Here is a 54,963-nt window from a genome sequence, read left to right on the forward strand (position 1 = left end):
GGCCCCTGACGTACGGCCCTTCGCTGGCGCTCCGGGTTCCCTCGCTCCGGTCCTGCTCCGTGGGCGCGCCGCCATCGGCCATCCTTGGCCGAGGGCGGCTAACCCGGCATCCATGCCGGGTTGCCCACTGCGCAGAACCTCCACTCGGCCTTCCGACGGGGCAATCTGTGGCGCCTGTGGGATCGCGGTTTTGGTTCTGTAGGAGCGGGCTTGCCCGCGATGGCGGCCTTACGGTGTACATATCCATTTCTGCGGTAACGGCCCGCTTAAGGTTCCGCCCTTACGGCGGGTGACTTTGGAGCGCCAAAGTCACCAAAACGCCACGCCCCTGACGTACGGCCCTTCGCTGGCGCTCAGGGTTCCCTCGCTCCGGTCCTGCTCCGTGGGCGCGCCGCCATCGGCCATCCTTGGCCGAGGGCGGCTAACCCGGCATCCATGCCGGGTTGCCCACTGCGCAGAACCTCCACTCGGCCTTCCGACGGGGCAATCTGTGGCGCCTGTTGGATCGTGGCTCTGTTTCTGTTTCTGTAGGAGCGAGCATGCTCGCGATGGTCGTTAACGATGACGCGGGCTGTCTGGATGCCCGCGGTGTCTGGTCCACCATCGCGAGCAGGCTCGCTCCCACAGAGGGTCGTGTGCCTTCAGGAAATTAGGCCCACCCCCAAAATTGCAGCCACCAGCCGTAGCCGATCAATCCACTGGCGAGTATCAGGCAGGTGCCGGCGGTTAGGAGCTTTGGCATGGTCAGGTTTTGTCGGCGCAGGCGCTTGTGGCCCAGCAGCAGGCTCCAAGCCATTGCTGCGAGAAGCAGCGCGGCCCTGGCCGGTTGTATCCATTCCAGCAGCAAGCCTTCATAACGCAGCAGTTTGACTGTGGTTGCAGACAGCCCGAGAAACAGCCCGGCACCACCCAGAGGGGTGAGGGTCAGCGCCAGGGGCCAATACAGGGTGCGATCTCCCGCCAGGCTTGCGGCCAGGCGCAGGAGTAGCAGCAATGCGGTGCCGAGCACCAACGAGCTCAACCCCAGGTAAGCGATGATGCTGAACCCGTCGAGCCAGCTGAAACTGTCGTTGAGCTGCGGGTAATGGGTCAGCAGCCACCAGGGTGCGTTGTCTTGCAGGGCCCACAGGTGATTGTGTTCCACCAGCCATTGCGCCAGGCCTTGCTTGAGGGTGATGAACCAGGGGCTGACTGTCCACTGGAAGGCGCCCATGGCCAGGCCGATCACGCCGAACAGCAACAAGCGCACGTCCCACACCGAAACACTCTGGGCGGTTGAATCGAGGATTTCCTGGTTGCTCGAGCGGGCGATCAACTGCACAGCGCCCCGTTGTCCGCTGCAACGCCCGCAGGCATGGCAGTCGCTGGCGCCGCGCAGGCGGCGGATGTCCAGCAGTGGCGCGCAGTTGGGCGGTGGCAGGCGTGGTGCGCTGTTTTGCACCCAGAGTTGTTCATCGACCTGAAAGTGCACCGGTGCCAGGCGGGCGAGCAGGGCGAATACGCCGCTGACCGGGCACAGGTAGCGGCACCAGATGCGCTTGCCGCGTGCGAACAACAAGCCTACCACCACCGCCGCCACGGTCGAACCACCGAGAATCAGCAGCGCCGCCTGCGCGTAGTCGTAGACGCTGATCAGTTGCCCATACAGCGTGGTCAGGCAGAACGCCAGGGTCGGCCAGCCGCCCCAGCGCACCCAGCGTGGCACGCCCATGCCTTTGCCGTACTGGCTGGCCCACTCGCTGAGCGAGCCTTCCGGACACAGCACGCCACACCAGAGCCGACCGAACAGCACGATCGACAGCAACACGAACGGCCACCAGATGCCCCAGAACAGAAACTGCGCGAACAGCGTCAGGTTATCGAGCATGCGTGCCTGGCTGTCCGGCAGCGGCAGCAGCGCCGGGACCACCAGCAACAGCGCATAGAACAGCACGACAAACCACTGCACCGCACGGATGACCGCCCCGTGGCGACGCATGCCGTCCCCCAGGCGTTGCAGCCAGCGATTGCGCCAGGTCAGTTCAGGCATGGCACTTTTTCCGCGCTGCGCCGCCGCAGCCAGCCGCCGACCAGCAACCAGTAGCCGGCCCACGCCAGCACGCTCAGGGCGCTGGGCGTGGCGCGGTAACCGGCGAAGCTGGCGAGGAAGGCACCGATGCCGTGGCTGTCGCCGAGCAGGGCGCTGCTGTCCCACAGCGGGTCACCGGCGAGGCTGTAGACCCATTCCGGCACGTCCATCGCCAGCAGTTGGCCGCCGATGCGTTCGACACCACTGACCAGCAGCGCCGCGCCGAGCATCAGCAGGATGGTTTCGCTCACGGCAAAGAAGCGCCGCCACGAGATGAACCGGCGGCTGCCGTGCAGCAGTATGATGGTCAGCGCCGACAGCACCAGGCCGAACGCGCCGCCGATGGCGAACAGGCCCAGTTCGGGCCCGCGCAGTTGCGCCCCGGCGCCATAGAGAAAGACCACGGTTTCACTGCCTTCACGGCTGACCGCCAGCAGTGCCAGCAGCATCAGGCCCCAGCCACCCTGGCTGGATATTTTGCTGTCGGCATCGCGCAACAGATCCTGCTTGAGCGTGCGCCCGTGCCGGTGCATCCAGCTGACCATCTGCACGATCAACAAGCTGGCGATCAGCGCCAGTGCGGCCTGGAACCATTCGCTGGCCGGCCCGCTCATGGCGTTGCCGGCCAACAGGATCAGCCCGGCCAGGACGCCGGAGAACAGCAGCCCCAGCACCACGCCGGCCCAGAGAAACTTGACCAGCCGGCTGCCTTGGTGCTGCTGGCTGATCCAGGCCTGGAGAATGCCGATCACCAGCAGCGCCTCGACGCTTTCCCGCCAGACAATGAACATGGATTGATTCATGAAAGCTCCGGGTTATTTCGCGACGATGCTGCCTTCGGGCAACTGCATGTTGAACTCGTCGAAGAACGGGTATTGGCCGGGTTTGAGCGGGTGAATCACCACGAACGTGGTGACCCCCGCCGACAACACTTTCTCCACCCGCAACGGCGTGCTTTCGAATTCGGCAGGCCCCTGGCCGATGTTCTTCAGGACGATCTTGAAGCGCTGTCCCGCCGGCACCTCGAGCACGGCGGGGGTGAAGTGGCCGTCGTTGAGGCTCAGTTCATAGGTCGGCAGTTCGGCGTAGGCCGTCAGCGGCGCCAGGGCTGCGGCCAACAGCACGGCCAGCGGCAGGCGTTTCATCTCAGTAGCCGCCTTTTTTACCGATGCCGGCGTAGACGAACTCGTAGTTCAGCTCACACTTTTCGAACCAAGGGGCGACGCCGGTTTCCTTGTCGGTGTGACGGCCCAGGGCGGCGTGACCGCTCGGTGGCAGGACGCTGAAAGTCAGTTGGTATTTGCCCGGGCCGAGCAATTTGACGTTGTCGCCGTAGTGCGGCCCGTCGTTGGCTACCATGGCGTGGAATTCACCCTTGAGTTCCTGGTCGCCGCCGACCTTTTTCAGCTTGAACGAGACATTGAGGTAGGGCACGAAGCTGCCTTCCTGGAAGCCGTTGCGGTTGTCTGCGGTGGCGCGGATATCTGCTTCCAGGTGCACGTCGGAATCAGCGGTGGCGCGCATCATGCCGGCTGGTTCCATTTCAATCGGCTGCAAATACACCGCCCCGACCTCCAGCCCCGCGCACTCCTGCGGCGAACCGATCGGGTATTCCTTCGCGTGGGCCAGCGGGGCGAGCAGGAGCAGGGCGAGTGACAGCGAGAACGGGGTACGCATGGTGACTTCCTGGGAACGTTCGAGTAGGAACCCGAGTCTAGGAAGCTTTGCTGCGAACAATAATGATTGTTATCAAGTTTTGAGTATTTAAACCGCAGGTTCCTCGCGCCGGCGGATTCGTTCGGCGCGCTCCACGCTTTGGGTCATGCGGTCGGCGGCGTGAATCGTCAGCGGGTGCTGGGTGAAACCGGGCCTCGGTGAAATGAATTCGGCCATTTCCCGGGCCACTTCCCGCTGGCGTTCCGAGCCTTCGGCCAGCAGGGCGATCACCAGGTTTTCCAGGGCGATCACCCGCACGCGCAGGTGCACCAGTTCGGCGTTGGTCAGGGCGGGCGGGGCGGTGAAGGCTTCGTTCTGGGTAACGTCCTGGTCGTCCCAGGTGGACAGCGTCGGTGGATTCTGGGTGGCAGGGTTCTTGTTGAGCATCACGACTCTCCGGTCAGTATCAGGCGAGACAAGCTTAGCCTGAGGATGATGAACAGTGGAGGTCGGCCGGGTGCCAATTCTTGATATGCATCAAGGCCGGCTCAGGTTCGAGGTTGTAGGGTGGGAATGCGCCCATTTGAAGATCGGAGATCGGCATGGCCAAGCATTTCCCCGTCAATCCCAGTCACCCCGAACGTATTTGCTGGGGGTGTGACCGGTATTGTCCGGCGAAGTCACTGGCCTGCGGCAACGGCGCCGACCGTACGATGCACCCGGTGGAGATGTTCGGCGAGGATTGGGCCGAACCCAATGACTGGGGGATCGACGCGGTGATTGCAACGGACGCCGGCGTCGAACCGGCCAAGGATGATTCGACGGCCTGAGTCGTCAGTAAAAAATTGAACTATTTCAATGAGTAAATGCCGCTATTTGAGCGGCATTTTTTATGCCTGTACATTGGCGGATGGCTATCGGACGAAGCGTTGGTTTGTTCGACATTGGCGATGCATTTGTACAAGTTTACGCGCATGCTTGAGTTACACTGCCGCAAACACTCGCGTCAGACGCCTTCCAGTGGCGCCGCGGGTCATTTTTACACCCGATGAAGATCAGCAGAGGGACCAGCGTTGAATCAGCTTAAACGTCTTGAAAGTGGAATCGACGGCCTCGATACCCTGTTGAAGGGAGGCCTGATTGCCGGCGCGTCCTACATCATTCAAGGACGGCCAGGCTCGGGCAAGACCATCCTGGCGAATCAGATTGGTTTCAACCATATCCAGCGCGGCGGGCGCGTGCTGTTCGCGACCCTGCTGGCGGAGCCGCATGATCGGCTCTTTCAGTTCCTTTCGACCTTGAGCTTCTTCGACGAGGCCCAGGTCAACCAGAACATCCAGTTCGTCAGCGCCTTCGACACCCTGGAAAACGACGGGCTGGACGCGGTGGTCAAGCTATTGCGCCGCGAGATCAGCCGACAGAAATCCAGCCTGCTGATTCTGGACGGGCTGCTCAACGCGCGCTCCAAGGCCGAGTCGCCGCTGGATACCAAGCAATTCATTTCCGAGTTGCAGGGCCATGCGGCGTTTGCCGGTTGCACCGTGCTGTTCCTGACCAGCTCGCAGCTCGATGACGGCAGCCCCGAACACACGATGGTGGACGGCGTCATCGAGATGGGCGAAGAGTCGGTGGCCTTGAAGACGGTGCGCCGCATCAGGCTGCGCAAGACCCGCGGCAGTGGCGCCATTGCCGGCCCGCACGAATTCGAAATCACCGAAAACGGCATCACCGTGTATCCGCGTATCGAAAGCCTGCTCACGGGCCCGGCGCTGGTCGACAGCGGTGATTTCCACCTGATCAGCAGTGGCATCCCCACACTGGATGCGCGGATCGGTGGCGGGTTGGTGTCTTCTTCGGTGACGCTGATCATGGGGCCGTCGGGCGCGGGCAAAACATCGTTGGGCGCCCAGTTTCTCGCCGGTGCCACACCGGATGCGCCGGGTCTGTACTTCGGTTTTCACGAGTCGCCTTCACGGCTGCGGATGAAGGCCTTGGCGTTGGGCCATGACCTTGCCGCGCTGGAAAATTCCGGCGCGCTGCACTTGTCCTGGAACTCGGCGTCGGCAGGTCTGATTGATCGCCTTGCCTACGACCTGCTCTACATCGTCAAGGAGAAAGGCATCAAGCGTGTGTTCATCGACAGCTTGCTGGCCATGGCCCGTGTTGCCGTCGATCAGAGCCGCGTGCTTGAGATCTTCACGGCGGTCCTGGGCGAGTTGCGCTCGCGGGACGTCACCGTCCTGGCGACCTGGGAAATCCAGCATCTGTTCAATGACCGACCGATCATTTCCGCGCCCGAGCTGTCGGGTGTCATGGATAACCTGCTGCTGATCCAGTTCGGTTACAAAGAGATCGAACTTCAACGCCAGCTCTCCATTCTCAAGGTCAGAGACAACGCTTATGACCCCTCGCTGCTCGAAGTCGTGATGGGCAACGCCGGAATCGAATTGAAGAAGGCCTGAAAATGCGAATGGCAATGAGTGGGCGGCCAAGGTGTGTATTTCGCTCGAGATGTTCGGGGCCGACCTGGGATATAAGCGAAATATGACCACTATCCTGATCGTCGACGACGAATACCTGATCGCAGATATCCTGAGCTTCGCGCTGGAGGACGAAGGCTTCCTGACCGTAACGGCCGGCAGCGCCTTGAAAGCGCTCGACATCCTCGACCGCGAGCGGCCGGACCTGATCATCACCGACTTCATGATGCCGGGGATGACAGGGCTCGAGTTTGCCGAATCCATCAAGGCCAAAGATCAGTTCAGCGCCATCCCCATCATGCTCATGAGCGGCGCACAGGCACACCTGGCCAACGAGCGAAGCGACCTGTTCGTCAGCGTGTTCGCCAAGCCCTTTACGATTGATGCAGTGATTGCCAGCGTCAAGGCGATGCTTGAGCCTTGAGTGGCAGGCGGATGAACGCCTATCGCGAGCAGGCTCGCTCCCACAGATTTGATCTTGATTTTCTGTAGGAGCGAGCTTGCTCGCGATGGACGTCAACGATGACGCGGGCCGTCTGCACTCCCGCGGTGTCTGGACTACCATCGCGAGCAAGCTCGCTCCTACAGGTAAAACCCAGTCCGCTTATGATCTTCTGTGGGAGCGAGCCTGCTCGCGATAGTCGTCAACGATAACGCTGGCCGTCAGCATGCCCGCGGTGTTTGGACCACCATCGCGAGCAGGCTCGCTCCCACAGTTATCTCAGTAAATCACCCGCTTCGCCGCCGTGCGGATGTGCGTGCTGTACAGCGTCAGGCCGGTGAAGGCCAGGCCGCCGACCAGGTTGCCCAGGACCGTGGGGATTTCGTTCCAGATCATGTAGTCCATGATCGAGAAGTTGCCGCCCATGATCATCGCGGAGGGGAACAGGAACATGTTCACCACCGAATGCTCGAAGCCCATGAAGAAGAACAGCATGATCGGCATCCACATGGCGATCACCTTGCCGCTGACCGAGGTGGAGATCATCGCGCCCACCACGCCCATCGAGACCATCCAGTTGCACAGCATGCCGCGCAGGAAAATCGAGATCCAGCCGGCCACGCCGTAGTGCGCGTAGCCCAGGGTGCGGGCCTCGCCGATGCTGGCGATCTTTTCCCCCACGGCACCCGGTGCGGTGTTGAAGCCGTAGGTGAAGATGAACGCCATCATGAACGCAACGGTCAGTGCACCGGCGAAGTTGCCGAGAAACACCAGCCCCCAGTTCTGCAACACCCGGTTGACCGTGACGCCCGGACGCTTGTCCAGCAGCGCCAGGGGCGTGAGCACGAACACGCCGGTGAGCAGATCGAAACCCATCAGGTAGAGCATGGAAAAGCCCACCGGGAACAACACCGCACCCAGCAGCGGCGAGCCGGTCTGCACGGCGATGGTGACCGCGAACACCGCCGCCAGGGCGAGGATCGCGCCCGCCATGTAGGCGCGGATCAAGGTGTCACGGGTGGACATGTGGATCTTCGATTCACCGGCATCGACCATTTTGGTGACGAACTCGAACGGCAATAGATAAGACATTGGTTGATCCCTTTGGCGAGCGTTGCGAGAAGGTGAAGCCGTTACCAGGAGCGGTAAGGCAGGAATTTGCCGTTGAGGGTCACCAGCACGCGGTCGCCCTTGGGGTCTTCGATCTTGTCGACGTGCATGGAGAAGTCGATGGCGCTCATGATGCCGTCACCGAATTTTTCCTGGATCACGTCTTTCAACGTCGGGCCGTACACGCCCACCAATTCGTACAGGCGATAGATCAGCGGGTCCTGTGGAATGGCCTGGTCCCAGCCCTTGGTCGGGAACACGGTCATCGCGGCCGCCACCTCGTCGCCCAGCTCCAGCGCCTGGCAGATACGCGCCGCCACGTCTGCTGGCGCGCTGTTCATGCCGTAGCAGACCGAAGCGACCCATACCGGGGCTTTCTGCGCGGCGTCGGCCAGGGCGTCCCAGCTCAGGTTCAGACGGGCCTTGGCGGCCATGATGGTGTGATGCATTTCGATTTTGTTCATGGGGGGCTCTCATTCATTGGGATTGGAATGGGCAAAAGTGCTTTTTTCTGATTACCCCATAGCGAGAGTTGTGCCAGTTTTTGTTTTCTCTATAACTTATTGATAGTTAACAGAAATATTCGTCTGTTGATGGATTCTTTGGCTGACGATATTTCGTAAATTACGAAATTTGGTGAAATAAATAACGAAAGTTCGTATTTTCTGATCGTTGATTTTTCACCTTGCCGAGTATTCGAAGATGACCAGCGCCGGTTTTGCCGATGAAGCGATCGAACACGCCAGCCAGGCGATGCTGGTGGTCGATCCGCAGACCGATTCAATGGTGCGGGTCAACGCCGCCGCCCTTGCGCTGCTGGGGTGCAGCCGCGAATCGGCGCAGCGTTTCAGTCACTTTCTCGGTGAGGGCCTGTCACTGTGGGTCAGCTTCAGCGATGAGGCGCTGACCCAGGGGCAGGCCTGGTCGGATGACCTGGTGCTGGTTGACCTGAGCCGCCGCCAGCACCCGGTGGAGGTTAGCGCCACAGCGTTGGCCGATGGCCGCAGCCTCCTGTTCACCCTGCAACGCCGAGACCTTTTGGAGACCCGTCGTAACCGTTCGGAGGCGCGTCGCCAGCATCGCCTCGGCCACGTTGGCTGGGAGCGCATTTCCCAGGTGTTCGAGCGGATCGAGCAGCAGAACCGGCTGATCCTCGGGGCGGTCGGCGAGGGCATCTACGGGCTTGACTCCAAGGGGCAGACCACCTTCATCAACCCGGCGGCCGAACGCATCCTCGGCTGGAGTGCTGCCGACATGGTCGGTCACGACGCCCACCAGTTGTTCCACCACAGTCACCGCGATGGCAGCTGCTTTGCGGTTCAGGAATGCCCGATCCATGCCTCGTTCAGCGATGGTCAGGTGCATCGGGTCGATCACGAAGTGTTTTGGCACAAGAACGGCGAAGCCATTGCCGTCGAGTACACCAGCACGCCCATTTTCGAGATGGGCCGGCTGGTGGGCGCGGTGGTGCTGTTTCGCGACATTCGCGAACGCCAGCGCGCCGAGCAGCGCTTGCGCGAGGCGCTCAATGAGGTCGAACAGCTCAAGCAGCGCCTGGAGGTGGAAAACCAGTACCTTCAGGAAGAGATCAAGGCCGAACGCAATCACCATGAAATCGTCGGCGAAAGCCCGGCGGTCCTGCACTTGATCCGCCAGATCGAACTGGTGGCGCCGACCGATGCCAACGTGCTGATCAACGGTGAGTCCGGCACCGGCAAAGAGCTGATCGCGCGGGCCATTCACGCCAGCAGCCGACGCCGGGATCGCCCGCTGATACGGGTCAATTGCGCGGCCATTCCCAGGGACTTGTTCGAGAGCGAGTTTTTCGGCCACGTCAAAGGCGCCTTCACCGGCGCGGTGAATGCGCGCATGGGGCGTTTCGAGCTGGCCGATGGCGGCACGCTGTTTCTCGACGAGGTCGGTGAAATTCCCCTGGAGTTGCAGAGCAAGTTGCTGCGGGTGCTCCAGGATCAACAGTTCGAACGGGTGGGCGACAACGTCACGCGGGCGGTGGATGTGCGGGTCATCGCCGCCACCAACCGCGACCTGCGCGCGATGATTGCGGCGGGTGGCTTTCGTGAGGACCTGTATTTTCGTCTGAACGTGTTCCCCGTTCGCTCTGTGCCGCTGCGTGAACGCATCGACGACATTCCCCTGCTGGCCAGCCATTTCCTGCGGCGTGCCTCGCTGGCATTCAACAAGACCGGGGTGCGCCTGCCGTTGGCGCAGGTTGAACTGCTGAAGCGCTACTCGTGGCCGGGCAACATTCGCGAGCTGGAGAATGTGATCGAGCGGCAGATGATCGTTTCCCAGGACGGACGTCTGCATTTCGACGATCTGCTGACGACCGGTGCGCGGGTCCAGGCTCCGGTCCGCACGGAATCTACCCAGGCGAGCGAGCCGGTTGCCGATGAGCTGCTTCAACAGCAATTGCGCGCCAATGCACTGGCGATGCTCAAGCGCACGGGTGGCAAAGTATCCGGGGAGGGCGGGGCGGCGCAGTTGCTGGGGCTTAAGCCGACGACCCTGGCGTCGAGGCTGCGCAAATGGGGAATAGATCCGCGGGATTACAAACCGAAGCGAATCAATCTGTAGGAGCGAGCTTGCTCGCGAAAAGACAGCCCAGACACCGAGGCATCCAGACAACCCGCGTCATCGTTAACGCCCATCGCGAGCAAGCCCGCTCCCACAAAGGACAGCGCATCCCCCTGTAGGAGCGAGCTTGCTCGCGAAAAGGCAGCCCAGACACCGCAGGCATCCAGGCAGCCCGCGTTATCGTTAGCGACCATCGCGAGTAAACTCGCTCCTACAGGGGGATGCGGTCCTGCTTGCTCGCGATGGTCTTCAACGATAACGCGGTGTCGGCTTCAATCTCGCCGTGTACGCCCCTGATAGATGGGGTCCCACTCGACGCTGTTGGGGCTTGGTGCCGGGACAGGGCCGGAAACATCATCATGGTGGCCGTAGATCTCGGTGTGTCGCCACATTTGGTTCGCTTCAGCGCAGAGGACTACACCAGCGGCGAAGCCTGCAATTTCATCACCACAGGTGGAGATGTAAATGGCCGCGGGGGCATACCCCGGCTGCATATGATGATGCACGATGGCCAGGAACTGGTCCGCCGTAATGTTGAGGGTAGGCCCCTCATTCCCGATGGTGGTGTTGGTCCCGTGCGCGACGACGACGATGACCGCACCTGCTGGAATATTCAGGCTGTGTTGCTGGTTGATCTGATTCCAGGTGTAACGCGCGTTTTCGGGAACCCAGCCGGCACTGAGCGGCGTGCCCACGATGTCATCATCGGTGCTCATTTCAAAGACGATAATCATGATTCATTCCTCATGGTTGAGTGTTCACTTCCCTGTGCATGATCAGCGACTGCCTTTCACCGCGTTGTCGAGTTTCGCCTTGATGCCCGCCACAATCCCATCGCCGTCGAACGAATCCTGCCCCACGGCCTCCAGCGGCTTGACCGTGTTCGTCGGTGCGCTGGCTGCGATGGCCTGGAGCTTGTCGTCGATGGCTTTGAGGCGTGCGTTCAATGCGTCGCTGATGCCCAGGAACTTGGCCAGCGCCGTGAGGTAGTCGTCTTTGGTCGGGTCCAGTTTGCCCACCGCGTCGTCAACCTTGAGCAATTGATTGCGCATCGACTGTTTCTGATTTTCATAGGCCTGCAGGTCGCTCAGCTTGCTCATGGCCTTGCCCTCCTTGATCGAGAAGCGGACCTCGAACAGGAACAGGTTCTGAATGATGGTTTCGTCGCTGCAGAACTCCTTGCGGTGGTAGGAGTTCTCCACCACGGTAATGAACAGGGTCATCCCGGGGGCCAGCATCTTTTCATCGCTCTTGACCGAGATGTTGGTCGAGGTAGTCGAGCCGATGCTGGACAAGAGTGCCTGAACGGCGTCGAACGCGGCGTTGGCGATCAACAGGTCCAGGTTGGACATGGCCGCGATGGCGGCGGTGACCTCGGCTTTTGGCTGCGTGTCCTTCTTCGCACCATCAGGTAACTTGCCGCCGAAAATCGCCGTGCGACACGAGTCGATCATGGTGTTGATCGACTTCAGCGACCATTCACTGGCCGTGGTCAGGTGTCGGTAGCTGCTGGCAATCATCAAGGCGTCATCGCCGTATTTGCTGTAGTGCTCCTTGACTCTGGTGTTCAGGGCCGCCGTTTCTACGGCCATGCTCTTGTCGAGGTCTGCACGCATTTGGTCAACGTAGGCCTGAAATTTTGCATTCAGCTTCGTTTGTTGTTCGATCGTATTTGACTGTCCCATGTCTAGCTCCAAGTGTGAGTTGATATCAACCTTTCTTGTGCGCTACTGCCACTTCCGTTTTCCTTGAACGCATCGAAAAAGGTGACAGCCAAAATATCAATCCGCACGCCGTTTGGCTCAACTAATTCGCATTGAGCGCCGTGCAAGGTTTCGTGCATTCGCTTGCGCAGCGCTCAAAGCCGATGGGACTCGATGGCGCCCAGAAACTGCTCCAGGTGCACGATGGCCGCCTCCGGAAGGCTGGCCAGGGATTTGCGTACGTGTTGGCCCCGCGAAGTCTGGACACTGCGATGCATGTCCATGGTGCCGCGCCCCAGCAGCAACCAGTCGGAAGACACATCCAGCAGTTCACACAGGGCGATGGTGTTTTCGACTGTCAACTTGCCGTTCTTGCGCCAGCGGCTGACTGCACTTTCGGTCACGTTCAGCGCAACGGCGACGGCGTACAGCTTTGACAGGTTGCGTTGTTCCATGGCTTCACAGATTCGTACTCCAAGTGTCGTTTGCATATGTCCATCCATTGAACAGGGGGAATTGGATGATTGACTGTATGCAATGAAATACCTGTGAGTGGCGCCCTCAAATCCAGGGCGTCAGGACCATTACCGCCAGTGGCAAAGCCACACCTGCCAGTAAGGTCTGACTGGCGATGATGCCGGCCATCAGCGGTGCGTCTCCGCCCAGTTGACGCGCCATGATGTAGGACGATGAAGCGGTGGGCAGGGCCTGGAACACCAGCGCGGCGATGGCGGCCTTGCCGTCCAGCCCGGCGATGCGGCAGGCGACCAGGGTGACCACGGGCATCAGCAGAAACTTGAAGACCGACGAGTAGGCCACCGGCCGCACCCAACTGCGCATGGCGCCCAGCTCCAGGGCGGCGCCCACGCAGAGCAATCCCAGCGGCAGGGAGGCCATGCCCAACGCCTTGATCGCCGGTTCGATGCCGACGGGCAGGCCCAGGTGCAACGCTTGCAGCAGGATCCCGCCAAAGCAGGCCAGCACCAGCGGATTGAGGGCCAGTTGCCGGGCCACCTTGGCCGCCGACATCCTGCCGCCCGCGCCATATCGGGCGAACACCAGCACACACAGAATGTTCACGGTCGGCACGATCGCCGCGTTGGCCACGGCCGCCAGCGCGATGCCCTGGGCGCCGAACAGACCGGCCACCGCAGAGACGCCGACGTAATTGTTGAAGCGCACACCGCCCTGGAACACCGAGGTGAACGCCGGGTCATCGGCACCGAGAAACCGGCGCGCACCGAGCAGCAGCGCGGCCACGGTCAGTGTCGAAAATACCAGCGCGGTGATCATGCCCTGTACGGGAACGTTATCCAGTTTGGCGGTGGACAGACCGTGCAGGAACAGCGCCGGCAGCAGTACGTAATACCCCAGGCGCTCGGCCTGCGCCCAGAAGCTGTCGGCCAGAAACTGACTGTGCCGCAGCCATGCCCCCAGGGCGATGAGCACGGCGATGGGCACCAGGGCGAGTAACAGCTCGGCAATCATGAGCGCCCCTCCGACAGAGGGGGCGGGCAATCAATGGATCGACAAAGGTGTGGAGCGAACGTCGGGGTGTGCATGGGACCTGCCATTGGCGTCTGGACAGGTACCACGATAAGAACTGCCAACCAGAAATAAAAACGATTAAAAATCCACGGATCAACAAGTATTTCTCATGGGTCGTCAGGCCGATGTTTGCTTTTGAATGACATTGGCCAAGGCGGTCGCCAGTCGCCCGCGCGGGCGATCTTCCCGTTCGAGCAGCACCACGTGGCGCATCCGCTGGGGCGAACCGAACGGGCGGATCTCAAGCTGGTCGAGCTGTTCGAGGTTGCGGCTCGACAGCGGAACCACCGCCACGCCCAATCCACGGGTGACCATCTGGATAATTGCTTCCTGGCTGTCCAGTTCCATGGTGGTCTGCACGCGCAGGCGCATGCGCCGCAGGTCACGTTCGATGGTGCGCCCGGCCCAGGCGCGACGGTCAAAACGAATGAAGGGTTGCTGCTCCAGCAATTGCCGGGTGTCCAGGCCGGCCAGGGCAATGGGCGCAATGATCCAGAACCCTTCTTCGTAAAGCGTCGTGCTCACCAGGCCATAGGGGTGCGGTTTGACCGGCTCGGTGGTGATCGCCACGTCGATTTCACCGGCTTCTACCCGAGTGGCCAGGTCGGCGGACATGCCGGAGGCGACGGTGATGCGCAGGTGCGGGTGCTCGACGCCCAGAGTAGCCAGTGCCTGGGGCAGGATGCTGGTCAGTGCGGTGGGGATCACGCCCAGTTTCAGCCGGCCGCGCAGTTCGTTGTCGCCGCCGATTTCCGAAGCGATGCTGTCGTACAGGGCGACGATCTCCCGCGCACGTTCGACGGCCACATGCCCGGCATCGGTGAGCACCGGCAGTCGTCGTGAGCGATCGAACAGCGAGGTGTTGAACTCTTCTTCCAGGGACTTGATATGCAGGCTGACCGCCGATTGCGTGAGGTGCACGCTCTGGGCAGCCTGGACGAACGAGCCGTGTTGAGCGATGGCCAGCAGGGTACGAAGCGCGCGTAAGGACATAGAGGCAGACTTGTCGGCGAAGGGGTGCCGGGGATTGTGTCAGACCCCGGCGGCCACGACGACTGGCAAAGTAGCGGGCGCTCCTTTCGGCCGAGGCGCGCACCGTTCGTCAAATGTGTGGCACTTGCGTGAGGTTGCCGTTTCTGACGTTTAACCACCGCCCCTTCATACGGAGAGCCCGCATGGACATCGACGAAAATGCCCCCGGCAACCGATCACAGCAGGAAGTCACTCGCACGACGGACAACGAAACCGGACACGACCCCAAGCGGGATAACCCCGAGGTGCCGTTGCCTGCCGACGACGAAGCGCCCATCGAAGAAGACATGAGCGACGTAGAGGCCAACAACTCGGTCTCGAGCGAGCATCCCGAGCCTCGTTGAGGTTGCGGCGCGTCCTTGCGCCCGCGGGTGTCAGAAGCTGTACCTGGCCGTCAGCATCAGGTTGCGTGGCGCACCGTAGCTGTCGCCGCCGTATTGGGTGGAAGTGCTTATCGACTGGTAATAGTCGCGGTCAAAAATGTTGTTGGCGTTGAGTTGCAGGTCCAGGTTGCGGTTGACCTCGTAGCCGGCCATCAGATCCGTGGTCGCGTAACTACCTTGCTGGAGTCGGTATTCGCTGCCATCGGCCAACTCGATATCGTTGTACATGCGGCTCTGCCAGTACACGCTGCCACCCACGCGCAGTTTTTCCAGCGGCCCCTGGAAGCGGTAGCTGGTGGTCAGCTTGAACAGGTGTTCGGGGGTGTCGGTGTCGAAGCGCTGGTTGACGTTTTGCGGGTTGGCGTCGTCCTTGAGCGTGTGTACGCGGGCGTAGGTGTAGCCACCGCCGAGCTGCCAGTTCTCGGTGAGCGCACCTTGCAGTTCGAGGTCGATACCCTGGCTGCGAATCTCGCCGGAAGGCTCATAGCACGAGCTCTGTGGGCAGGTCGGCACGAAAATCTGCACGGCGCGGTTTTCCTGGTCGACGCGGAACACCGCCAGGCTCGCGTTCAGCGCACCGTTGAAGTACTCACCCTTGATGCCGACCTCGTAGTTCTTGCCAACGATAGGCTTGACCGGGGTGCCCGAGGTGTTCTTTTCACTTTGCGGTGTGAAGATGTCGCTGTAGCTGGCGTAGACCGAGTGGTGCTCGTCCAGATCGTAGATCAGCCCGGCGTAGCGGGTGACGTTGCGGGTGACTTTGTAATCGCCCTCGGCATCGCGGTTGTCGTAGTCGTACCAGTCCAGGCGTCCGCCGAGAATCAGCTTCAACGGGTCGGCCAGACTCAGGCGGGTAGTGGCATACACGCCGTCCTGGGTAGTGATTTCACGCACACGATCGGTACGCGTGAAGTTCGGCTTGCCGGCATTGATGGGCCAGTTCATGTCGTAAGGGTCGTAGTTCTGCGTGGTCATGTCGTAGATGCGCTTGCTCGCGCCCAGGACCAGTTCGTGAGTACGGCCGAAGGCCTGGAAGGGACCGCTGAGGAAACTGTCCAGGCCGGTCTGATTCTCATCGTAGGTCGCCTGCCAGACCGTGCGTTCCAGTGTGGTGCCGTCCCAGCGCGACTGATAGGAGCCGCTGAACAGTCCGTTCTGTTCGGCGTAGTTGGCGTTGACCTGCAGCTTCCAGTCATTGGCGAGGTTATGGCGGATCTCGGCGAACACCGTGTTGACTTCCTGGTCCTTGTTCTCCCACGACGTGCCGGGGTTGTACGAACGCGGCAGGTTCAGGTGGTGGCCGTCGAGGCCGATCATCGACGAGCCCCAGAAGTAGTTGGTCTTGTCCTTCTGATGCGAAAAACCGAGGGTCAGGGTGGTGTCTTCGCTGAGGTCGGCTTCGGTGATCGCATAGAACAGCCCGTGATTTTCCTCGGCATCGTCGATGAAACTGTTGGAATCGCGATACGACGTCACGACCCGGCCGCGCAATGTGCCGCTGTCGTTGAGTGGGCTGGAGGCATCGACTTCGCCCCGGTAGTCATCCCAACTGCCAGCGGCGCCGGTCAGGGTGACTTTTTGCTCGGCCAGTGGTCGCTTGCGCACCAGGTTGATGGCGGCCGACGGGTTACCCGCGCCGGTCACCAGGCCGGTCGCGCCACGGACGATTTCCACTCGGTCGAACATCGCCAGGTTCGGTTGCACGCCCACCGACCAGCCCTGATAGCCGCTGGGGATGCCGTCATACATCAGGTTGTCGATGTCAAAACCGCGCGCCGAATACTTCTGCCGGCCGGGGCCATCGGAAGTGGAGAGGTACAGCCCGGGCGTGTTCTTGACCACGTCGTTGACGCTGGTCATCGCTTGGTCGTCCATGCGCTGGCGGGTGATCACGGTGACGGCTTGAGGTGTTTCGCGCATGGTCAGCGGTAGCTTGGTGGCGGTCGACATGGCTCCGGTGGTGTAGGACGTGGTGCCCTCAGTGGTGCTGCCCAGTTGCATGCTGGTGATTTCGGTTGCGCCCAGTTCCAGGGTGGCCGGTTTGGCATCTTCCTGTACCGCGCTGCTGTCATCGGCCATGGCCGGGGAGAGAGTTGCCATGCAGATGGCCATGGCCAACAGATCACGTGACGGTTTGAAACAGCGCAGCGGGGTGGGGCGCGACATGGGTGAGGTCCTGAGCAGTTTGTATAAATACGAATACAAATGAGAAGTGTTACTAATCATTCTGTCAGTATTTGTCGTTGCACAAAAGCTTGGCGCACGAAAAAATCACCCAGTCCGCACTGATTACCTCCGCGGCGCCGTCCAAGTACTTCAGCCGCCAAGGATCAATAACAATGTTCAAGTGCCTGATTATCAATGGAAAGCCGCTGCCGGCGGACCTTTCGCCGGTGATGGTGCCCTGGTGGAGCTTCACCAAAACCGTGCTGGCTGCTGCGGCGTTGTGTCTCGTGCGCGATGGCAGGATCGGGCTCGACGAAAGGGTTGAGGAGGGCCCCTTTACCCTCAGGCAACTGCTCAACCACCAGGCCGGCCTGGCGGACTACTCGGAACTCAAGGACTACCATGCCGCCGTTGCGGCACACCATGCACCCTGGCCTGCTGAAGAAATGCTGCAACGTCTCGATGCCTCCCGGTTGCGCTACGAGCCGGGGGCGGGCTGGCGATATTCCAATGTCGGCTATCTGTGGGTGGTCAGGCTGATCGAGCGGGTAACCGGGCAAAGCCTGGAAGAGGCGCTGACCCAGCGGGTATTCCGCCCCCTCGGCTTGACTCGGGTGCAGTTAGCGAAAACCCCTGAGGATTTGCGCGAAGTGCGTCCGCCCTCCATGGCTACTTATCACCCAGGCTGGGTCTATCACGGCTTGCTGGTGGGGCCCCTGTGTGAAGCTGCGCTTTTGCTCGATTCACTGCTGGCTGGCCGGTTGCTGCCATCGGCGCTGCTGGAAGACATGCAGGACGCAATCGTGCTCGGCGGCCCCATTCCCGGAAGACCGTGGGCCACGCCCGGTTATGGCCTGGGCCTGATGGTGGGCGGGACGAACAGCGGCCACCGGCTGGTCGGGCACACCGGTGGCGGGCTAGGCAGTGTTGTCGCCGTGTACCGATGCAGCCAGGGTGATCAGGTTGCGACCTGTGCGGTGTTCAGCGAGGGGCATGACGAGGGCGCGGTGGAGTCCGAGGCGCTGACGCAGCTCCTGGGGGCGCTGAGTGTGGACGAAAAAACGGAGTGAATCGGCTGGGCCGTTCACTCCGGGGTTGAAGTTGCACCCTGTTTGCCGAGCTGTCACGGCAGCGCAACGAGCTCGATCTGGGCGCCCCAGGGTGTCAGGAAGTAGAACCATTGCACGCCATCCGGGTTGGTGATGGGGTCGTTCAGCACGGTTAATCCCCGGGCCTTGACCACCTTCAGGCTTTGCGCGATGTCGCCGGTCTTGAGGGCGAAATGGCTGGCGCCGATATCGTCTTCATGGGGCTGTTCAGGGTTGATCTCCTGGCCGCGATACTGGAACAGCTCTACCTTGGCGCCGCCGTTGAGTTGCAGCATGACAAAGCGTTCCAGTTCGCTGGATTGATGCCAGCGGAACCGGGTCTTCCACTCGGCCGGAATGTTGCCGGGCCGGATGTCGGAGATCACTGTCGCGCCGATCAGATCGGAGAAGAATGCCACCGCCGAGTCGATGTCGGGCACGTTCATGCCGATGTGGTCGATGGCGGCTGTCTGCAGCATTTCAGGCCTCGCGGTTGTAGCGGTCGGGGCAGCGGCTTGCGCCAGGGTGGCGGTGGCGAGGGTCAGTGCCGTCAGCATGAGTTTTACAGTTCCCATGGTGTTGAGTGTCCTTGTGAGTGGAGGGGCGCGGCAGCACACGGGCTGCCGCGCTCGGATCAGATTTGCGCCTGACCGCCATCGACGAACAGCTCGATGCCGTTGACGAAGCTCGCGTCACTGGAGGCGAGGAACAGCGCCGCGTTGGCGATTTCTTCCGGTTCGCCGACACGTCCCATCGGGATCTGCGAGGCCAGGTAATCCAGCAGGCCTTGCTGCTGCGCGGCGTCGGGACCTGCCAGGTCGACCAGGCCCGGTGTGCGAGTGGCACCAGGGCTGATGGTGTTGATGCGCACGTTGCGGTCCTTGAGGTCGAGGATCCAGTTGCGGGCGAAGGAGCGCACCGCCGCCTTGGACGCCGAGTACACACTGAAGGCCGGGGTGCCGGAGCTGCCCGCCGTGGAGCCGGTGAGAATCACCGAGGCATGGTTGGCCAGCAGGGGCAGCGCCTTCTGCACGGTGAACAGCACGCCCTTGACGTTGCGGTCGAAGGTGTCGTCGAAGTGCTGCTCGGTGATCTCACCCATCGGCAGCATCGAACCGCCGCCGGCGTTGGCGAACAACACGTCGAGGTGGCCGTGTTCGGCGCGGATTTTTTCGTACAGCGCATCCAGTTGTTCGAGCTTGGTCGAGTCCACTTGTACACCGGTGGCGTTGCCGACCAGGGCGACTGCCGCGTCCAGCTCAGCCTGGCGACGGCCAGTGATGTAGACGTGCGCGCCTTCCTCGGCGAAGCGTTTGGCGGTGGCCAGGCCGATGCCGCTGGTGCCGCCGGTGACGAGTGCGATTTTGCCGTTGAGTTTGCCGTTCATTTCGATGTTCTCCAGTTGGGTAGTTCGTTGTGATGGGAGAAGCGTATCGACGATCGGAAAGTTTCAAAATAGAATTGTCAGAAACCCATCGTTGCAGAAATGAAATGAGCAAATTACCGGACTTTGAAGGCCTGGCGATGTTCGCCAAAGTGGCGGAGGAGGGCTCGTTCGCCGCCGCAGCGCGCCTTATGGGCGTCTCGGTGCCCACGGTGTCGCGGGCCGTGGCGCGGCTGGAGGAGCGACTGGGCGGGCGCTTGTTCAACCGAACTTCGCGTCAGTTGTCGCTCACCGAGTTCGGCCTGAGCATGGCGGCCAAGGCTGGCGACATCTATCGCCAGGCCGAAGAGGTGGAGAGCGAAGCCCAGGAACTGTCCGTGCAGCCGCGCGGCCAGGTGCGCCTGGCCGTGCCGATGTCATTCGGCCTGCGCTGGGTGGCGCCACTGATGCCCAAGCTGATGCGCTTGTACCCGGAGCTTTCTATCGACCTGCACTTGTCCGACGCCTCGGTGGACCTGATCGCCGACGGCTTCGACGCGGCGCTGCGCATCGCGGCACTGCCGGATTCATCGCTGGTAGCCCGACGAATCTGCGCGGTCACCCAGTTGTTGGTGGCGTCCCCGGGCTACCTCAAGGAACACGGCCGGCCGGAACACCCGCGCGAACTGGCCCAGCGCCAATGCCTGAGCTACGCCTACCGCGCGCGTACCCAAGTGTGGCGGTTCACTCACGAAAACGGTGCCGAAGAAGACGTGGTGCCCAACGGCCCGCTGCGGGTGACCAACTCGGATGCGATGATCCCGGCGCTGCTGGAAGGGCTGGCCATCTCTGAACTGCCGGAGTTCATGGCCAGCGAGTACCTGGCCGACGGGCGCCTGGAGCACCTCTTGCCGCAATGGAGCATGACCCGCGGCGGGCTATACTTCGTTACGCCGTCGGCGCGTACCCGCCCGGTGAAGATCAGAGTGCTGTCGGACTTCTTTGCCGAGCACCTGGCCAATCCGGTCTGGCGCTGGCCGCAATAACGCGGGCTGGTATCAGTTCATATTTGAAACGATGGCTTTCTATCTTTGATGTTTTAGTGGGTAGGGCCCTTGGGTAAGGTTGCCGAAACGCAACCACACCTCAACGGAGCCTACCCATGAAAAACGCCGTGCAACTATTCCAGGACTACCTGGACCTGATCCAGACTCCCCGCGCCGCCGCCGCGCTATTCGCCGCCGACGGCGCCCTGGAAATTCCCTACCTGCAATCCCTGAACATCCCGCACCGCGCCGAGGGCCCGCAACAGATCGAGCAGTTCATCGTCTCGCTGCTGACCAAGGTGCCGGACTTCAAGTTCCGCCGCATCCGCTTTTTGATCGACACCCCCGACCAGGCCTTCGCCGAATACGACGTCGAGGCCCTGGTGCCTGCCACCGGGCGCATCTATCGCCAGTCCTATGCGGGCCGGCTGGTGGCGAAGGACGGCAAGATCCAGTTGTTACGCGAGTCGATGGACACCGTTGCCGCGATGCGTGCTTTTGCCGCCGAAGATTCGGTTTAAGGTCATGCGCTTGTGACGGCCATGCCGCACCCGCGACGGTTGGCCGTCAATCGCTTTGAACACCTGCCATGCGCCGCCACCTAATCCTTTACAGTCTCTGGAGGATAGGAAAATGTCGGAAGCAACCAGCTACTTCTCGATTGCCCTCGCGGTAATCATCTTGCTTGTCGATCTGTGGGCCATCGTCAGCGTGTTTCGCAGCGACAAGGCCGTGGGCGTCAAAGCCGCCTGGGCCATTGGCCTGATTGTCTTTCCCGTACTGGGCCTGATCGTGTGGGGTGTCGCCGGACCGCGGGGCATCAAGGAAGGGCCAACGTCCCCGGAACACAGTAAAGGCTAAGCCGGAGGACGACTGTTTTGCCGAGAATTCTCACTTCCCAGGTCAGCGATACGGAGCTGTCTGCCCGAGATGCCCAGATGTTCGGTTCACCCAAACAGCGCCTGGATTTCTATCGCCGGGAGATCCAGTACGAGACCAGCATCCTGTCCAACCGCACCAACGCCTACCTCACGGCGCAATCGTTTCTAGTGATTGCGTTTGCGTCGTGCATGGCCAACGTCAATCCCGAATGGGGCAAGTTGTTCACGCTGGTGGTGCCACCGTTCCTGGCGTTGTTGGGCATACTCAGCTCACTCAATGCGTGGCCGGGTATCCGAGCGTCGTATGACATCATTGACCACTGGTACTACAAGCAAAGCGAGCTGTTGCGCGCCGAGCCCGTGATGGGGTTGGCGTATGACGATTCACCGCTGTTCAGCGAGCGCGAGTCCAGCCACAAGGGCTATCGCAAAGCGTTGCTGTTTTCGGTGCGCACGCCTTGGCTGTTCGCGGCGTTCTGGGTGCTGCTGACGATCTGGTCGGTGTACATACAGGTCAGCAATCCTGGGGCGTAGGCGTTATGCGTTTTTCTTGAGTCCGCGCAGGTTCATCAGGAACAGGCAGATCTGCAGGACGATCAGCGCGTAGGCGTTCGCCGGAATACCCCAGATAATCCAAAGCGCGTTGCTCAAACTGAAACAGACGAACCCGATCATGCGCCGGCGCGGTTGCCGGGAGCCGATCAGCCAGGCGGCGAGCACCGTGACGAGCATTGCCGGCCATTGCACCCAGTCCAGATTGTCCAAACAGCTTTCCTCATGTCGTTTACAGGTTTATCCGGCTGGCGAGCTGCCTGTGCTAAGCCTCACTCGCTCCTGGAATACCGTATCGGGGCGGGTATAGGGTTATGACGAATGCCGCCCGAGATTGGTTCGACTGGATCTGCGCGGGCAAAAAAAGGCGAGATATCCCGTGTGTGTATCCCGCCCGAACCTGAAAAGCGGCTAGGTATTCAAGACAAGCGTGCCATCGCTCTCCGGCAGCGGAATCTGGCCGCCACCTGGCGTCAGGATGACCTTGCGGCATTCCTCTTCCTTCTTGTCGAAGATCCGGTAGCCCTCGGCGGCCTGTTCCAGTGCCAGGCGGTGGCTGATGATGACGTCCGGGGCGAGCCGGCCGGTCTCGATGTGCTCAAGCAGCTCCGGCAGGTAGCGCTGAACATGGGTCTGTCCCATTTTGAATGTCAGGCCTTTATCGAAAGCATCGCCAAATAGGAAGCCGTGGATGAACCCCGAGTACACACCGGGCACACTCACCACACCGCCGCGCCTGACCGCCGCTATGCATTGGCGCAGGGCCTTGCCACTGCTGCCTTCGAGCTTGAGGGTGGCGAGTACGGTCTCGGTGGTGCTGCCCTTGGCTTCGAAGCCAACGGCGTCGATGACGCCATCGACACCCCGCATGCCTTTGGTCTGCTGGATGATGGTGTCTGCCGGGTCGTCATCCTCATCGAAATTGATCGGGATCACGCCATAGGTCTTTTGCGCATAGGCAAGTCGATAAGGATGGTGGTCGACCATGAAAATCTGCTCGACCCCGAGCATCCTGGCGCAGGCCGCGCTCAACAAACCCACCGGGCCGGCACCGTAGATCGCCAGGCTAGAGCCGCTGCCGACCGCCGCATTGTTCACCGCCTGGAAAGCGGTGGGCAGAATGTCGGAAAGAAACAGCACCTTCTCGTCCGAGAGCGTACCCGGCACCTTGAAAGGCCCGGTGTTTGCCTTTGGTACACGGACGTATTCCGCTTGCCCGCCCGGAATGCCGCCATACAGGTGGCTGAAACCGAACAGGGCGGCTCCTGGCGGGATGGATTTCTTGTTGAGAATGGCGCCGCGCCCGGTGTTGGTGGTTTCACAGGCGGCGAACTGGTCCAGTTGGCAGAAGAAGCAACTGCCGCAGGCGATCACGAAGGGAATCACCACCCGGTCGCCCGGTTGCACGGCGGTCACGCCGGAGCCTGCTTCTTCAACGATGCCCATGAACTCATGGCCGAAAATGTCACCGTGTTCGGTCTTCGGGATCTTGCCTCGATACAAGTGCAGATCGGAGCCACAGATCGCAGTGGCAGTGACCCGCAGGAGGATGTCGTCATCGTTCTCGATCACGGGATCGGGAACGTTGTCGACCTTGACGCTGTGGGCGCCGTGATAGGTGAGTGCTCGCATGGCCGGTCTCTCTCGTGAGTGGGGTGGTAAAGGGGAGAGGCGGGAAGCTGTGGTGAAGTTCAGAGTGATCCGCAGGTGGTGTGACTGGTGGTCGTTCTCCATCCCCTACCTGTAGGAGCGGGCTTGCCCGCGATCGCGGTGTATCAGTTACAGCCATTTGGATGACACACCGCAATCGCGGGCAAGCCCGCTCCTACAGGGGGAATGCAGCAGACTCGGGATTTTTGAATCATCAGGCACTGCTGGGTTTCCACACCGACCTCTAGTGCGGCGCGACGACCTGCCGCTGTTCGCCGCGTGGCTCAGCGGCAAGATTCATCCCGTCGAGGATTGACTGACCCAGTACTTGTGCAACGCCCCCGAAGGGCCTTGCACGGGGTCGATGGTCGGAAACGGCAGTGACTGGAGGGCCTGCAACTGCGCTTCGGTCGGTGCTTCACGGCGGATATCCGGATGCTGGCCGGGCGGGTAGGCACCCACCACCAGGAAGTCTTCGCTGGCATTCAGACTGCAATGCCCCGTGCCTGCCGGCAGCAACAAGACGTCGCCTGCACTGACCTGAAGGATTTCCCCGTGCGGGCCGCCAATCATCAAGCGTGCCTCACCACTGAAGACGCCAAGCACTTCATGGCCCTGGGTGTGGTAATGGTGATAGTTGAAAATGTCGGCGCGCCACTGTGGCGGCCACCCGTTGCGGGCAAATGTCTGCTCGAACGCTGTCGCTGGATCTTCGCCCTGAATGGCAATCGCCTTTGGATAAATCAATACCGGCAGACGCCCATTGTTGGGTACCCAGTCATGTCGCTCCAGCAGCAACGCATGGACTGATCCGGGGCCTGAGTTGGTCATGGGAGTTCTCCTGCAAGAAAAAGGGCCCGGTCAGCGACCAGGCCCCGTGAGGGATTACGCCGCCATATGGCTGGCGGCCCACTCTTTTTTACAACTGTTTTTCATGCTTTCCATTTGTTCGCCCAGCTCATCGAGTTTGGCTTTGCCGAGCAGCTTTTTGGCCTGGGGAAACATCTCGGTTTCCTCTTCCTCGATGTGGTGCTCCAGCAGCTCCTTGACCACCTTCACCCGGCCGGCGAATTCAGGTGTGCCAGGGTCGGTCTGCTTCAGGTCTGGCAGCACCAGCGAATCGACGGTGCGATGTTCTTCCTTGGCTTCGAAATACATGACGTCCTGTTCCTTGCTGCCCGCCGCCTTGAACGCGGGGTAGAGGATTTCCTCTTCCAGGCGGGTATGGATGGAGATTTCCATCTCCAGCTTGTCCAGCAGCTCGGCGCGTTTTTTGGTGGCTCGCTCGGTGGACTCACTCAACTGGCTCAGAATGGTTTTCACTTTTTCGTGGTCAGCTTTTAGAAGATCAATGGCGTTCATTTTGGCTGCCTCTGGTTATATGGGTTCATGGCTAATGCACCGTGGTGTGCTCGGTAAAGGTCGCATTTAACGTGCCATGGTCAGGTCGTTGGCTAATGTCATGAAAATCAGTGGCTTGAGTCGAGCGGGTGAGGCCGGCGGGATTGCAGTCTGCAAGAACTGCCCTGGGCCACATTGCAGATCACCAAGGTCATCCACTCAATATCCAGGCGAACTTCGCCAAACGCCGGACTGTCCAGACCCTTACACGCATCGGTGAGAAGCGAGGACGACATGACAACGACCGTAGGAGATTTTCTGGTTGAAAGGCTCAGCCAGTGGGGTGTGACACGTATCTTTGGTTACCCGGGGGATGGCATCAATGGCGTGTTTGGCGCCCTGAGCAGGGCCCAGGGCAAGATCGAGTTCGTCCAGGCGCGACACGAAGAGATGGCCGCCTTCATGGCCTCGGCACACGCGAAGTTCACCGGTGAGCTGGGGGTGTGCATCGCCACTTCAGGCCCCGGCGCCTCGCACCTGATTACCGGGCTATACGATGCGCGGATGGATCACATGCCGGTGCTGGCGATTGTCGGTCAGCAGGCCCGTGCTGCGTTGGGCGGGCACTATCAGCAGGAGCTGGATTTGCTGTCGATGTTCAAGGATGTGGCCGGTGCCTTCGTGCAGCAGGCCTCGGCGCCGGCACAAGTGCGGCATCTGATCGACCGGGCGGTGCGCACGGCCATCGGTGAGCGACGGGTGACCGCGATCATCCTGCCCAACGACTTGCAGGACATCGAATACGAGCCGCCGGGCAGGGCGCACGGCACGGTGCATTCCGGGGTGGGTTACACCAAACCGAAGGTCGTGCCCTATGAGGCGGACCTGCAACGCGCTGCCGATGTGCTGAATGCCGGCGAGAAGGTGGCGATCCTGGTGGGGGCGGGGGCCTTGCAGGCAACCGACCAGGTCATCGCCGTGGCGGAAAAACTCGGTGCCGGTGTCGCCAAGGCCCTGCTGGGCAAGGCGGCGTTGCCGGACGAGTTGCCGTGGGTCACCGGCAGCATCGGCTTGCTCGGCACCGAACCCAGCTACAAGCTGATGACCGAGTGCGACACCTTGCTGATGATCGGCTCGGGGTTCCCGTACTCCGAGTTCCTGCCCAAGGAAGGGCAGGCGCGCGGCGTGCAGATTGATTTGCAACCCGACATGCTCAGCCTGCGTTATCCCATGGAGGTCAACCTGGTGGGCGATGCGGGCGAAACGCTCTCGGCGTTGTTGCCGTTGCTGGAGCACAAGACCTCGCGCCGCTGGCGCAAGAAGGTCGAAGGCTGGCGCGGCACCTGGGAGAAAACCCTGGAGAAGCGCGCCATGGTCAAGGCCGACCCGATCAATCCGCAGCGGGTGGTGTTCGAACTGTCGCCACGCCTGCCGGAATTGTCGATCATCACCAGCGATTCCGGCTCCTGCGCCAACTGGTTCGCCCGCGACTTGAAAGTGCGGCGCGGCATGAAGTGTTCGTTGTCCGGTGGCCTGGCGTCGATGGGCGCTGCGGTGCCCTATGCGATTGCCGCCAAGTTCGCCTTCCCGCAACGCCCGGTGATCGCTCTGGTGGGGGATGGCGCGATGCAGATGAGCAACATGGCCGAGCTGATTACCGTGGCCAAGTATTGGCAGCAATGGGACAACCCCAAGTGGATCTGCGCGGTGTTCAACAACGAAGACCTCAACCAGGTCACCTGGGAGCAACGGGTGATGGAAGGGGACCCCAAGTTCGAAGCCTCGCAGTCCATTCCTGACGTGCCGTATCACCTGTTCGCCATTTCCATCGGCTTGAAGGGCATCTTTGTCGAGCGCGAAGAGGACGTGGCCGCTGCATGGGATGAAGCGTTGGCCTCGGACGTGCCGGTGCTGATCGAATTCAAGACCGACCCGAACGTGCCACCGCTGCCGCCGCACATCAAACTCGAACAGGCCAAAAAAATCGCCAGCACCTTGCTCAAGGGCGACCCGGACCAAGCTGGCATCGTGGTGCAAACAGCCAAGCAGGTGCTGGGTGCGGTGCTGCCTCGCAAGAAGTAAGCCCTAAGCTGCAATATCGCCTGAAACGACGCCCTTGTAGGAGCGAGCATGCTCGCGATGGTCGCCAACGATAACGCGGGCTGCCTGGAGACCCGCGGTGGCTGATCCACCATCGCGAGCATGCTCGCTCCTACAGTTGACCGCGTTCCCTGTGGGAGCGAGCCTGCTCGCGATGGTGCCCAGGCACCCCCACATCAAGCAGAACTTACACGGATGTCTCCCTGTCAATTGCATTGCCGGCCATCCGGCGCCGACAACAACAATAAAAAAGGTGATCACGATGAACTGTCTAATCTGCGTAGGCGTCGCCGAACGCATTCTCTGTTCGGGCCCCTGGGAAGAGCGGGACTGCCCCGAGTGCGGGCGCTATCGGGTGTCGGACGAACTTATCCTGGCCTTGATCGACCAAGGTCAGATATTCGATGTGAGCAAAACCCGGCGCTGGCTCGATGACCAACGCACGGCAGGCTGCACGCCGTCGATTGAAGTGCACGAAGCCTTGCTGGTGCCATAGGCCACCAACCGCTTCCCCAAATGCCGTCGCAAGCTAAGGCGTGAACTGCTCGTTCAACCACGCCTTGAGCGCCTGCGTCGCCGCTGAAGTGAACCGCGCCGACGGCCGGATAAAGTAAATACCACCCCGTTCGCCCAACTCCCACTCGGGCAACACTCGAACCAGATCACCATCGCGCAAGGCATCAGCGAACAACCAGTCACCGGCGCCCAGCACCCCAACACCGGCACACGCAGCGCTGAGCAGGGCTTCGCTGTCATTGGAAGTCAATGAACCCTGGGCGCGGATGGACACCTGTTCTTGCCCGTCGGTCAGGTGCCAGATGGGATGCGAGGCGAGCCCGGAGAAACCCAGGCAGTTGTGCGCCGACAGATCATCGGGTGAGCCCGGCCAACCCTGTCGTTCCAGGTAGGACGGTGCGGCGCACAGGATACGCCGGTAATCGCCCAGGCGCTGGGCGACCAAGCGGCTGTCCTGCAACTCACCGATGCGGATGGCCGCGTCGAAACCTTCAGCGATCACGTCGACAAAACGTTCGCTGTACTCGACCTCAAGCTCCAACTCTGGATGAGCCAACAGAAAGGCAGGCAGGCGCGGCGCCAGCCAGCGCCGGCCCATCGCCCCCGGCACCGCCAAACGCAGGCGTCCGCGTACCTCGGCGGCGCCCATCGACGCTTCCTGCTCGGCCTCGGCGATCCATTCGCTGGCCTGGCGCAAGCGCGACACCAGGCGCTGTCCGGCGTCGGTCAGGCGCACATGGCGGGTGCTGCGCTCAATCAGCCGCACGCCCAGGCGCATCTCCATGGCACTGATGCGCCTGGAAATCACCGTGGCGTGACGTTGCAGCAGACGCGCTGCGGCAACAAAGGAGCCTTGGGATTCGAGGGCGAGCAGGGCGGCCATTTCGTCGGCGTGTTGGCTATCCAGGGTCATGGGGCTTCCAGATCAATCGGGGATCAGCAGGATCGTACCTCGGGATCGGCCGGATTCCAGTTCTTCGTGCGCCTTGGCCGCGTCATGCAGTGGATAGGTCTTCCAGATCTGCGGCTGGATGATGCCTTGTTGCAGCGCCGCAAGCACCTCCTGCGCGCGCATCTGGTATTCCTCGGTGGTGGCCGTGTGGGCGGCGAGGGATGGCCGGGTCAGGAACAGCGAGCCCTTGGCATTGAGCAGGCCGACCTCAACCGCGGCAGGGGCACCCGACGATGCGCCGAACGACACCATCATCCCCCGCGGGCGCAGGCAATCCAGCGAGGCGGCAAAACTCAACCGGCCAATCGGGTCGTAGACCACATCGACTTTGCGGCCGCCGGTGAACTCGCTGACCTGCTGCGCCAGGCGTTGCGGGTCGAACACCAGCACCTCGTCGCAGCCAGCGGCGCGTGCCTTGTCAATGCTGCCGGCGCGGGACACCACACCAATCACACACGCGCCCAGGTGCTTGGCCCAGCGCGCCATGATATCGCCGACACCGCCGGCCACACCGTACAACAGCACCGTGCTGCCGGGCCCGACCGGGTAGGTGGACTTCAACAGGTAATGTGCGGTAATGCCCTTGAACAAGGTGGCGGCGGCCGCCTCGAAACTCACCTCGTCCGGCAGGTGCACCAAACGATGGGCCGGCATCAGGCGCCCGCTGGCATAACCACCCAACGGGCCGGTGGCGTAGGCAACGCGATCACCGGGGGCAAAATCCTGGACGTCGCTGCCCACCGCCGTGACGACACCGGCCCCCTCAAGCCCGAGCCCCGAGGGCAACGGCACGGCCACTGCGCCGTTACGCTGGGTCACGTCGAGAAAATTGACGCCGATGGCTTTCTGTTCCACCCAGACTTCGCCCGCGCCGGGACGGGCGGGCGTGAGCGGATGCACTTCGATGACGTCGGCCGCGCCGGCCGACTGGATGCGGATCACGGAACCCATGGTGTTCACCTTCATGTGTGGATGTCGGTGAACCTTACGGGTTATCGCAGGATAGATAATCGGGGTTTGGCGCAGGTCACTGCTGCATGGGGTGCAGCAGTCCTGTCAGCCGATCACCATCGACTTGGCTTCGAGGAAGGCTTGCAGCCCGTACAGGCCGTTCTCCCGGCCAATGCCGGACTGCTTGAAGCCGCCAAACGGCGCGAGGGGGTCGATGGCGCTGCGGTTGATCAGCACGCCACCGGCTTGCAGTTGCAGGGCGATCTTTTGCGCACGAGCGACGTTCGCCGAGAACACGTAGGCCTGTAGCCCGTAGACCGAGTCGTTGGCCATCGCCACGGCCTCGTCGTCCGTTTCGTAGGTGAGGATCGACAGCACCGGGCCGAAGATTTCTTCCCGGGCGATAGTCATGTCGTTGCGCACCTGGGCGAACACGGTCAGCTTGACGTAGTAACCGCGGTCCAGGCCCTCGGGGCGTCCTTCGCCACCGGCAATCAAAGTGGCGCCTTGTTCGAGGCCCAGGCGGATGTAGCGCTGGATGCGTTCATATTGATCTTGGCTGGCCAGCGGGCCGATGGCGGTGGCCGGGTCATGGGGATCACCGACTTGCAACGTGGCCACGTGCGCGCGCACCCGCAGCAGCACTTCCTCAAGACGCTGGCGTGGCACCAGCAGGCGGGTGCCGGCGATGCACGCCTGGCCGTTGTTCATGAAGGCGGCCGCCACGGCCTGCGGGATGACCGTGGCGAGGTCGGCGTCGTCGAGCACGATGCTTGCCGATTTGCCGGTCAGGCCCAGGCTCACACGCTTCATCGTGTCCACGGCTGCGCGGGCGATCAGCTTGCCGGTCTGGGTCGAGCCGGTGAAGGAGATCTTCGCCACGTCGGCGCTGGTGCTCAATTCATCACCGACGTCCTCGCCACGTCCGAGCAGGATATTGAAGAACCCGTCGGGCAGGCCGGCGGCGTGCAGCGCCTGGGCGGTCACTTCGGTTTGCCAGGGGCTCAGTTCGCTCGGCTTGATCACCGAGGCGCAACCGGCGCCCAGGGCTGAGGCCAGTTTGTTGCAGATGGTGCCGGCGACGCTGTTCCACGGCACGATCAGCGCCGAGACACCAACTGGCACCTGGTGCACCACGCCGTCGCCCAGGCGTTGGGTGAAGTCGTAGGTCGTGAGGATATCGGCGGTGCGGGCGAAGCACTGCGAGGCGTACTGGCTGACCCACTGCGCACGGGAAACCGGGCCGCCGTATTCCTCGATGGAGACGTCGCGAATGTCATCGGCGCGGGCGAGCAGGGCGGCTTGCAGTGCCCTGAGCATGTCGATGCGTTCGGCTTTAGTGGTTTGCCCGAGCGACGGTTGGGCACGCTTGGCTGCGGCGATGGCGGCCTTGGCGTCGTCGCGGTTGGCCAGGGTGGTCGTGCCGATGACCTGCTCGGTCGCCGGGTTGATGCTGTGTATCAGCGTTTCCCCGTGTACGGGGACGAAACGGCCATTGATGTAAGCCTGGTTGAACTGGCGCATGACACGCTCCTCAAGATTAGCCCGAAGGGGTTGAGTGCCAGTTTAGGGCTGAGCTATTGTCTGGACTATACAGGCAAAGCCGCATGAACCATTTGGAAAATCAGGACAATGCACAAAAGCGGACTCACCGATTTGCACGTGGTGCTGGCCGTGGCTAGGCGCCAGAGCTTTCGCGCCGCCGCCGTGGAACTGGAAATGTCCACCTCGGCGGTGAGCAGCGCGGTGGCAGGGCTGGAAGCGCGCCTGGGCTCGCGGTTGTTCCATCGCACCACCCGCAGCGTGGCGTTGACCGATGCCGGCCGCCAGTTCGTCGAGCAGATCGCCCCGGCGGTCAAGCAGATCGAAGAAGCCATGACCACGGTCAGTGACCAGCGCCTGGTACCGTCGGGCAGTTTGCGCATCAACAGTTCACTGGGGGCGGCGTTGATGGGCTGGCAGCCGTTCATGGCCGAGTTTTCCAGGCGCTATCCGCAGGTGACGCTGGACATCGTCACCGAAGGCGAGCTGGTGGACATCATCGCCGAGGGTTTCGATGCCGGGCTGCGGCCCGCACACCTGGTGCCCAAGGACATGATTCGCGTGCCGCTCACCGAGGCGGTGCCGATGGTCATCGTCGGTTCGGCAGACTACTTCGCCCAGCACACCCGGCCCAAGCGCATCAGCGACCTGACTAGCCACGCCTGCATCCGCGCCCGCCTGCCCAATGGCACGCCGTCGCCCTGGCAATTGAAGTCCAGGGGCAAGACGGTGACGGTGGATGTGCCGGGCACGCTGGTGCTGGATGCGCCGCTGATGATGCGCCAGGCGGCGCTGTCATCGCTGGGTTTGGCGCAACTGGCGCGCTGGTATGTGGCGGACGATCTCGACAGCGGCGCGTTGGTTGCCGTGCTCGAGGATTGCGCAATGCAAACGCCTGGGCTGTGCCTGTATTACTCAGGGCATCGCCATGTGCCGGCGGCGTTGCGGGCGTTTGTTGAGTTGATTCAGGAAATGCGGGGTAAATGACCTGCTGGAAGCCCGCGGTGTTTGGACTTCCATCGCGAGCAGGCTCGCTCCCACAGTGGGCGGCGGTGTGCCGAGATCTTGCGGTGCACACAAAACCCTGTGGGAGCGGGCTTGCTCGCGAAGGTTGTTAACGATGACGCGGGCTGTCTGGATGTCCGCGGTGCCTGGGCCATCATTCGCGAGCAAGCCCGCTCCCACAGGGGAATGCGGTGTGCCGAGATGTTGCGGTGCACACATAACTCTGTGGGAGCGAGCCTGCTCGCGATGGTCGTCAACGATGACATGGGCTATCTGAACACCCGCCCAGAAGGATCAGAAATCGTACCGCGTGCTGAGCATCACGTTCCGTGGATCGCCGTAGTAGCCACTGTAGAACGTAGTATCCAGCGCGCTCAGGTATTTCTTGTCGAACACGTTGTTGACGTTGAGCGTGGCCGAAAGCTGGTCGGTCAGTTGATAGCGGGCCATCAGGTCGAAGACCGCGTAATCGTCCTGTTTGGCCTTGACCGTGCCCGGCAGCCCGGCCGGGGTGGCGGTGAAGTGGATGCCGCTTTGCCAGTTCATGCCACCGCCCACGGTCAGGCGATTGAGTTCGCCGGGCAGGCGGTAGGTGTTCCACAGTTTGACCGTGGTGGCCGGGCTGACGGTGTTGACCCGTTCGCCATCGGCGTCCTTGGTGATGCTGTGGTTGTAGCTGGCGCTGAGATTCCAGTCGGGCAGCACTTCACCGTTGAGCTCCATCTCGAAGCCCTTGGTCGTCGCCCCGTTCACCGCGCGGTAGGCGGCTGTGGTGGTGCCGGGGATCACTTGGCCGGGGTCGACTTCGGCGAGGTTGTCCTGCTTGATCACGAACGCCGCGACGCTGGTGTTCAGGCGCCCACCCAAATATTCGCTCTTGATACCGACTTCGTAGTTGTCGCCTTCGCGGGGTTTCAACGTCGCTCCATCGCGGTCGCGCACGCTCTGCGGCTTGAAGATGTTGGTGTAGCTGGCATACACCGAGTGGACGTCATTGAGGTCGTAGACCACGCCGGCATAGGGCGTGACGACCCCGGTTTCCTTGTACGTGGTGACGCGGTTCAGCGCCGGGGTGACCACGTAGCTCAGGTCGTAGGTGTAGTCGTAGTCGCTGGCCCGTGCGCCGAGGATCACCGAAAGATCATCGGTGGGGCGCAGGCGGGTGGCGAAGTAGGTGCCGCGCTGGTAGATGGTGGTGTCGCCGTCGTACAGCTTGCCCAGCGAAGTGTTGGCGCCGGCGGTGTAGTTGTCCCAGGTGTAGATGTTGACCGCACGGCCTTCGACGGCGGTGCCGCGTAGCGGGCTGTGGCGGTTTTCGTACTTGGAATAGTTGTAGCCGACGATCGCCTCGTGACGGCGGCCGAACAGTTCGAACGGGCCCTGTGCCTGCACATCGACGCCGGTCTGTTTCTGCCAGGTGCTGCCGGCGCCGCCATACAGACGAACCCCTGCGCCGGTGGTCTTGTCGGGGAAGCCCCAGCTGGCGGTGGCCAGTTCGTAGTCGCTGCGGTCGATGTACATCTGGTTCAGCGAGGCCTTCAACGTCCAGTCATGGGCGAGTTTCTGTTCCAGGCTGACGAAACTGTTGAGGGTGTTCTGCTCGTTGGAACTCCAGCGTGCCGCGCTGTTAGTGGAACGCGAGAAATCGGTCTGCTGGCCATTGCTGTAGAACAACGGGAAGGCCACGGAGGAGGAGGCCTCGGGTTTGTTCTTCTGATAATCAGCGCCGACGGTCAGCAGGGTGCTGTCGCTCAGGTCAGCCTCGAGAATGCCGTAGTAGACCTCGCGCTCCTGATGATAGTGATCCATGAAACTGTCGTTCTGCTGATAGGCGATCACCGTGCGCCCGCGAACATTGCCGGTGGGCGTCAACGGACCGGACAGGTCAACCTCGCCACGGTACTTGTTCCACGAGCCCAGCCCGCCGCTGATGTGGCCCTGGAACTGTTCGGTGGGGCGCTTGCGCACCATGTTGATGGTGGCCGAGGGGTCGCCTGTACCGGTCATCAAGCCGGTGGCGCCGCGCAGTACTTCGACACGGTCATAGATCGCCATGTCGGCCAGGCTCTGTGCCGAGACCTGGCTGACGATGTCCAGCGTGGTGGGAATGCCGTCGAACTGGAAGTTGTCGACCGAGTAGCCACGCGAGTAGATGTTGAAGCGCTCGCTGCCCAGGTTCTGCACCGTGATGCCGGGTGTCTGTTCGAGCACTTCGGGAAGGCTGGCGAGGTTCTGGTCGTCCATGCGCTGGCGGGTCATGACACTGACCGACTGCGGCGTTTCACGCAGCGGCAGGTTCATTTTCGTCGCGGTGTTGGTGCTGCCGGTGGTGTACGAACCGGTGCCCTCGGTGGTGGTGCCGAGCGCCGCGCCGTTGATGTTGGTGGCACCCAGTTCAAGCACGTCATCGCTGCCCCGTGGTGCCAGCAGGTAGTCGCCGGACGCGCTCTGCATCACCTTCAAGCCGCTGCCGTCGAGGATTTTCGCGAACCCCTGTTCCAGCGTGTAGCTGCCCTGCAACCCCTGGCTCTGCTTGCCGCTGGTGAGGCCGGCCTCGAAGGACAGCACCACGCCGGACTCGTTGGCGAAGCGGCCAATGACCGTGCCCAGCGGACCTGGCTGGATGGCGTACTGACGCACGACGGATTGCGCCAGGGCCTGGCTGCTGGAACTCAGCAGCGGTTGGACAAGGCCGACTTGCAACGCCAGGGTCGTGCCGAGAATGGCCATGGCCAGCGGTTTGCGCGAATGGGGCAGGGAGCGGGAGGGGCGACGCATGAAGACTCCTTCGAATGCAATGAGGCTGTTTGCAGAAGGAGTCGCGTGAGCAGCTGCAAATCGACAACGGTAATGAGAATATTTTTCGAAAAGGTGTTCCCGACCCATCAGGCGCGTGGTTTGACCGTGATCCAGTAGCGTGTCCGCGACTGAATCTGTACGGGAAGTGCCTGGCTGATCGCCGCCAGCGCACGGTCGGTGTCGTCCAGCGGGAACGCCCCGGACAGACGCAAGCCGGCAACCTCTGGCGAGCATTGGATGAAGCCCGGTCGGTAGCGTTGCAATTCACTCAGCGCGTGGTCCAGGCGCCAGTCGTCGATCACCAGGCGGCCATTGCGCCAGGCGTCCTGATCGGGGCCGAGCGGTTGTGGTGTCAGAGGACCATCGCTGAAGTCCAGGCGGTTGCCGGCCTGCACCACAAGCTCATCGCCAGCGGACCGGTTGCGTACCGCGACGGCGTGCTCGAAGACGTTGAGTTCGGTATGGGCGTCGTACTGCCTGACGCTGAAGCGAGTACCCAGTGCACGCATCTCGCCCTGGGCGCTGCGCACCTTGAGCGGGCGTGGGTCCTTGGCGGTCTGCACCCAGATTTCCCCGGCACGCAGGATGATCAGGCGCTGGCCGGCGTCGTAGCGGATGTCCACGGCGCTGGCGGTGTTGAGGGTGATCAGGGTGCCGTCGTCGAGGTTCAGACTGCGGCGTTCGCCTGTGCGGGTGCGCAGGTCGGCCATCCACACCGGCGCCTCCCGGTAGCCGGACCACGCCAGCCCACAGGCGCCGGCCCCGAGCACCAGGCCCTTGAGCAGCGTGCGCCGGTCCAGGCGCGGTTCGCCGGTCAGCAGCGCCTGGCGAGCCAGTGGGCCGGACAGACCCTGGAGTTCGGCCTGGAACATTTCCAGGCGCTGCCAGGCCCATTGGTGCAGGGCGTCCTGTTGATGCCAGGCCTGCCATTGCCCACGCGTGCTTTCACAGCCTGGCGCGGCGCCCAGGCGGGCGTGCCACTGTGCGGCGTCGCGCAGGGCCGAACGTTGCCCGGCGGCGTTCATGCCTGCGCGTCCAGGGCGAACAACAGGCAGTGCTCAGTCGCCTTGGCCACGTACTTGGTCACCGAACTGACCGATACCCCGAGGCGCTCGGCGATCTCGATGTAGCCCATGCCGTCGAGCTGCGCGAACAGGAATGCCTGGCGCACCTTGTAGCCGAGCCCGTCGAGCATGGCATCGAGTTGCAGCAGGGTTTCCAGCATCAGCAGTTGCTGCTCGGGGGAGCAGGCGAGCAATTCCGGCTCCTGGGCCAGCGCGTCGAGGTAGGCCTGTTCGACACTGCGCCGGCGCAGGTGGTCGATCATCACGCGCTTGGCCACGGTGGCGAGGAAATGTCGCGGTTCACGCAGGGGATGGGCGAGGGTGCCGGACAGAAGACGGACGAAGGTGTCGTGGGAAATGTCCGCAGCCTTGTCCCGGTCGGCCAGCCGCTTGCGCAACCAGCCGGTGAGCCAACCGCAGTGATCGCGGTAGAGGCTGTCCACCTGCTGATGCAACGGCGAAGGCGGCAGAATGGCGGACATCACGGACTCCCTGTCGGCTTGTTTGAGGATAAGAATTAATCGCAATTGTATTCAGCGGCGGGCCATTTGGGAATAGCCCCCTGTAGGAGCGGGCTTGCCCGCGATGGTCGTTAACGATGAGGCGAGGTGCCTGGATGCCCGTGGTGCCTGGGCCACCATCGCGAGCAGGCTCGCTCCCACAGTAGACCGCGATCCCCTGTGGGAGCGGGCTTGCTCGCGATGGTCGTTAACGATGACGTAGACGGTCTGGATGCCCGCGGTGCCTGGGCTTGCATCGCGAGCAAGCTCGCTCCTACAGGGATTGCGGCATGCCGAAATTTTGCGGTGTGCGAGCAACACTGTGGGAGCGAGCCTGCTCGCGATGGTCGTTAACGATGACGTGGGCTGTCTGGATGCCCGCGGTGTCTGGGCTTGCATCGCGAGCAAGCTCGCTCCTACAGGGATTGCGGCATGCCGAGATTTCGCGGTGCACACCTAACCCTGTGGGAGCGGGCTTGCCCGCGATGGTTGTTAACGATGACGTAGACGGTCTGGACGCCCGCGGTGTCTGGGGTTCCATCGCGAGCAAGCCCGCTCCCACAGATGACCGCAAATCATGGACCAATCACGCACCCCACGGCCCAATTGCGCAGCCATTTCCCGACTGAACAAAACTGTCATATTCGCGATCACTTCAATGCACATAGTCAGCGGCCCAACGCTTAATAAGAGGCTGCACCGTGTTTCAACGTCTTGTGTGTTCGCTGTCCGTCCTGAGCCTGTCCATCGCCGCTGCCCACGCGGCCGATTCCGTCGAGCTCGATACGCCGATCCTGCAAAGCATCGACAACTTCCGCGATATCGCCGGCACTACCAACGCGTATTCCACGGCCCATGACGGCACGATGCGCAGCGGCGTGTTCTACCGTTCCAACGCGATCACGCCGTCGGCGGCGGACCTGGCCACGCTCAACAGCCTGGGCATTGCTGCGATCTACGACCTGCGCACCGCCAGTGAAATCGCCGCCGCTCCCGACACCATGCTCACCGGCGCCACCTGGCAAAACATCGACATCATCGGCAGCACCAGTTCCGGGGCGAACATCAGCAACCTGTCGCTGACCAGCGCCGCCGACGCCATTGCCATGATGGAGCAGACCAACCGCGCCTTTGTCAGCGACGCCGGCATGCGCAGCCAGTTCGGCCTGCTGTTCAATGAGCTGGCGAGCGTGGACGGCGCGCAGCTGTTCCACTGCACTGCCGGCAAGGACCGCACCGGCTGGACCGCCGCCGTGTTGCTGAGCATCGCTGGCGTGGACAGCGCCACCATCATGGAAAACTACCTGGCGACCAACGACTACACGGCCGCGCGGGTGGCCGCCACCCTGCAGGCGATGCCCGCGTCGATGGCCGCCATCTATGCGCCGCTGCTGGGCGTCCAGGCTAGCTACCTGCAAGCCGGTCTCGATGAGATCACCGCCGAGTACGGCAGCATGGATAACTACCTCAAGCAGGGTCTGGGCCTGTCGCAAGCGACCATCTACGTGCTGCGCGGCAAGATGGTCGAGTACAACAGCCTGCCGGGCCAGGCCGGGCTGATCGGCAACGCCGCTGCCGGTGCGCAGTTGCTGCAACAACTACAGAACACCCGCCTGTCGGGTACCTACAGCGCCTACAACTACTACCTGCAATCGGCCGTCGACGCCGGCACCCTGGGCGGTGTCGAATCGCAAGTCGGCGGCCAGGTCCACGCGGACGCCGCCAGCTACCTGCTGCGTCAGAACGCGATGATCGAACAGGCCGCCGCGCCGTTCGCCAGCGGCACCGACCTGAACGTCGGCCAATACCGCCTGTGGACCACCGCGCTCGCCAGTTATCTGGGCACCGACGGCTCGGCCCACGCGCAAAGCAGCAACGAACACAGCCAGGGCCTGATGATCGGCATCACCCAGCGCTTCTCCGAGCAGCTCAGCGCTCGCGGTGGCTTTGGTTACAGCAAGGGCAGCGTCGGCGGCGCAGGGGGCGAAGCCGACACCGACTTCACCTTTTTCAACGGCGGTGCCCGCTACGGCTTCACCAGCCTGGAGCGCGGGCTGTTTGTCGACGCCAATGCCAGCGTTGGCTACGTGGACTACGACAGCAAGCGCGAACTCGGTGGCGGCCTCGGCACCGCCAAGGGCGACACCGATGGCAACCTGACCGGTGCGACTTTGGCGCTGGGCTATCGCGCACCGGTCGATGGCATGATCCTCGAGCCGAGCCTTGGCGTGCGGGTCAGCCACCTTGATCTCAAGGGCTACACGGAGAAGGGCAGCGAACTGGCCCTGGATGTGGACGACAACCAGCAAACCCGGCGCAGCGCCGTGGCTAACCTGGACGTGGCCTTCGCGCCTGTGGCCATGGGCGCCTGGCAACTGGTCCCCGGCGTGCAGGCCGGCTACGAGCGCACCCTGGGTGATAATCAGGTCGACAGCGAAGGACACCTGCTGGGCCTGGACATCGAGCAACGCGCGGCTTTCGATAATCGCGACCAGTTCTACGCCGGTGCCAACCTCAAGGCCAGCCTCGGCGCCCTGACCGTGGGTGCGCAAGTCGGCGCCAGCGGTGGGGGCGACAGCCACGGTTTCAACGGTGGGCTCAAGGCCAGTTACGCGTTCTAAGTCAAACAGGATACCGGCCACCGAATGGTGGCCGGTTCGCTATCGGTGGGCTTTCACGTCCGCCGGGCTGATCCCGTAGGCATTCTGAAAGTACTGGCAGAACCGCCCGACGTTGCTGAAACCAAAGCGCAGCGCCACGTCCGTCACCGAACCCGAGAACCGCTGCGCCAACGCCTCATGCGCCCGTTGCAGACGCACCTGGCGTTGATACGCAACGATCGACATGCCGACAAACCGCCGGAACCCTTCCTGCAATGCGCGCTGGCTGACATTGCTCAATCGCGCCAGCTCCACACCACTGACCAATTGCTCGGGATGTGCCTGGATGAACTCGACCGCGAGCTTCACATGCCGGGGCGCAACCATCGGCGCCGGTCGGCGCAGGGCCTCGGTGAAGTTGTGCGGCCAGGCCTCCAGCACCGCGTCGATCAACATCTCGCGCAGCCTTGAGGGCATCAACGTGCCGCTGTTGATCAAAAGGTCGAACTCGCTGCCCGTGGCCAGCTCGATCAACGCCTTGATGCCTTGGAAGGCTGGGGTGTTCAGGTCCACCCGCGGCTCGAAGACGATGCGTTCATGGATCGGCCGGTCGAGCAGGGCCGACAAGCGCTCGATCAACTGGCGCCGGTTGATCGAGATGCCGTGATGGGCATGGTCATCGAGAAAGCGCGTGGAGCGGATGTCCGCCTTGTCGATGGCCAGGCCGATGTGCGACTCGCCGACCGATTCGGTGACGTGGTTGAAGACGATCTTGCCCGCCGTGGGAATGACGAAGGTGATCTCGTCCTGCGGCGTGGGAAAGGCCACGGTGAAATCGCCGTGGTAATGCATACGCCGGAAACTCACGCCTTCGTGCCGCCCGTAGACGCCGCCGATGAGGATGTTCGAGCCAAAGGCCGGGGTGTCGGAGTAGAGGTTGCCGAACAGGCTGGAAAACAGCGCGCCAAAGTCGTCGGCGAGCAGGTTATCGGAACGCAGGATGATCTTCTGGCGGGTTGTGGCGGGATACACCTTGGATGGCACCTTGGGTTGGGGGCTCTTGGGAGTCGCGGGCGAACGCTAGCAACCGGCAATGACAGGCGTATGACGGATGGGAAAGAAGCTGAACCCCTCGTTGTTCTTGCGCAATCCAATCGAATACTTGCCTGATCCTATGAACATGCAGGGTGATAGATAGGAAAGCCGATGGTCCAAGGCTACAGTCTGGCTATCAGGAGTCCGTCACCATGAGCCATGTCAGTCCCCGCCAGGCATCGTCGCTGGCCTCGAACATCGACCCGCGTGTCAGTCAGGCGGGGGACTTTGCGACGTCGATTCCCGGGCTGTCGCTGTTTCGTCGCGACCAGCCGGTGGAGCCGGCCGTGTGCATGGTCGAGCCGAGTCTGATTCTGGTGGCCCGTGGCGAGAAGCGTTTGTGGGTAGGCGGTGAGGGATATCGCTACGACAGCGCAGGCTTTCTGATCACCTCTCTGGATCTGCCGGCCAATTCCGAGGTGATGGCCGCCAGTACCGGGGAGCCCTGTGTCGGGCTGGTGCTGAAACTGGATGTGCCGATGCTTGCGGAGGTCATCGCCAAGGGCGGCATGCCGGCAACCCGTAGCCGTACGATCGACAAGGGCGTCGGCTTCGGCACCATGACTGCGGCGTTGGAAGAGGCGCTCAATCGCCTGCTGACGCTGCTCGATGAGCCGGAGGCGATCCCGGTGCTCGCGCCGTTGATCCTGCGCGAAGTTCATTACCGCTTGCTGCGCAGCGATCAGGCCGCCCGTTTGCGCCAGATTACCGCCGTGGATGGCCAGGGTTATCGGATTGCCAAGGCCATCGACTGGCTCAAGCTCAACTACAGCATTCCTTTACGGATCGACGAATTGGCGGCCCGGGTGCAAATGAGTCCGCCGACCTTTCACCATCATTTTCGTCAACTCACGGCCATGAGTCCTCTGCAATATCAGAAATGGCTGCGCCTGAACGAGGCCCGGCGATTAATGCTCAGCGAGCGCCTGGATGTATCGCGGGCGGCCTTTGCCGTGGGCTACGAGAGCCCGTCGCAGTTCAGCCGTGAATATGGCCGGATGTTCGGCAGTGCCCCCAGAAATGACATTGCCACTCTGCGCGGCCAACCAGAAACCTTGTAGGAGCGAGCTTGCTCGCGATAGGGCCGTCAATTCCTGCAACAAGATTGCCTGACACACCACAATCGCGAGCATGCTCGCTCCTACAGGAACGGGGCGCAGCCCAAAAAATATAACTAGTCACACCAACCGATGATCAGCGGGTGAACCATGGAACTACGAATCAACCAGAAGACTTATCAGGTCGACGCCGACGCCGATACGCCCCTGCTGTGGGTGATTCGCGATGACCTGGGCATGACCGGCACCAAATATGGCTGCGGGCTGGCGCAGTGCGGGGCGTGTTCCGTGCTGGTGGACGGCAATGTGGTGCGCTCCTGCGTGACACCGGTGGCCGGTGTGGTCGGTCGCGAGGTGACCACCATCGAGGCCATTGAGGCCGATGAGGTGGGCAAGCGCGTGGTCGCCACCTGGGTCGAGCATCAAGTGGCCCAATGCGGTTACTGCCAGTCCGGGCAGGTCATGGCCGCCACGGCGCTGCTGAAGAACAACCCGACGCCGAACGACGCACAGATCGAAGCGGCGATGGTCAACCTGTGCCGGTGTGGTACCTACAACGCGATTCAGGCCGCGGTCCATGACCTGGCCGGCCAGCCTGCGAAGAAGGGGGTGGCCTGATGAACGCGCCTTTTGAACCGCTGGACACCCACGCCGTTTTGTCGCTGACCGACCCGGTCAACGTGTCCCGCCGCCGCTTCCTCGCCGGCACCGCCGTCGGCGCGCTGGTGCTCGGCTTCGGCATCCCACTGGGTGTCAACCGGGTGCAGGCCGCTGCCGGCACCGCAGCAGAGCGCGGCACACAAGTGCCGGCGTTCCTGGAAATCCGCCCGGATAATACGGTGCGCCTGCTGAGCCCCTTCATGGAAGGCGGGCAGGGCACGCACACCGCCATGGCGCAGATCGTCGGCGAAGAACTGGACGCCGACCCTTCGACCTTCCTGGTCGAGGCCGCGCCGCCGGGCGAAGCCTATGTGGTCATGGAAAACGGCTTGCGCATCACCGGCGGCAGCATGTCGGTGCGCATGAGCTACCCGACCATGCGTCGCCTGGGCGCGCTGGCCCGGGCCATGATGTTGCAGGCCGGCGCCGAGAAACTCGGCGTACCGGTGGGCGAGCTGTCCACCGAGCCTGGCAAGGTGGTGCACGCCGCCTCTGGCCGTAGCCTCACGTACGGCGAGTTGGCCGAACGTGCCATGGACTTGCCGGTGCCGGACCCGGCCAGCATACAACTGCGTGATCCCAGCCAGTTCCGCTGGATCGGCAAGCCGGTCAAGCGCGTCGATGCCTATGACAAGTCCACCGGCAAGGCGCTCTATAGCATCGACCTGAAAGTCGACGACATGCTGCACGCCGCCGTGCAGCACGCGCCGCGCCTGGGCATGACGGTGGGCAACCTGCGCAACGAAGAGCAGGTCAAGGCCATGAAAGGCGTGCATTCGGTGCATCGCCTGCCCGGTGCTGTCGCGGTGGTGGCTGAACGCTGGTGGCACGCCAAGCGTGCGGTGGAAGCGATCCAGGTCGACTGGTTGGAGCCGGGCGCGGATTCCAAGGTGCGCTCGGTGCCGGCGGACTTTTCCAGCGATGAATACGTCAAGCGCCTGGCCGCCGAGAAGGGCCCGGCCCGCGACAGCGAGAATGAGGGCGACGTGGCCGGTGCGTTGGCCAAGGCCAAGAGCACGCTGGAGGCGACCTACCACAACCAGTACCTCAACCACGCGCAGTTGGAGCCGCCTTCGGCGCTGGCCCGCTTCAATGCGGACGGCTCCCTGGAAGTCTGGCTGCCCAACCAGGCGCCCGACATGTTCCGCGCCGACATCGCCAAGCGCACCGGCCTCGACCCTGCGCGGATCACCTTGCATTCGCCGTTGCTGGGCGGCTTTTTCGGTCGGCATTTCCTTTACGACTCGGCCAACCCGTACCCGCAGGCGATCGAGTTGGCCAAGGCGGTCGGCCGCCCGGTCAAGCTGATCTGGAGCCGCGAAGAGGAGTTCGTCCGTGATGCGCTGCGGCCCGTCGCGGCGGTCAATTTCCGCGCTGCGTTGGATGCCGACGGCCTGCCCGTGGCCATCGAAGCGATCAGCGCTACCGAAGGCCCGACCGAAGCCCTGGCGGGCAAGCAGGGCGAGAAAAACGACCCGACGGCCCTCGAAGGCCTGGCTGGAAAGTCGTACGCGATCCCCAACAAACGCATCGCGCAGATCTACGTCAAGGGCCCGATGATGCTCGGCTACTGGCGTTCGGTGGGCAACTCGCTCAACGATTTCTTCTACGAAGCGTTCCTCGATGAAATCGCCGACAAGGGTGGCAAGGACCCGTTCGAGCTGCGTCTGCACCTGCTGCGTGACAACCAGCGCCTGACCACGCTGCTCAACGCCGTGGGCGAGTTGTCCGGTGGCTGGAAACGCGGTCCGTTCACCGCCGAGGACGGCAGCAAGCGTGCCCGTGGCGTGGCCATGGCGTCGCCGTTCGGCACGCAGACGGCGGTGATCGCCGAGGTGTCGATCGAGCACGGCCAGGTCAAGGTGCATGACATCTGGCAGGCGATCGACCCGGGCAGCATCGTCAACCCGGCCATCGTCGAAGCCCAGGTCAGTGGCGCGGTTGCGTTGGGCCTGTCGCAGACGCTGGTGGAGGAGGCGGTGTACGTCGACGGCAAGCCGCGGGCGCGCAACTACGACCTGTATCCGATCCTGCCGCCGTCACGGATGGCTCGGGTGCATGTGCGGGTGGTGGAGAGCGGGGAAAAAATGGGTGGCATCGGTGAACCGCCGCTGCCGGCCGTGGCGCCCGCGGTGGCCAATGCCGTGGCCAGGCTGACCGGGCAGCGCATTCGCAGCCTGCCGCTGAGCCGATACACCTTCACCTGAACCGCGTCGGAGCGTCCATGAAAAACCAACGATTGGCAAAAATCGCTGGCGTGTTGGCCGTGCCCTGCGTGGTCGCGGCCGGCCTGCTGGCCTGGTATGTCACCCGCGAGCCGGCCTCACCGCTGGGGCATGAACCGGCCGCGGTCGGAGATATAGACCCGGCCCTGGTCAGCCGTGGCGAGTATGTCGCGCGGCTCAGCGACTGTGTGGCCTGCCACAGTGTACCCGGTGGTGCGCCGTTCGCCGGCGGCCTGGAAATGGCCACGCCGCTGGGCAACATCCACGCCACCAACGTCACTCCGGATCGCGAGACCGGCATCGGCGACTACAGCCTCGCCGACTTCGACCGCGCGTTGCGCCACGGCGTCGCGCCAGGTGGCCGGCGGCTGTACCCGGCCATGCCATACCCGTCTTACGCCAAGCTCAGCGACGATGACGTGCGTGCGCTGTATGCGTTCTTCATGAAAGGCGTGGTGCCGGTCAAGCAGGCGAATATCCCCAGTGACATTCCCTGGCCGCTGAACATGCGCTGGCCGATTGCCTTGTGGAACGGCGTCTTCACTGACGCCGCACCCTATGCGCAAAAGGCCGCGCAGGACCCGCTGTGGAACCGCGGCGCCTACATCGTCCAGGGCGCCGGCCACTGCGGCAGTTGCCACACGCCGCGTGGGCTGGCGTTCAACGAAAAGGCCCTGGATGAATCCGGTACGCCGTTCCTCGCAGGCGCCTTGCTCGATGGCTGGTACGCGCCGAGCCTGCGCAACGACCACAACACCGGGCTCGGGCGCTGGAACGAGGCGGAAATCGTGCAGTTCCTCAAGACCGGTCGCAACAAACATGCGGTGGTCTTCGGGTCGATGACCGAGGCGTTCAACAACTCCACGCAGTTCATGAGCGATAACGACCTGGCGGCGATTGCGCGTTACCTCAAATCGTTGCCCGGCGACCCGCAGCGCGACGGTACGCCGTGGCAATACCAGCCGGTGGCCGCCGCCACGCTCGACACGCCGGGAGCCCACACCTACGCGACCCGCTGCGCGTCCTGTCACGGTGCCGATGGCAAGGGCCAGCCCGAGTGGATGCCGCCGCTGGCCGGTGCCACGTCCGCCTTGGCCAAGGAAAGCGCGTCGGCGATCAACATCACCCTCAACGGCTCGCAGCGCGTGGTCGCTGCCGGTGTCCCGGACGCCTACCGCATGCCAGCGTTCCGCGAGCAGTTGTCGGACCAGCAGATTGCCGAAGTCCTGACGTTCATGCGCAGCACCTGGGGCAACCAGGCGGGGGCGGTGGATGCACAGGCGGTCGGCAAGCTGCGCGAGCACACCGACCCGGCCAGTGCAACGCCGATCATCCTGCAGATGCGCTAAGGAGGTTTGATGGAAAGCATCGACTTGCTGGTCCTGCGCACGGCGCGGGACTGGCTGGCCGCGGGTGATCGGGTGATGCTCGCCACCGTGGCGCGCACCTGGGGTTCGTCGCCACGGCCGGTGGGTTCGATGATGGCCTTGCGTAACGATGGGCGGGTGGTGGGCAGCGTCTCCGGTGGCTGCATCGAGGACGACTTGATCCATCGCTACACCACGGCTTACGGCGGCGATGGCCTGACCGACAGTGCGCCGCAGGTGGTGCGTTACGGGGTCAGCGCCGATGAAGCGCACCGCTTTGGTTTGCCCTGTGGCGGTACGCTGGAGCTGATCCTTGAATTCAGCCCGTCGTGGCAATCGCTGGAGCAGCTGCTGGCGCGACTGGATGCGGGGCGACTGGTCCGGCGCCGCCTTGCGTTGACGGGCAATGAAGTCGTGCTTGAACCGACCGCGACGCCGGAGCAATTCAGCTTCGACGGCCAGCAGATGAGCAACACCCTGGGCCCCGGATTTCGCCTGCTGATGATCGGCGCTGGCGCGTTGGCCGAATACCTGGCGACCATGGCACTGTTCAACGGCTTCAAAGTCTCGGTGTGCGACCCGCGGCCCGAGCATATGCAGACCTGGGCGGTGAGCGGGGTGGAGCGCATCAACGGCATGCCCGATGACGTGGTGCGGGACTTTGCCGTCGACCTGCGCACCTGCATCGTCGCGCTCAGCCACGACCCCAAGCTCGACGACCTGGCCTTGCTCGAAGCCCTGCATGGACCGGCGTTCTACATCGGCGCCATCGGCTCGCGGCGCAACAGCCAGTTGCGCCGCGAACGGTTGATCGAGCATTTCGGCGAGACCCAGGCGTCGCTGAAACGCCTGCATGGCCCGATCGGCATCTACATCGGCAGCAAGACCCCGGCGGAGATCGCGGTCAGCGTCATGGCCGAAATCCTCGCGGCCAAAAACGGCGTCGGCCTGCCCAGCACCCTGAACGTCGCCACCGCAAAATCCCTGTAGGAGCGAGCTTGCTCGCGATGAACGACCAGATACCGAGGTCGTTCAGGTAGTCCCCCATCATCGTTAACGACCATCCCTACCTGTGGGAGCGGGCTTGCCCGCGATGAACGACCAAACACCGCGGTCATTCAGATAATTCCGAGTCATCGTTCACGACCATCGCGAGCAAGCTCGCTCCTACAGGTGACCGCGTCCCCCTGTGGGAGCGAGCCTGCTCGCGATGGTCTGGAAGCCACCACGGAACCTCAGGCAGATGCCTGCCACTGACTGAACGCCGTATTCATCACTCGCCACGTCTCACCATCAGCCGGAATCAAATGCTCGATACGCAGCGACTCGACCGTAATGTCCAGCGGCATTCCGAACGTGGTGAAGGTGGACAGGAACTTCAGCTCGCCATGGGCGCAGCGCACGCGGGTCAGTACCACGGGTGCAGGCGTGGTGTTCAACGACACGGCGGGCGAGTCCGGCATGTCGCGCAGGCGTCGCGCCAGCTCGGGGTTGCTCAGTGCCTCTCGGGCGGCGCGCTGCCAGGTGATGGCACGTATCTCGTCGGCGTTGACTAGATGATCCCCCAGGCCACCGGGGCGTAACAGCGTGTCCAGCAGGTTCAGGCCCGACAGTCCGTTGGCGTCGATACCCACCATTGCCAGCAGCAGGCCTGTACTGGCATTGGCTGCGGTGACATTCCAGTGGCTGTCGATGACGATGGCGGGCGCCGGGTTGTTGGCCTGCAAAATGTGCTCGACCGCATCAGACACCATCTTCAGCGTCGGCGCGTTGGCCCCGGATGCGACGTAGCGCGGGGCGAAACCTGCCGCGAGGAAAATCTCGTTGCAGTGCTCCAGCGGCACATCCAGCGCCGAAAGCAGGGCGTGCAGCGTGCTGGGGCTCGCCTTGGCACGGGCGGTTTCCACGCAGCTCAAGTGGCGCTGGGAAACCCCGGCGAGCAGGGCAAGCTGCATTTGGCTCAGCCCTGCCTGACGACGCAGCCGGCGCAGTTGCTCACCCGCGCAGGTGCCTGTCGCCGGGCCGGTTGGGTGGAAAGGTAGGTGGCTCATGCTTGAACTCTGGCTGTCCTTGTGAAGCGCGTCCATGACCTGTGAGGTCATTGAGGCAGGGCCGATTCTAACACTACCTTGGCGCAACCACTCACCAGGGAGAACAGGATGAGAGCCAACTACCTCGCGCTGACCGTATTGATCCTATTCACGCTCTACACCGGCTGGACGATGGCGATCGCACAGCAATCGCTCGTGGCGTTCGGACTGCAACTGCTGGCGCGCCCCGATACCGCACAGGTGGTCATCGACCTGTACTTGATGGCAGTACTGGCCTGTATCTGGATGGTTAACGACAGCCGATCGCGAGGCGGCACCTGGCTCGGCGTAGTGCCGTATCTATTGATCACAGCAGTGTTCGTCTCGGCCGGCCCATTGTTGTATATCGCGTTGAGGAAGTGCAGGCCATGAGCATTGTCCTGTCGATCTATGCCCTCTGCGTAGTGGCGCTGTTTCTGAAGATGCTGGCAATCTCCTGCTATCAAGGATATTTCCGGTTGCGCCTCAGGGCCTTCATCAATCCGGAAGACGCTGCCGTTTTTAAGCGACCAGTCCAGGCGGTAGAGCGACCGCAAGTCTGTCGGGCGATGCAAGCCTGGCGAAATGATCTGGAAAATATTCCGATGTTCATCGCACTGGCTGGCCTGGCGATTGTGCTGGAGGCGCCTGAGTTGCCGACCCTATGGCTGTGCAGCGTCTTTACAGCGGTCAGGTACGTGCACACGGTCACGTATCTGGCGGGTTTGCAGCCCTGGCGAACAATCAGCTATGCCGTCGGTATCGCCTGTTTGCTGGCGCTGGCTGCGATAATCATAGTGAAGGTGTGTGAGGGGCCTCTTCGGGGGGCTGTAGCTTGAGGCGGCTCAGAAGTGCCTGAACACCGCCGCCGCCAACACCCCCGCGGCAATCGCCGGCAACGGCTTCTTCAACACCAGCATGGTCGCCGCCGTAGTCAGCAGCGCCAGCCGTGCGGCGTTGTCGCCTTCCAGTGCCATGGGGGCGAGGAGGGCGACCAGCACCGAACCGGACATGGCGCCGATGAACTGCTTGACCCGATAGCCGATCGGCACGAAGGACATCACATAGACGCCGCCCCAGCGGGTGGCCAGTGTCACCACGGCCATGATCAGCACCACGATGAAGGCGCCGGAACCTGCGGTTTCAATGTTCATGCTTGTGCTCCGTCCAGAAGGTCCCGGTAATGCCGCCGGCGACCGCGCCGACCACCACATGGCTGTTTTCCGGCAGGTACCGGTAGGCCAGCAACGAGGCGCAGGCGGCGACGAACCAGATCACCAGCAGGCGCAGGTTCTTGTCGCCGCCCACCACCATCGCCAGCAGGAAACAGCCCATCACCATGTCCAGGCCCAGCGCCTTGGGATCGTGCAGGGTGCCGGCGAAAATCACGCCCAGCCAGGTGCCGATCACCCACGACAGCCACAATGCCAGGCCGCCGCCGAGCAACAGGCCCAACCCGGGCTGGCGGTTGCCGAAGGCCTGCATCGACAGTGCCCAGTTGGCATCGGAAGCCACCAGCATCACCGCGTAGCGCTTCCTGGTCGGCACATGTTGCAGCCACTCATAGAGCGTGGCGCCCATCAGCAGGTGGCGGGCGTTGATGGCGAAGACGGTAATGGCCAGGGTGATCAGCGAGACATCCGGCCCCCACAGCTCCAGCGCGGCGAATTGCGAGGCGCCGGCAAACACCAGGGTACTCATCGCCACGATGATCGACTCGCTGAGGCCCGCCTGGTTGGCCGCCAGGCCGAAAGCAGCTCCGAACACCACCACGAACAGGGAGATGGGGGCCAGTTTGGTGAATCCGACCCAGACCATCTGGCGGTTGAATTCGTGCAGGTTGTCGTCGGCGTGTCTCATGCCGTGGGTATGTCCTTGTCGAGAGATCGTTCAGGCTCACTATGCCTGCTCCCCGGCATTAAGAAAAACGTATAAATCACTGATAAGCTATTCGCTAATCGAATGGTTGGGTGGGACGATGAATTTCCAGGACTTGCAGATTGACTGGCTCAAATGCTTCGTGGCCGTGGTCGATGCGGGCTCCCTGTCAGGGGCAGCGCCTGTCGTGCATCGCAGCCAGTCGGCCGTCAGCATGCAGATCAAGAAGCTGGAAGCGGCCCTGGCTTGTCAGTTGCTGGTACGCGGCCCGCGCCAGCACCAGCTCACGCCCCAGGGGCAATTGCTGCTGGGTTACGCCCGGCGCATGCTCGACCTGCATGCGGAAACCCAGGCGGCCTTTCATGGTGAGGAACTGAGTGGGCGGATTCGCCTGGGCGTACCCGATGATTACGCCGCACGGTACCTGACGCCGGTGCTCAAGCGCTTCGCCGCGAATTTCGGCGCGGTGGAGATCGAGCTGAACTGCGAGCAGTCCACCTCGCTGATTCCGCGGGTCAAAAGTGGCGACCTCGACCTGGCCCTGGTGTCCCGCGACAGTCCGCGCCACGGCACGCTGCTGTTCCATGAGCCGATGGTGTGGGTCGGGGATCCGCAGTTCCAGGTCTGGCGCCGTGACCCGCTGCCCATCGCCGTGTACGAGGACGCCAGCCTGGCCAAGCGCACGGCCTTGCATTCCCTGGCGCTCCAGGGGCGGCGCTTCAAGGTCGTCTACAACAGCTCCAGCCTCGCCGGGCAGATTGCTGCTGTGGAAAGCGGCCTGGCCGTGGCGGTGCTGACCCATTGCAGCGCGCCGGCGCACTTGCAGATACTGGGCAGTGAACAGGGCCTGGGCCCGCTGGAACCCATGGAAGTCTCGGTGTTTCGCAGCCGCGCTTCCCGGGGCTCGAAAGCCGTGGACAGCCTGCATGACCTGCTGATCAGGACCCTGCGCCTGTCCGCTCCCGCCTGACCCGCAGTGCAGCTATTTGACGCCATGCTCATGCATTCGGTCGCACCCCCGTGCCGTTCGGGCAATTGGCCGGTACAATGCGCAGTTCAACCGTGCCAAACCAGATAAAAAATACCTATGTCCTTGCCCAAGCATCACTTGGAACTGCTCAGCCCCGCCCGTGACGTGAGCATTGCCCGCGAAGCCATCCTGCATGGTGCCGACGCGATCTACATCGGCGGCCCGAGCTTCGGCGCCCGCCACAATGCCTGCAACGAGGTGAGTGATATCGCCGGGTTGGTGGAATTCGCTCGTCGTTACCACGCCCGGGTGTTCACCACCATCAACACGATCCTGCACGACAACGAGCTGGAGCCGGCGCGCAAGCTGATCCACCAACTGTACGATGCAGGGGTCGATGCGCTGATCGTCCAGGACCTGGGGGTGATGGAGCTGGATATTCCGCCCATCGAGCTGCACGCCAGCACCCAGACCGACATCCGCACCTTGGAGCGGGCCAAGTTCCTCGATCAGGCCGGTTTCTCGCAACTGGTCCTGGCCCGTGAGCTGAACCTCAAGGAAATCCGCGCGATCGCCGACGAAACCGACGCGGCCATCGAGTTCTTCATCCACGGCGCGTTGTGCGTGGCGTTTTCCGGCCAGTGCAACATTTCCCACGCGCAGACCGGCCGCAGCGCCAACCGTGGCGACTGCTCCCAGGCCTGCCGCCTGCCGTACACCCTCAAGGACGAGAAAGGTGGGGTGATCGCCTACGAAAAACACTTGCTTTCGATGAAGGACAACAACCAGAGCGCCAACATCCGCGCACTGGTCGAGGCCGGCGTGCGTTCGTTCAAGATCGAAGGTCGCTACAAGGACATGGGCTATGTGAAGAACATCACCGCCTATTACCGCCAGCGCCTCGACGCCGTGCTCGAAGACCGCCCGGACCTGGCCCGCGCCTCGAGCGGCCGTACCGCGCACTTCTTCGTGCCCGACCCGGAAAAGACCTTCCACCGTGGCAGCACCGACTATTTCGTCAGCGACCGCAAGATCGACATCGGCGCCTTCGACTCACCGACTTTCACCGGTTTGCCGGTGGGCGTGGTGGAGAAGGTCGGCAAGCGCGACATGCAGGTGGTGACCACCGAGCCTCTGTCCAACGGTGACGGCCTCAACGTGCTGGTCAAGCGCGAAGTGGTGGGTTTCCGCGCCAACATCGCAGAAGCCAAGGGCGAGTTCGAGGAAGAAGGCGAGAAGCGCTACCGCTATCGCGTCGAGCCCAACGAGATGCCGGAGGGCATGTACAAGCTGCGGCCCAACCACCCGCTGAGCCGCAACCTCGACCACAACTGGCAGCAGGCCTTGCTCAAGACCTCTGCCGAGCGTCGTATCGGCTTGCGTTGGGTGGCGCAACTGGACGAACAATACCTGCAACTGACCGCCACCAGCGAAGAGGGCATCAGTGCCAGCGCTTCCCTGGACGGTCCATTCGGCCTGGCCAACAAGCCGGAGCAGGCGCTGGAGCAGCTGCGCGACCTGCTCGGCCAATTGGGGACCACCGAGTACCACGCCACCGACATCAAGCTCGATGCACCGCAGGCGTTTTTCATTCCCAACTCGCAGCTCAAGGCCTTGCGCCGCGAAGCGATCGAGGCCCTGACCGCCGCCCGCGTGGCCGCCCACCCACGCGGTGGTCGCAAGGCCGAAACCAGCCCGCCGCCGGTGTACCCGGAGTCGCACCTGTCGTTCCTGGCCAACGTCTACAACCAGAAGGCCCGCGACTTCTACCATCGCCACGGGGTCGAACTGATCGACGCCGCGTTCGAGGCGCATGAAGAAACCGGCGAAGTGCCGGTGATGATCACCAAGCACTGCCTGCGCTTCTCCTTCAACCTGTGCCCGAAACAGGCCAAGGGCGTCACTGGCGTACGCACCAAGGTCGCGCCAATGCAACTGGTGCACGGCAACGAAGTGCTGACCCTGAAGTTCGACTGCAAACCATGCGAAATGCATGTGATCGGCAAGATGAAAGGGCACATCCTGGACCTGCCGTTGCCGGGCAGCGTGGCTGAGCCGGTGGTGGGTTACATCAGCCCGGAAGATCTGCTAAAGACCATTCCGCGGGCACCGCACTGATAAAAAAACCGGCCGAAATGGCCGGTTTTTTTTTGCCCCGGATTGATGCCGACCCGACCCGACCCCCTGTAGGAGCGAGCCTGTCGAGGCGTCGAACCGTCGCGATGGTCGTTAACGATGACGAGGGCTGTCTGGATGCCCGCGGTGCCTGAGCTTGCATCGCGAGCAAGCTCGCTCCTACAGGAATCTGCGCCATGCCGAAATGCAATGGATAACCGCCGTACCTGTGGGAGCGGGCTTGCTCGCGAATGCGGACTTTCAGGCGACATTGATGTTGAATCTGCCGGCCTCTTCGCGAGCAAGCCCGCTCCCACAGGTTTTGGGCTGCCCTAAGTTCCGCGAATGATCACAAATCCCCTGTGGGAGCGAGCCTGCTCGCGATGGTCGCCAACGATAATGCGGTCTGTCTGGAGGCCTGCGGTGCCTGGACTTGCATCGCGAGCATGCTCGCTCCTACAGGGATTTGTGCCGTGCTGAAATGCATCGGGTCACCGCCGGACCTGTGGGAGCGAGCCTGCTCGCGAATGCGGGCGGTCAGGCGACAATGACGTTGAATCTGCCGGCCTCTTCGCGAGCAAGCCCGCTCCCACAGGTTATGGGCTGCCCTAAGTTCCGCGAACGATTACAAATCTCCTGTGGGAGCGAGCCTGTCGAGGCGTCGAACCGTCGCGATGGTCGCCAACGATGATGGGGAATGTCTGGATGCCTGCGGTGCATGATCCTGCAATCGCGAGCAAGCTCGCTCCTACAGGGATTTGTGCCGTGCTGAAATGCAATGGGTCACCGCCGCACCTGTAGGAGCGAGCTTGTCGAGGCGTCGAACCGTCGCGATGGTCGTCAACGATGACGTGGGCTGTCTGGATGTCCGTGGCGCTTCGGCCTTTATCGCGAGCAGGCTCGCTCCCACAAAAGGGGGGCGTTGTCGGTGATTCGGTTCCACAACGAAGAAGGGGCAGATTGTTTTTCAACAAATCTGCCCCTTTTTTCGGGTACTGCGGTGAAGCCATGCATTCACGCGACACGGCGTTCGATCAGGCGATCCGAACCACCTTCGGCAACGGCGTCACTGAACAGTTTGTCAGACTCAGCGGCGGCAACGGCATCGCTGAAGAGCTTGTCAGTTTCGGTCGCGGCAACCGCATCGCTGAACAGTTTGTCGGTCTCGGTCGCAGCTACGGCGTCACTGAACAATTTGTCAGTTTCGGTCGAAGCGACAGCGTCACTGAACAGCTTGTCAGTTTCGGTCGAAGCAACAGCATCGCTGAACAGTTTGTCAGTCTCAGTGGCCGCTACGGCGTCACTGAACAGGCGGTCGGATTCAACCGCGGCAACCGCGTCGCTGAACAGTGGGTCAGTCTGGGTGGCTGCAGCGAAAGCGTTCAGGGCGAAGATCGAGAAAGCGATGCCGAGGATGGTTTGGCGTTTCATGGTGTGTGCTCCTAGCGGTGGTCAGTGGGTATGGAGCTGATGTTACGCCGTCGTACCAATATGAGAACTTCATTGAATTAATGGTTGTTATTGACTCCGTCAATGACTGCTTTTCAACGCAATCCTTTCGCTTCGAACAACTCGACCAGCCAGTCCACGAACACCCGCACCCGCGCGCTCAGGTGTCGGTTGGGTGAGTAGACGATGTAGATGGGGTTGGGTTCCAGCGTCCACTGCTCCAGCAGGGGAACCAACGCGCCGGACTTGAAGTGCGGCTCGGCCATGAACTGCAAGGTCTGCAACACGCCCAGGCCCGCGAGGGCGGCGGCGAGCAGGGCGTTCGAGTCGTTGACCGAGACGAAGTAGGGCGCGTCCACCGGGATACGCTCGTCTCCCCGGATGAATTCGACCGGCAGGCGTTTTTGGCTACCGGCGAAGAAGTAGCGGACCATCTGGTGATTCTTTTCCAGGTCGCCGGGATGCAGCGGTGTGCCATGGGCGGCGAGATAAGCCGGTGTCGCGCAGGTGACGAAACGCAGGCTGCCCAGGCGGCGGGCGATCAGCGAAGGGTCGTTCAGGGCGCCGCCGCGAATCACGCAGTCCACCCGGTCGCCCAGCAGATCGACGGGCCTGTCGCTCACGCCGATGTTCAGTTGCAAATCCGGGTAGCGTTTCTGGAAGTCGGGCAAAGCAGGTAGCACCAGCATCGTCGCCATGGTCGAGCCCATGTCCACGCGCAAGCGCCCATGGGGGCGGTCCTGTGCGCTGGCCAAGTCGGATTCGGCTTCGAGCCATTGATCGACCACCCGCACCATGCGCTCGTAGTAGGCGGTGCCGTCGTTGGTCAGCGAAATGCGCCGCGTGGTGCGGTTGAGCAACTTCACGCGCAAGTGGCTTTCCAGCGACTGGATATGTTTGGTCACGGTGTTGCGCGGCAGGTTCAGTGTCTGCGCCGCCTTGAC

General features: G+C 62.5%; 54 protein-coding genes (1 of these 54 only partly in view). 24 read left to right on the forward strand and 30 right to left on the reverse strand.

The window, feature by feature from the left end; genetic code table 11:
• Positions 1 to 649: 649 nt before the first annotated feature.
• The 5 genes from ABVN20_RS22945 to ABVN20_RS22965 form a co-directional block, all read right to left on the reverse strand.
• On the reverse strand, positions 650 to 2,029 hold the full coding sequence (locus ABVN20_RS22945; protein WP_368558030.1) for a 4Fe-4S binding protein: 1,380 nt from the start codon (positions 2,027 to 2,029) through the stop codon (positions 650 to 652).
• A complete protein-coding gene (locus ABVN20_RS22950; protein ID WP_368558031.1) occupies positions 2,017 to 2,871 on the reverse strand; it encodes an FTR1 family protein in 855 nt (284 codons plus the stop codon). The genes ABVN20_RS22945 and ABVN20_RS22950 overlap by 13 nt, the downstream gene beginning before the upstream one ends.
• A 12-nt stretch (positions 2,872 to 2,883) precedes the next feature.
• Positions 2,884 to 3,213: a cupredoxin domain-containing protein gene (locus ABVN20_RS22955; protein ID WP_368558032.1), complete on the reverse strand. Its 330-nt coding sequence runs from the start codon at positions 3,211 to 3,213 to the stop codon at positions 2,884 to 2,886.
• Between the two features lies 1 nt (position 3,214).
• Positions 3,215 to 3,745 (reverse strand): iron transporter, encoded by a 531-nt coding sequence (locus tag ABVN20_RS22960; protein WP_368558033.1) that lies wholly within the window; start codon positions 3,743 to 3,745, stop codon positions 3,215 to 3,217.
• A gap of 87 nt (positions 3,746 to 3,832) precedes the next feature.
• The gene (locus ABVN20_RS22965; RefSeq protein WP_368558034.1) at positions 3,833 to 4,171 is read right to left on the reverse strand and encodes a hypothetical protein; all 339 of its coding nucleotides are present in this window, start codon (positions 4,169 to 4,171) and stop codon (positions 3,833 to 3,835) included.
• Positions 4,172 to 4,326: 155 nt separating this feature from the next.
• Here ABVN20_RS22965 and ABVN20_RS22970 point away from each other — a divergent pair, with 155 nt between their 5' ends.
• The 3 genes from ABVN20_RS22970 (at position 4,327) to ABVN20_RS22980 (ending at position 6,628) form a co-directional block, all read left to right on the forward strand.
• The gene (locus ABVN20_RS22970) at positions 4,327 to 4,554 is read left to right on the forward strand and encodes a DUF3079 domain-containing protein (protein ID WP_368558035.1); all 228 of its coding nucleotides are present in this window, start codon (positions 4,327 to 4,329) and stop codon (positions 4,552 to 4,554) included.
• 243 nt (positions 4,555 to 4,797) lie between these two features.
• On the forward strand, positions 4,798 to 6,186 hold the full coding sequence (locus ABVN20_RS22975) for an ATPase domain-containing protein (protein ID WP_368558036.1): 1,389 nt from the start codon (positions 4,798 to 4,800) through the stop codon (positions 6,184 to 6,186).
• 82 nt (positions 6,187 to 6,268) lie between these two features.
• Positions 6,269 to 6,628 carry a response regulator gene (locus ABVN20_RS22980; RefSeq protein WP_368558703.1) on the forward strand — a complete coding sequence of 120 codons (360 nt, stop codon included), beginning with the start codon at positions 6,269 to 6,271 and terminating at the stop codon, positions 6,626 to 6,628.
• Positions 6,629 to 6,925: 297 nt separating this feature from the next.
• Here the strand turns inward: ABVN20_RS22980 and ABVN20_RS22985 are convergent, their stop codons facing one another.
• Both ABVN20_RS22985 and cynS read right to left on the reverse strand, forming a co-directional pair.
• The gene (locus ABVN20_RS22985) at positions 6,926 to 7,738 is read right to left on the reverse strand and encodes a formate/nitrite transporter family protein (RefSeq protein ID WP_368558037.1); all 813 of its coding nucleotides are present in this window, start codon (positions 7,736 to 7,738) and stop codon (positions 6,926 to 6,928) included.
• Between the two features lie 41 nt (positions 7,739 to 7,779).
• A complete protein-coding gene (gene cynS / locus ABVN20_RS22990; RefSeq protein WP_368558039.1) occupies positions 7,780 to 8,220 on the reverse strand; it encodes a cyanase in 441 nt (146 codons plus the stop codon).
• A 238-nt stretch (positions 8,221 to 8,458) separates the two neighbouring features.
• On the opposite strand from cynS, the gene ABVN20_RS22995 reads away from it, so the two are divergent.
• Entirely contained in the window at positions 8,459 to 10,351 is a 1,893-nt protein-coding gene (locus ABVN20_RS22995) for a sigma 54-interacting transcriptional regulator (protein ID WP_368558040.1), read from the forward strand.
• A 272-nt stretch (positions 10,352 to 10,623) separates the two neighbouring features.
• Here ABVN20_RS22995 and ABVN20_RS23000 read toward each other — a convergent pair whose 3' ends face one another.
• From ABVN20_RS23000 to ABVN20_RS23020, 5 genes are all read right to left on the reverse strand, one after another.
• On the reverse strand, positions 10,624 to 11,085 hold the full coding sequence (locus ABVN20_RS23000; RefSeq protein ID WP_368558041.1) for a hypothetical protein: 462 nt from the start codon (positions 11,083 to 11,085) through the stop codon (positions 10,624 to 10,626).
• A gap of 42 nt (positions 11,086 to 11,127) precedes the next feature.
• Complete coding sequence (locus ABVN20_RS23005; protein WP_368558042.1) at positions 11,128 to 11,967, reverse strand: hypothetical protein; 840 nt, start codon at positions 11,965 to 11,967, stop codon at positions 11,128 to 11,130.
• A 242-nt stretch (positions 11,968 to 12,209) separates the two neighbouring features.
• Positions 12,210 to 12,545: a helix-turn-helix domain-containing protein gene (locus ABVN20_RS23010; RefSeq protein WP_368558043.1), complete on the reverse strand. Its 336-nt coding sequence runs from the start codon at positions 12,543 to 12,545 to the stop codon at positions 12,210 to 12,212.
• 70 nt (positions 12,546 to 12,615) lie between these two features.
• Positions 12,616 to 13,542, reverse strand: a complete 927-nt coding sequence (locus ABVN20_RS23015; protein ID WP_368558044.1) for an AEC family transporter — start codon at positions 13,540 to 13,542, stop codon at positions 12,616 to 12,618.
• A gap of 177 nt (positions 13,543 to 13,719) precedes the next feature.
• Positions 13,720 to 14,595, reverse strand: a complete 876-nt coding sequence (locus ABVN20_RS23020) for a LysR substrate-binding domain-containing protein (RefSeq protein WP_368558045.1) — start codon at positions 14,593 to 14,595, stop codon at positions 13,720 to 13,722.
• Positions 14,596 to 14,777: 182 nt separating this feature from the next.
• On the opposite strand from ABVN20_RS23020, the gene ABVN20_RS23025 reads away from it, so the two are divergent.
• Positions 14,778 to 14,978: a hypothetical protein gene (locus ABVN20_RS23025; protein WP_368558046.1), complete on the forward strand. Its 201-nt coding sequence runs from the start codon at positions 14,778 to 14,780 to the stop codon at positions 14,976 to 14,978.
• Positions 14,979 to 15,008: 30 nt separating this feature from the next.
• Here the strand turns inward: ABVN20_RS23025 and ABVN20_RS23030 are convergent, their stop codons facing one another.
• Positions 15,009 to 17,183 carry a TonB-dependent siderophore receptor gene (locus ABVN20_RS23030; RefSeq protein WP_368558047.1) on the reverse strand — a complete coding sequence of 725 codons (2,175 nt, stop codon included), beginning with the start codon at positions 17,181 to 17,183 and terminating at the stop codon, positions 15,009 to 15,011.
• A 173-nt stretch (positions 17,184 to 17,356) separates the two neighbouring features.
• Here ABVN20_RS23030 and ABVN20_RS23035 point away from each other — a divergent pair, with 173 nt between their 5' ends.
• On the forward strand, positions 17,357 to 18,253 hold the full coding sequence (locus ABVN20_RS23035; protein WP_368558048.1) for a serine hydrolase domain-containing protein: 897 nt from the start codon (positions 17,357 to 17,359) through the stop codon (positions 18,251 to 18,253).
• Positions 18,254 to 18,306: 53 nt separating this feature from the next.
• Here the strand turns inward: ABVN20_RS23035 and ABVN20_RS23040 are convergent, their stop codons facing one another.
• Together ABVN20_RS23040 and ABVN20_RS23045 are read right to left on the reverse strand one after the other, a co-directional pair.
• A complete protein-coding gene (locus ABVN20_RS23040; RefSeq protein WP_368558049.1) occupies positions 18,307 to 18,846 on the reverse strand; it encodes a VOC family protein in 540 nt (179 codons plus the stop codon).
• Between the two features lie 59 nt (positions 18,847 to 18,905).
• On the reverse strand, positions 18,906 to 19,658 hold the full coding sequence (locus tag ABVN20_RS23045; RefSeq protein ID WP_368558050.1) for an SDR family NAD(P)-dependent oxidoreductase: 753 nt from the start codon (positions 19,656 to 19,658) through the stop codon (positions 18,906 to 18,908).
• Positions 19,659 to 19,762: 104 nt separating this feature from the next.
• On the opposite strand from ABVN20_RS23045, the gene ABVN20_RS23050 reads away from it, so the two are divergent.
• From ABVN20_RS23050 to ABVN20_RS23065, 4 genes are all read left to right on the forward strand, one after another.
• A complete protein-coding gene (locus tag ABVN20_RS23050) occupies positions 19,763 to 20,680 on the forward strand; it encodes a LysR family transcriptional regulator (RefSeq protein ID WP_368558051.1) in 918 nt (305 codons plus the stop codon).
• 116 nt (positions 20,681 to 20,796) lie between these two features.
• Complete coding sequence (locus ABVN20_RS23055) at positions 20,797 to 21,201, forward strand: nuclear transport factor 2 family protein (RefSeq protein ID WP_368558052.1); 405 nt, start codon at positions 20,797 to 20,799, stop codon at positions 21,199 to 21,201.
• Between the two features lie 112 nt (positions 21,202 to 21,313).
• On the forward strand, positions 21,314 to 21,541 hold the full coding sequence (locus tag ABVN20_RS23060; RefSeq protein WP_368558053.1) for a PLD nuclease N-terminal domain-containing protein: 228 nt from the start codon (positions 21,314 to 21,316) through the stop codon (positions 21,539 to 21,541).
• Positions 21,542 to 21,558: 17 nt separating this feature from the next.
• The gene (locus ABVN20_RS23065) at positions 21,559 to 22,095 is read left to right on the forward strand and encodes a hypothetical protein (protein ID WP_368558054.1); all 537 of its coding nucleotides are present in this window, start codon (positions 21,559 to 21,561) and stop codon (positions 22,093 to 22,095) included.
• Positions 22,096 to 22,098: 3 nt separating this feature from the next.
• Here ABVN20_RS23065 and ABVN20_RS23070 read toward each other — a convergent pair whose 3' ends face one another.
• The 4 genes from ABVN20_RS23070 to ABVN20_RS23085 form a co-directional block, all read right to left on the reverse strand.
• A complete protein-coding gene (locus tag ABVN20_RS23070) occupies positions 22,099 to 22,326 on the reverse strand; it encodes a hypothetical protein (RefSeq protein WP_368558055.1) in 228 nt (75 codons plus the stop codon).
• A 198-nt stretch (positions 22,327 to 22,524) separates the two neighbouring features.
• Positions 22,525 to 23,745, reverse strand: coding sequence for a zinc-dependent alcohol dehydrogenase (locus ABVN20_RS23075; RefSeq protein WP_368558056.1), 1,221 nt, complete (start codon positions 23,743 to 23,745; stop codon positions 22,525 to 22,527).
• A 315-nt stretch (positions 23,746 to 24,060) separates the two neighbouring features.
• The gene (locus ABVN20_RS23080; RefSeq protein ID WP_368558057.1) at positions 24,061 to 24,594 is read right to left on the reverse strand and encodes a cupin domain-containing protein; all 534 of its coding nucleotides are present in this window, start codon (positions 24,592 to 24,594) and stop codon (positions 24,061 to 24,063) included.
• 54 nt (positions 24,595 to 24,648) lie between these two features.
• Positions 24,649 to 25,125, reverse strand: a complete 477-nt coding sequence (locus ABVN20_RS23085) for a hemerythrin domain-containing protein (protein WP_368558058.1) — start codon at positions 25,123 to 25,125, stop codon at positions 24,649 to 24,651.
• Positions 25,126 to 25,398: 273 nt separating this feature from the next.
• On the opposite strand from ABVN20_RS23085, the gene ABVN20_RS23090 reads away from it, so the two are divergent.
• Together ABVN20_RS23090 and ABVN20_RS23095 are read left to right on the forward strand one after the other, a co-directional pair.
• Entirely contained in the window at positions 25,399 to 27,186 is a 1,788-nt protein-coding gene (locus ABVN20_RS23090; RefSeq protein WP_368558059.1) for a thiamine pyrophosphate-requiring protein, read from the forward strand.
• A gap of 280 nt (positions 27,187 to 27,466) precedes the next feature.
• Positions 27,467 to 27,700, forward strand: coding sequence for a hypothetical protein (locus ABVN20_RS23095; RefSeq protein ID WP_368558060.1), 234 nt, complete (start codon positions 27,467 to 27,469; stop codon positions 27,698 to 27,700).
• Between the two features lie 33 nt (positions 27,701 to 27,733).
• Here ABVN20_RS23095 and ABVN20_RS23100 read toward each other — a convergent pair whose 3' ends face one another.
• From ABVN20_RS23100 to ABVN20_RS23110, 3 genes are all read right to left on the reverse strand, one after another.
• The gene (locus ABVN20_RS23100) at positions 27,734 to 28,633 is read right to left on the reverse strand and encodes a LysR family transcriptional regulator (RefSeq protein ID WP_368558061.1); all 900 of its coding nucleotides are present in this window, start codon (positions 28,631 to 28,633) and stop codon (positions 27,734 to 27,736) included.
• Between the two features lie 12 nt (positions 28,634 to 28,645).
• Positions 28,646 to 29,623, reverse strand: coding sequence for a quinone oxidoreductase (locus ABVN20_RS23105; RefSeq protein ID WP_368558063.1), 978 nt, complete (start codon positions 29,621 to 29,623; stop codon positions 28,646 to 28,648).
• 105 nt (positions 29,624 to 29,728) lie between these two features.
• Complete coding sequence (locus ABVN20_RS23110) at positions 29,729 to 31,147, reverse strand: aldehyde dehydrogenase family protein (RefSeq protein ID WP_368558064.1); 1,419 nt, start codon at positions 31,145 to 31,147, stop codon at positions 29,729 to 29,731.
• Positions 31,148 to 31,255: 108 nt separating this feature from the next.
• Between ABVN20_RS23110 and ABVN20_RS23115 the strand changes: the two genes are divergently transcribed.
• Entirely contained in the window at positions 31,256 to 32,152 is an 897-nt protein-coding gene (locus tag ABVN20_RS23115) for a LysR family transcriptional regulator (RefSeq protein WP_368558065.1), read from the forward strand.
• A gap of 312 nt (positions 32,153 to 32,464) precedes the next feature.
• Here ABVN20_RS23115 and ABVN20_RS23120 read toward each other — a convergent pair whose 3' ends face one another.
• The 3 genes from ABVN20_RS23120 to ABVN20_RS23130 form a co-directional block, all read right to left on the reverse strand.
• Positions 32,465 to 34,948, reverse strand: a complete 2,484-nt coding sequence (locus ABVN20_RS23120) for a TonB-dependent siderophore receptor (protein WP_368558066.1) — start codon at positions 34,946 to 34,948, stop codon at positions 32,465 to 32,467.
• A gap of 107 nt (positions 34,949 to 35,055) precedes the next feature.
• On the reverse strand, positions 35,056 to 35,994 hold the full coding sequence (locus tag ABVN20_RS23125) for a FecR domain-containing protein (protein WP_368558067.1): 939 nt from the start codon (positions 35,992 to 35,994) through the stop codon (positions 35,056 to 35,058).
• On the reverse strand, positions 35,991 to 36,515 hold the full coding sequence (locus ABVN20_RS23130; protein ID WP_368558068.1) for a sigma-70 family RNA polymerase sigma factor: 525 nt from the start codon (positions 36,513 to 36,515) through the stop codon (positions 35,991 to 35,993). Before ABVN20_RS23130 ends, ABVN20_RS23125 begins: the two co-directional genes overlap by 4 nt.
• A 719-nt stretch (positions 36,516 to 37,234) precedes the next feature.
• Between ABVN20_RS23130 and ABVN20_RS23135 the strand changes: the two genes are divergently transcribed.
• Positions 37,235 to 39,154: a tyrosine-protein phosphatase gene (locus ABVN20_RS23135; protein WP_368558069.1), complete on the forward strand. Its 1,920-nt coding sequence runs from the start codon at positions 37,235 to 37,237 to the stop codon at positions 39,152 to 39,154.
• A 39-nt stretch (positions 39,155 to 39,193) separates the two neighbouring features.
• Here the strand turns inward: ABVN20_RS23135 and ABVN20_RS23140 are convergent, their stop codons facing one another.
• Entirely contained in the window at positions 39,194 to 40,165 is a 972-nt protein-coding gene (locus ABVN20_RS23140; RefSeq protein WP_368558070.1) for an AraC family transcriptional regulator, read from the reverse strand.
• Between the two features lie 215 nt (positions 40,166 to 40,380).
• Here ABVN20_RS23140 and ABVN20_RS23145 point away from each other — a divergent pair, with 215 nt between their 5' ends.
• The 5 genes from ABVN20_RS23145 (at position 40,381) to ABVN20_RS23165 (ending at position 46,528) form a co-directional block, all read left to right on the forward strand.
• Positions 40,381 to 41,289, forward strand: coding sequence for an AraC family transcriptional regulator N-terminal domain-containing protein (locus tag ABVN20_RS23145; RefSeq protein WP_368558071.1), 909 nt, complete (start codon positions 40,381 to 40,383; stop codon positions 41,287 to 41,289).
• A gap of 147 nt (positions 41,290 to 41,436) precedes the next feature.
• A complete protein-coding gene (locus ABVN20_RS23150) occupies positions 41,437 to 41,904 on the forward strand; it encodes a (2Fe-2S)-binding protein (protein ID WP_368558072.1) in 468 nt (155 codons plus the stop codon).
• Positions 41,904 to 44,153: a molybdopterin cofactor-binding domain-containing protein gene (locus ABVN20_RS23155; protein ID WP_368558073.1), complete on the forward strand. Its 2,250-nt coding sequence runs from the start codon at positions 41,904 to 41,906 to the stop codon at positions 44,151 to 44,153. Before ABVN20_RS23150 ends, ABVN20_RS23155 begins: the two co-directional genes overlap by 1 nt.
• A 17-nt stretch (positions 44,154 to 44,170) precedes the next feature.
• A complete protein-coding gene (locus ABVN20_RS23160; RefSeq protein WP_368558074.1) occupies positions 44,171 to 45,520 on the forward strand; it encodes a cytochrome c in 1,350 nt (449 codons plus the stop codon).
• A gap of 9 nt (positions 45,521 to 45,529) precedes the next feature.
• Complete coding sequence (locus tag ABVN20_RS23165; protein WP_368558075.1) at positions 45,530 to 46,528, forward strand: XdhC family protein; 999 nt, start codon at positions 45,530 to 45,532, stop codon at positions 46,526 to 46,528.
• Between the two features lie 245 nt (positions 46,529 to 46,773).
• Here ABVN20_RS23165 and ABVN20_RS23170 read toward each other — a convergent pair whose 3' ends face one another.
• Positions 46,774 to 47,589, reverse strand: coding sequence for a helix-turn-helix domain-containing protein (locus ABVN20_RS23170; RefSeq protein ID WP_368558076.1), 816 nt, complete (start codon positions 47,587 to 47,589; stop codon positions 46,774 to 46,776).
• 108 nt (positions 47,590 to 47,697) lie between these two features.
• On the opposite strand from ABVN20_RS23170, the gene ABVN20_RS23175 reads away from it, so the two are divergent.
• Both ABVN20_RS23175 and ABVN20_RS23180 read left to right on the forward strand, forming a co-directional pair.
• Entirely contained in the window at positions 47,698 to 48,000 is a 303-nt protein-coding gene (locus ABVN20_RS23175) for a DUF2834 domain-containing protein (RefSeq protein WP_368558077.1), read from the forward strand.
• Positions 47,997 to 48,446 (forward strand): MAPEG family protein, encoded by a 450-nt coding sequence (locus ABVN20_RS23180; RefSeq protein WP_368558078.1) that lies wholly within the window; start codon positions 47,997 to 47,999, stop codon positions 48,444 to 48,446. Before ABVN20_RS23175 ends, ABVN20_RS23180 begins: the two co-directional genes overlap by 4 nt.
• Before the next feature lie 6 nt (positions 48,447 to 48,452).
• Here ABVN20_RS23180 and ABVN20_RS23185 read toward each other — a convergent pair whose 3' ends face one another.
• Both ABVN20_RS23185 and ABVN20_RS23190 read right to left on the reverse strand, forming a co-directional pair.
• Entirely contained in the window at positions 48,453 to 48,761 is a 309-nt protein-coding gene (locus ABVN20_RS23185; RefSeq protein ID WP_368558079.1) for an AzlD family protein, read from the reverse strand.
• Complete coding sequence (locus ABVN20_RS23190; RefSeq protein WP_368558080.1) at positions 48,751 to 49,467, reverse strand: AzlC family ABC transporter permease; 717 nt, start codon at positions 49,465 to 49,467, stop codon at positions 48,751 to 48,753. The genes ABVN20_RS23185 and ABVN20_RS23190 overlap by 11 nt, the downstream gene beginning before the upstream one ends.
• Before the next feature lie 118 nt (positions 49,468 to 49,585).
• On the opposite strand from ABVN20_RS23190, the gene ABVN20_RS23195 reads away from it, so the two are divergent.
• The 3 genes from ABVN20_RS23195 to ABVN20_RS23205 all read left to right on the forward strand — a co-directional run bounded on the left by ABVN20_RS23195 (position 49,586) and on the right by ABVN20_RS23205 (position 54,016).
• Entirely contained in the window at positions 49,586 to 50,455 is an 870-nt protein-coding gene (locus ABVN20_RS23195) for a LysR family transcriptional regulator (RefSeq protein ID WP_368558081.1), read from the forward strand.
• A 117-nt stretch (positions 50,456 to 50,572) separates the two neighbouring features.
• Entirely contained in the window at positions 50,573 to 52,573 is a 2,001-nt protein-coding gene (locus ABVN20_RS23200; RefSeq protein ID WP_368558082.1) for a U32 family peptidase, read from the forward strand.
• Between the two features lie 1,005 nt (positions 52,574 to 53,578).
• Positions 53,579 to 54,016 (forward strand): hypothetical protein, encoded by a 438-nt coding sequence (locus ABVN20_RS23205; protein WP_368558083.1) that lies wholly within the window; start codon positions 53,579 to 53,581, stop codon positions 54,014 to 54,016.
• Positions 54,017 to 54,114: 98 nt separating this feature from the next.
• Here ABVN20_RS23205 and ABVN20_RS23210 read toward each other — a convergent pair whose 3' ends face one another.
• On the reverse strand, positions 54,115 to 54,963 hold the 3' portion of the coding sequence (locus ABVN20_RS23210; protein ID WP_368558084.1) for a LysR substrate-binding domain-containing protein. Its footprint extends 57 nt past the window's final position; 849 of the gene's 906 nt are visible here — the last part of the coding sequence; its start codon lies beyond the right edge, outside the window — the gene reads right to left on this strand; it ends in the stop codon at positions 54,115 to 54,117.

The sequence above is a fragment of the Pseudomonas sp. MYb118 genome (assembly GCF_040947875.1).
Taxonomy (GTDB): domain Bacteria; phylum Pseudomonadota; class Gammaproteobacteria; order Pseudomonadales; family Pseudomonadaceae; genus Aquipseudomonas.

Excerpts from the sequence above, each read along its gene's own strand:
- ABVN20_RS23075 (WP_368558056.1), bottom strand. The coding sequence starts at position 23,745 with ATGCGAGCACTCACCTATCACGGCGCCCACAGCGTCAAGGTCGACAAC.
- ABVN20_RS23195 (WP_368558081.1), top strand. The coding sequence starts at position 49,586 with ATGAATTTCCAGGACTTGCAGATTGACTGGCTCAAATGCTTCGTGGCC.
- ABVN20_RS23145 (WP_368558071.1), top strand. The coding sequence starts at position 40,381 with ATGAGCCATGTCAGTCCCCGCCAGGCATCGTCGCTGGCCTCGAACATC.
- ABVN20_RS23080 (WP_368558057.1), bottom strand. The coding sequence starts at position 24,594 with ATGACCAACTCAGGCCCCGGATCAGTCCATGCGTTGCTGCTGGAGCGA.
- ABVN20_RS23155 (WP_368558073.1), top strand. The coding sequence starts at position 41,904 with ATGAACGCGCCTTTTGAACCGCTGGACACCCACGCCGTTTTGTCGCTG.
- ABVN20_RS22955 (WP_368558032.1), bottom strand. The coding sequence starts at position 3,213 with ATGAAACGCCTGCCGCTGGCCGTGCTGTTGGCCGCAGCCCTGGCGCCG.
- ABVN20_RS22960 (WP_368558033.1), bottom strand. The coding sequence starts at position 3,745 with ATGCGTACCCCGTTCTCGCTGTCACTCGCCCTGCTCCTGCTCGCCCCG.
- ABVN20_RS22985 (WP_368558037.1), bottom strand. The coding sequence starts at position 7,738 with ATGTCTTATCTATTGCCGTTCGAGTTCGTCACCAAAATGGTCGATGCC.
- ABVN20_RS23040 (WP_368558049.1), bottom strand. The coding sequence starts at position 18,846 with ATGGGAACTGTAAAACTCATGCTGACGGCACTGACCCTCGCCACCGCC.
- ABVN20_RS23020 (WP_368558045.1), bottom strand. The coding sequence starts at position 14,595 with ATGTCCTTACGCGCGCTTCGTACCCTGCTGGCCATCGCTCAACACGGC.
- ABVN20_RS22980 (WP_368558703.1), top strand. The coding sequence starts at position 6,269 with ATGACCACTATCCTGATCGTCGACGACGAATACCTGATCGCAGATATC.
- ABVN20_RS23050 (WP_368558051.1), top strand. The coding sequence starts at position 19,763 with ATGAGCAAATTACCGGACTTTGAAGGCCTGGCGATGTTCGCCAAAGTG.
- ABVN20_RS23095 (WP_368558060.1), top strand. The coding sequence starts at position 27,467 with ATGAACTGTCTAATCTGCGTAGGCGTCGCCGAACGCATTCTCTGTTCG.
- ABVN20_RS23180 (WP_368558078.1), top strand. The coding sequence starts at position 47,997 with ATGAGCATTGTCCTGTCGATCTATGCCCTCTGCGTAGTGGCGCTGTTT.
- ABVN20_RS23060 (WP_368558053.1), top strand. The coding sequence starts at position 21,314 with ATGTCGGAAGCAACCAGCTACTTCTCGATTGCCCTCGCGGTAATCATC.
- ABVN20_RS23130 (WP_368558068.1), bottom strand. The coding sequence starts at position 36,515 with ATGTCCGCCATTCTGCCGCCTTCGCCGTTGCATCAGCAGGTGGACAGC.
- ABVN20_RS22965 (WP_368558034.1), bottom strand. The coding sequence starts at position 4,171 with ATGCTCAACAAGAACCCTGCCACCCAGAATCCACCGACGCTGTCCACC.
- ABVN20_RS23045 (WP_368558050.1), bottom strand. The coding sequence starts at position 19,658 with ATGAACGGCAAACTCAACGGCAAAATCGCACTCGTCACCGGCGGCACC.
- ABVN20_RS23160 (WP_368558074.1), top strand. The coding sequence starts at position 44,171 with ATGAAAAACCAACGATTGGCAAAAATCGCTGGCGTGTTGGCCGTGCCC.
- ABVN20_RS22950 (WP_368558031.1), bottom strand. The coding sequence starts at position 2,871 with ATGAATCAATCCATGTTCATTGTCTGGCGGGAAAGCGTCGAGGCGCTG.
- ABVN20_RS23115 (WP_368558065.1), top strand. The coding sequence starts at position 31,256 with ATGCACAAAAGCGGACTCACCGATTTGCACGTGGTGCTGGCCGTGGCT.
- ABVN20_RS23170 (WP_368558076.1), bottom strand. The coding sequence starts at position 47,589 with ATGAGCCACCTACCTTTCCACCCAACCGGCCCGGCGACAGGCACCTGC.
- cynS (WP_368558039.1), bottom strand. The coding sequence starts at position 8,220 with ATGAACAAAATCGAAATGCATCACACCATCATGGCCGCCAAGGCCCGT.
- ABVN20_RS23010 (WP_368558043.1), bottom strand. The coding sequence starts at position 12,545 with ATGCAAACGACACTTGGAGTACGAATCTGTGAAGCCATGGAACAACGC.
- ABVN20_RS23185 (WP_368558079.1), bottom strand. The coding sequence starts at position 48,761 with ATGAACATTGAAACCGCAGGTTCCGGCGCCTTCATCGTGGTGCTGATC.
- ABVN20_RS23125 (WP_368558067.1), bottom strand. The coding sequence starts at position 35,994 with ATGAACGCCGCCGGGCAACGTTCGGCCCTGCGCGACGCCGCACAGTGG.
- ABVN20_RS23015 (WP_368558044.1), bottom strand. The coding sequence starts at position 13,542 with ATGATTGCCGAGCTGTTACTCGCCCTGGTGCCCATCGCCGTGCTCATC.
- ABVN20_RS23105 (WP_368558063.1), bottom strand. The coding sequence starts at position 29,623 with ATGGGTTCCGTGATCCGCATCCAGTCGGCCGGCGCGGCCGACGTCATC.
- ABVN20_RS23000 (WP_368558041.1), bottom strand. The coding sequence starts at position 11,085 with ATGATTATCGTCTTTGAAATGAGCACCGATGATGACATCGTGGGCACG.
- ABVN20_RS23090 (WP_368558059.1), top strand. The coding sequence starts at position 25,399 with ATGACAACGACCGTAGGAGATTTTCTGGTTGAAAGGCTCAGCCAGTGG.
- ABVN20_RS23120 (WP_368558066.1), bottom strand. The coding sequence starts at position 34,948 with ATGCGTCGCCCCTCCCGCTCCCTGCCCCATTCGCGCAAACCGCTGGCC.
- ABVN20_RS22995 (WP_368558040.1), top strand. The coding sequence starts at position 8,459 with ATGACCAGCGCCGGTTTTGCCGATGAAGCGATCGAACACGCCAGCCAG.
- ABVN20_RS23110 (WP_368558064.1), bottom strand. The coding sequence starts at position 31,147 with ATGCGCCAGTTCAACCAGGCTTACATCAATGGCCGTTTCGTCCCCGTA.
- ABVN20_RS23175 (WP_368558077.1), top strand. The coding sequence starts at position 47,698 with ATGAGAGCCAACTACCTCGCGCTGACCGTATTGATCCTATTCACGCTC.
- ABVN20_RS22970 (WP_368558035.1), top strand. The coding sequence starts at position 4,327 with ATGGCCAAGCATTTCCCCGTCAATCCCAGTCACCCCGAACGTATTTGC.
- ABVN20_RS23035 (WP_368558048.1), top strand. The coding sequence starts at position 17,357 with ATGTTCAAGTGCCTGATTATCAATGGAAAGCCGCTGCCGGCGGACCTT.
- ABVN20_RS23025 (WP_368558046.1), top strand. The coding sequence starts at position 14,778 with ATGGACATCGACGAAAATGCCCCCGGCAACCGATCACAGCAGGAAGTC.
- ABVN20_RS23055 (WP_368558052.1), top strand. The coding sequence starts at position 20,797 with ATGAAAAACGCCGTGCAACTATTCCAGGACTACCTGGACCTGATCCAG.
- ABVN20_RS22945 (WP_368558030.1), bottom strand. The coding sequence starts at position 2,029 with ATGCCTGAACTGACCTGGCGCAATCGCTGGCTGCAACGCCTGGGGGAC.
- ABVN20_RS23200 (WP_368558082.1), top strand. The coding sequence starts at position 50,573 with ATGTCCTTGCCCAAGCATCACTTGGAACTGCTCAGCCCCGCCCGTGAC.
- ABVN20_RS23005 (WP_368558042.1), bottom strand. The coding sequence starts at position 11,967 with ATGCGTGCAGACCTCGACAAGAGCATGGCCGTAGAAACGGCGGCCCTG.
- ABVN20_RS23150 (WP_368558072.1), top strand. The coding sequence starts at position 41,437 with ATGGAACTACGAATCAACCAGAAGACTTATCAGGTCGACGCCGACGCC.
- ABVN20_RS23190 (WP_368558080.1), bottom strand. The coding sequence starts at position 49,467 with ATGAGACACGCCGACGACAACCTGCACGAATTCAACCGCCAGATGGTC.
- ABVN20_RS23030 (WP_368558047.1), bottom strand. The coding sequence starts at position 17,183 with ATGTCGCGCCCCACCCCGCTGCGCTGTTTCAAACCGTCACGTGATCTG.
- ABVN20_RS23100 (WP_368558061.1), bottom strand. The coding sequence starts at position 28,633 with ATGACCCTGGATAGCCAACACGCCGACGAAATGGCCGCCCTGCTCGCC.
- ABVN20_RS23165 (WP_368558075.1), top strand. The coding sequence starts at position 45,530 with ATGGAAAGCATCGACTTGCTGGTCCTGCGCACGGCGCGGGACTGGCTG.
- ABVN20_RS23085 (WP_368558058.1), bottom strand. The coding sequence starts at position 25,125 with ATGAACGCCATTGATCTTCTAAAAGCTGACCACGAAAAAGTGAAAACC.
- ABVN20_RS23205 (WP_368558083.1), top strand. The coding sequence starts at position 53,579 with ATGCATTCACGCGACACGGCGTTCGATCAGGCGATCCGAACCACCTTC.